At 40.0% G+C, this 57,671-nt stretch carries 32 protein-coding genes (1 of these 32 cut by a window edge); 1 reads left to right on the forward strand and 31 read right to left on the reverse strand.

Annotated features, from left to right (window positions below; all coding sequences use genetic code 11):
- Positions 1 to 1,246 carry the 3' portion of a Pycsar system effector family protein gene (locus AC5SR4_RS03110; protein ID WP_495358075.1) on the forward strand. It extends 29 nt beyond the left edge of the window, so 1,246 of the gene's 1,275 nt are visible here — the last part of the coding sequence; its start codon lies off the left edge, out of view; its stop codon occupies positions 1,244 to 1,246.
- 46 nt (positions 1,247 to 1,292) lie between these two features.
- Here the strand turns inward: AC5SR4_RS03110 and AC5SR4_RS03115 are convergent, their stop codons facing one another.
- The 31 genes from AC5SR4_RS03115 to AC5SR4_RS03265 form a co-directional block, all read right to left on the reverse strand.
- The gene (locus tag AC5SR4_RS03115) at positions 1,293 to 3,674 is read right to left on the reverse strand and encodes a GAF domain-containing protein (protein WP_495358076.1); all 2,382 of its coding nucleotides are present in this window, start codon (positions 3,672 to 3,674) and stop codon (positions 1,293 to 1,295) included.
- Between the two features lie 155 nt (positions 3,675 to 3,829).
- Positions 3,830 to 5,335: an L-arabinose isomerase gene (gene araA, locus AC5SR4_RS03120; protein ID WP_495358077.1), complete on the reverse strand. Its 1,506-nt coding sequence runs from the start codon at positions 5,333 to 5,335 to the stop codon at positions 3,830 to 3,832.
- A 24-nt stretch (positions 5,336 to 5,359) separates the two neighbouring features.
- Positions 5,360 to 6,925, reverse strand: a complete 1,566-nt coding sequence (locus AC5SR4_RS03125) for a solute:sodium symporter family transporter (RefSeq protein ID WP_495358078.1) — start codon at positions 6,923 to 6,925, stop codon at positions 5,360 to 5,362.
- Positions 6,926 to 6,961: 36 nt separating this feature from the next.
- Positions 6,962 to 7,666: an L-ribulose-5-phosphate 4-epimerase gene (locus tag AC5SR4_RS03130; protein ID WP_495358079.1), complete on the reverse strand. Its 705-nt coding sequence runs from the start codon at positions 7,664 to 7,666 to the stop codon at positions 6,962 to 6,964.
- 4 nt (positions 7,667 to 7,670) lie between these two features.
- Complete coding sequence (locus tag AC5SR4_RS03135) at positions 7,671 to 9,347, reverse strand: ribulokinase (RefSeq protein ID WP_495358080.1); 1,677 nt, start codon at positions 9,345 to 9,347, stop codon at positions 7,671 to 7,673.
- A 138-nt stretch (positions 9,348 to 9,485) separates the two neighbouring features.
- Positions 9,486 to 10,172, reverse strand: a complete 687-nt coding sequence (locus AC5SR4_RS03140; RefSeq protein ID WP_495358081.1) for an NUDIX hydrolase — start codon at positions 10,170 to 10,172, stop codon at positions 9,486 to 9,488.
- Between the two features lie 39 nt (positions 10,173 to 10,211).
- Positions 10,212 to 10,868 carry a fructose-6-phosphate aldolase gene (fsa, locus tag AC5SR4_RS03145; RefSeq protein ID WP_495358082.1) on the reverse strand — a complete coding sequence of 219 codons (657 nt, stop codon included), beginning with the start codon at positions 10,866 to 10,868 and terminating at the stop codon, positions 10,212 to 10,214.
- A gap of 54 nt (positions 10,869 to 10,922) precedes the next feature.
- The gene (locus tag AC5SR4_RS03150) at positions 10,923 to 12,977 is read right to left on the reverse strand and encodes a transketolase family protein (protein WP_495358083.1); all 2,055 of its coding nucleotides are present in this window, start codon (positions 12,975 to 12,977) and stop codon (positions 10,923 to 10,925) included.
- Positions 12,978 to 13,188: 211 nt separating this feature from the next.
- The gene (locus tag AC5SR4_RS03155; protein WP_495358084.1) at positions 13,189 to 14,049 is read right to left on the reverse strand and encodes a fumarylacetoacetate hydrolase family protein; all 861 of its coding nucleotides are present in this window, start codon (positions 14,047 to 14,049) and stop codon (positions 13,189 to 13,191) included.
- On the reverse strand, positions 14,046 to 14,411 hold the full coding sequence (locus AC5SR4_RS03160; protein ID WP_495358085.1) for a hypothetical protein: 366 nt from the start codon (positions 14,409 to 14,411) through the stop codon (positions 14,046 to 14,048). The genes AC5SR4_RS03155 and AC5SR4_RS03160 overlap by 4 nt, the downstream gene beginning before the upstream one ends.
- Positions 14,412 to 14,419: 8 nt before the next feature.
- Entirely contained in the window at positions 14,420 to 15,193 is a 774-nt protein-coding gene (locus AC5SR4_RS03165) for an SDR family NAD(P)-dependent oxidoreductase (protein ID WP_495358086.1), read from the reverse strand.
- The gene (locus tag AC5SR4_RS03170) at positions 15,190 to 17,598 is read right to left on the reverse strand and encodes a glycoside hydrolase family 2 TIM barrel-domain containing protein (protein ID WP_495358087.1); all 2,409 of its coding nucleotides are present in this window, start codon (positions 17,596 to 17,598) and stop codon (positions 15,190 to 15,192) included. Before AC5SR4_RS03170 ends, AC5SR4_RS03165 begins: the two co-directional genes overlap by 4 nt.
- Positions 17,599 to 19,659, reverse strand: coding sequence for a hypothetical protein (locus AC5SR4_RS03175; RefSeq protein ID WP_495358088.1), 2,061 nt, complete (start codon positions 19,657 to 19,659; stop codon positions 17,599 to 17,601). It lies immediately after the preceding gene.
- Positions 19,660 to 19,672: 13 nt separating this feature from the next.
- Positions 19,673 to 22,798: a malectin domain-containing carbohydrate-binding protein gene (locus AC5SR4_RS03180; protein ID WP_495358089.1), complete on the reverse strand. Its 3,126-nt coding sequence runs from the start codon at positions 22,796 to 22,798 to the stop codon at positions 19,673 to 19,675.
- Between the two features lies 1 nt (position 22,799).
- Positions 22,800 to 25,526 carry an alpha-d-galacturonidase gene (locus AC5SR4_RS03185; RefSeq protein WP_495358090.1) on the reverse strand — a complete coding sequence of 909 codons (2,727 nt, stop codon included), beginning with the start codon at positions 25,524 to 25,526 and terminating at the stop codon, positions 22,800 to 22,802.
- Positions 25,527 to 25,547: 21 nt separating this feature from the next.
- Positions 25,548 to 27,470, reverse strand: a complete 1,923-nt coding sequence (locus AC5SR4_RS03190) for an exo-alpha-sialidase (protein WP_495358091.1) — start codon at positions 27,468 to 27,470, stop codon at positions 25,548 to 25,550.
- 98 nt (positions 27,471 to 27,568) lie between these two features.
- Positions 27,569 to 30,325, reverse strand: a complete 2,757-nt coding sequence (locus tag AC5SR4_RS03195; protein WP_495358092.1) for a glycoside hydrolase family 78 protein — start codon at positions 30,323 to 30,325, stop codon at positions 27,569 to 27,571.
- Positions 30,326 to 30,532: 207 nt separating this feature from the next.
- A complete protein-coding gene (locus AC5SR4_RS03200; RefSeq protein WP_495358093.1) occupies positions 30,533 to 32,176 on the reverse strand; it encodes an MGH1-like glycoside hydrolase domain-containing protein in 1,644 nt (547 codons plus the stop codon).
- Between the two features lie 39 nt (positions 32,177 to 32,215).
- The gene (locus AC5SR4_RS03205) at positions 32,216 to 34,690 is read right to left on the reverse strand and encodes a glycoside hydrolase family 95 protein (protein WP_495358094.1); all 2,475 of its coding nucleotides are present in this window, start codon (positions 34,688 to 34,690) and stop codon (positions 32,216 to 32,218) included.
- Between the two features lies 1 nt (position 34,691).
- A complete protein-coding gene (locus AC5SR4_RS03210; RefSeq protein ID WP_495358095.1) occupies positions 34,692 to 36,098 on the reverse strand; it encodes an acetylxylan esterase in 1,407 nt (468 codons plus the stop codon).
- A 53-nt stretch (positions 36,099 to 36,151) separates the two neighbouring features.
- The gene (locus tag AC5SR4_RS03215) at positions 36,152 to 38,941 is read right to left on the reverse strand and encodes a glycoside hydrolase family 78 protein (protein WP_495358096.1); all 2,790 of its coding nucleotides are present in this window, start codon (positions 38,939 to 38,941) and stop codon (positions 36,152 to 36,154) included.
- A gap of 1 nt (position 38,942) precedes the next feature.
- Positions 38,943 to 40,814: an exo-alpha-sialidase gene (locus AC5SR4_RS03220; RefSeq protein WP_495358097.1), complete on the reverse strand. Its 1,872-nt coding sequence runs from the start codon at positions 40,812 to 40,814 to the stop codon at positions 38,943 to 38,945.
- Positions 40,807 to 41,727: a glycoside hydrolase family 43 protein gene (locus AC5SR4_RS03225; protein WP_495358098.1), complete on the reverse strand. Its 921-nt coding sequence runs from the start codon at positions 41,725 to 41,727 to the stop codon at positions 40,807 to 40,809. Before AC5SR4_RS03225 ends, AC5SR4_RS03220 begins: the two co-directional genes overlap by 8 nt.
- Before the next feature lie 11 nt (positions 41,728 to 41,738).
- Positions 41,739 to 43,325 carry a glycoside hydrolase family 28 protein gene (locus AC5SR4_RS03230; protein WP_495358099.1) on the reverse strand — a complete coding sequence of 529 codons (1,587 nt, stop codon included), beginning with the start codon at positions 43,323 to 43,325 and terminating at the stop codon, positions 41,739 to 41,741.
- A gap of 5 nt (positions 43,326 to 43,330) precedes the next feature.
- On the reverse strand, positions 43,331 to 44,758 hold the full coding sequence (locus AC5SR4_RS03235) for a glycoside hydrolase family 140 protein (protein WP_495358100.1): 1,428 nt from the start codon (positions 44,756 to 44,758) through the stop codon (positions 43,331 to 43,333).
- 7 nt (positions 44,759 to 44,765) lie between these two features.
- Positions 44,766 to 47,909 (reverse strand): DUF6298 domain-containing protein, encoded by a 3,144-nt coding sequence (locus tag AC5SR4_RS03240; RefSeq protein WP_495358101.1) that lies wholly within the window; start codon positions 47,907 to 47,909, stop codon positions 44,766 to 44,768.
- A 92-nt stretch (positions 47,910 to 48,001) separates the two neighbouring features.
- Positions 48,002 to 49,681 (reverse strand): polysaccharide lyase, encoded by a 1,680-nt coding sequence (locus tag AC5SR4_RS03245; protein ID WP_495358102.1) that lies wholly within the window; start codon positions 49,679 to 49,681, stop codon positions 48,002 to 48,004.
- Positions 49,682 to 49,693: 12 nt separating this feature from the next.
- Entirely contained in the window at positions 49,694 to 50,359 is a 666-nt protein-coding gene (locus AC5SR4_RS03250) for a DUF3826 domain-containing protein (RefSeq protein WP_495358103.1), read from the reverse strand.
- A 34-nt stretch (positions 50,360 to 50,393) separates the two neighbouring features.
- Entirely contained in the window at positions 50,394 to 52,100 is a 1,707-nt protein-coding gene (locus tag AC5SR4_RS03255) for a pectate lyase family protein (RefSeq protein WP_495358104.1), read from the reverse strand.
- A gap of 147 nt (positions 52,101 to 52,247) precedes the next feature.
- Positions 52,248 to 54,227, reverse strand: coding sequence for a RagB/SusD family nutrient uptake outer membrane protein (locus AC5SR4_RS03260; protein ID WP_495358105.1), 1,980 nt, complete (start codon positions 54,225 to 54,227; stop codon positions 52,248 to 52,250).
- A 29-nt stretch (positions 54,228 to 54,256) separates the two neighbouring features.
- Positions 54,257 to 57,538 (reverse strand): SusC/RagA family TonB-linked outer membrane protein, encoded by a 3,282-nt coding sequence (locus AC5SR4_RS03265; RefSeq protein WP_495358106.1) that lies wholly within the window; start codon positions 57,536 to 57,538, stop codon positions 54,257 to 54,259.
- Positions 57,539 to 57,671 lie beyond the last annotated feature (133 nt).

Genomic DNA, 57,671 nt, shown 5'->3' on the forward strand with positions numbered 1-57,671 from the left:
GTTTGTTTTTGACCTATTAAAAGAAAACCTTCCTAATACCTTTCTATATCACAATTATACACATACGCAACGCGTATACAAAAGCGTTAATGAAATTATTGAAAATACTGATATTAAGGAAGCCGATGCCCAAGTGCTTCAATTAGCGGCATTGCTACACGATACTGGCTACACAAAAACCAGAGAAGACCACGAGGAAGAAAGCGTTAAGATTGCAACTGATTTTTTAGAGAAAAACGATGTTGACCCCAAAACCATTGAGGCTGTAAACAAATGTATTTTAGCCACAAAGTTTAAAGATTCCCCTAACTCTAAACTTGAAGAGATTATTCGTGATGCAGACGCTTCGCACTTTGGGAAAAAATATTTTCAAGAAGCTAGCGAATTTTTGCGTAAAGAGCTGGAAATACAAGGGGTTAAATCTTATACCTCTAGAGAGTGGTTAGACGAAAACATTAATGTGCTTGCTAAAAAGCATCAGTTTTATACAGATTATGCCTTGAAAAACTGGCAACCCAGAAAGGAAAAAAATCTATCTAAGCTTATAAAGAACAAGAAAAAACTAAAGCTAAAGTTAAAGAATGAAGAATTAAAGGCCAAATACAAAGCACAGTACAAAAATGAAAGTCCAGAGCGTGGTATTCAAACCTTTTACCGTGTAGCCTTAAGAAATCATATTAAACTAAGTGATATTGCTGACACAAAAGCCAATATTCTACTATCTGTAAATGCCATTATTATTTCTTTGGTTTTATCTAATCTTATCTCAAAATTAGATAACCCTTCTAACGATTATTTAATTGTCCCTACCATTATTTTTACCCTGTCCAGTATTGTTTCTATGGTACTATCTATTATTGCTACCCGCCCTAATGTTACCAGTGGGGAGTTTACCAAGGAAGATGTAGAACAAAAAAGGGTAAACCTTACTTTTTTTGGGAATTTCCATAAAATGGAACTTGAAGAATACCAATGGGCCATTAAAGAACTTATTAAAGACAAGGAATATGTTTATAATTCATTAACCAAGGATTTGTATTTTCTGGGCAAAGTACTGGATAGAAAATACCGTATTTTAAGAATAACCTATACTATTTTTATGGCCGGTATGATTATTTCGGTTATCTCGTTTGCCATTTCTTTTAAAACAAATCCTAAAGCTAAAATCAAAGATGTGATTCCTGAAACGCAAAATACTTCTATGCTACCCGTTCAATATAACGCTGCTAAAACCTATTTTGTTTAAATTTTTACTTTTTACCGACTGTCTTTGCGGTATTTCCAAATGGTAATTACACTTTAATCTCTTTCATAAGATCTTCATAAGTGTAGAAATTTTTCTCGTTGTCCATATCTTTACTGTATAAGATACTTACCCGAATGGCTTTAAGTCCCGTAACCCCCTGTAGGTTTTCCAATTCTACAATTTCTACATCATTGCTAAGCACTTGTTTAGATTGTAAAAACTTAACATAACGCATATACTCTTCCCCGTCTTCGCGTTGGGAATACACAATGGTCATTTTACCCTTGGTGGTAACACGCTCTTCGGTACCTTTTATAAAGGCTTTATCTACACGTTTTTTAACAACCTCGTATCTGGCATTATAAGTACCATCTACATCAAACTGCTTTTCGTCCATTCTAAACCGTATGGATAACGGTTGGTTAAACACTAAAATCATGGAAGTAACATCTAAGGGCAACGGATAATTTTCTTGATGGTTGTAATATTCGTTTTCCATCTCGCACATTACCTGCAACTGCCACAACCTTAGGTTGTACAGATAAATATTATCAAAACTTTCCTCTTTGGTAATAGATTCTCCAATATACATATTGTGCTCTACACCATCAGTTTTAAAACGCTCAAAAAAGTGTGAATACATGTTTTGGGCTTCTACTTGCTTTTCATCCAGCAGTGAAGCCATGTTTTTATTTATAAGTGCTATGGTGTCATCATAATTTTTACGGTAGTAGTAAACAACACCTAAGTGCTCATCTACTTTATTAAAGTATTCTTCAATATCATTTGCAACCGCTTCATTTTTCTTTGATAAAAATTGAAACAAGGGTGTAATTTCGTTTCTAAAAAACCCTGAAATAACCTGTTCACTATCTACTTTAAAATCAACATTCAATGCATCTCTATGGGTTTTAACCTGGTACTGTATTTGCTCAAATATAGGCAACTGTATCTCGTTTGGAATATTTTCCAAAATTTTCTCTATAAGGGTTAATTGCAGTGATAAATCTTTTTGGGTAGCCTGATTTCTGGCATTTGAAGAGCCTTTAACATCTATTTGCCCAAACAGTGGGTACACTTTATCAAAAACAATTTCATTAAAAGAAGCCGAAGCACCAAGTCTTTCTTTATCTAACAAAAATTGTTTGGCTGCTTTTCTAAATTTCCAAGCAACACTAGGGTGTATAGAGGTACATTCTTCTTGAATAACAGCTTCGGTTAAATTTTCTTCTTCGCGTTTGGAACGTTCCACAGCCGAAATGATAAACGGCATAACATCTACAAGCTTATTGGCATTGATGCTATTTAAGACTTTGGGTTCTTTAGATACAATTTCCAAAATACCCAAAAGCCCTTCGCTATTGGCAATGGGCGCAAAAATGGCACTTTGTATACCTTGCTCTTGCAATGCTTTTATATGTGGAGCTTTACCTTTTGAAAGCTTATATGCCTTGTTTATATCTGAAATCGAAAAATACTTATTTTCATTTAGCAACTTGTTGTACGACCATTTACAAAACACTTCAGAGCATTTGGCATGGTCTTGCCCATGAAGCAAAAAACTATTCATTTTAGAACTGTGAACACGCTCAAAATTACTTTCTTCTTTATCATAAATTGAAAAACCAATTTTCAGGTCTTTAAGCCCTAAAAGGGAACTGAAAGTTTCATGGAAACTTTCCATAAACCCTTCATCGCTTCTAGCATTTTTTGAGATTAATGTAGACTTGATGTTTGAAATGGATTGGTCGTCCGTTACATCAAAAATATTAGAAATAACAAAACCCTTAAAGATGTAACTATTGGGAGGGAATTTTTCTTTCCACAAATCGATATTATCAAAATTATCCAGTAATGTATCAAAATCCTCTTGGGTTATTTTTACAGCTTGTTTTGTTGGTATGATTTCACAAAAATCGGCATTGTACAATATTTTGTAGTATCGCATAATACCATTGGCATCTGGTATTTGGTAATAAAACGGACGCTTAAAGTTTATCTTGTAACCATAACAAAAATTTAAAATGATGGTACAAGCCATAACGTATGTATCATCCTCGGGCAAGTTCATTATTTTAAGCTCAAAATCATCACCCGCCGTTTTTACAATATTTTGAAACCTTTGTGAGGCATTGAATATCACATTTTGAAAGGGAACGGATGCTGTTTTAATTTCATTATGTGTTAAAACAGTACTAAAACAGTCTTGAAGAATAACTTTTATTTGGTCTTTGTGAGTGTCTAAAAGTGAAAAATCGGTAAACCCTTCTTCAAGAAAAGGATATTTTTCTTGAAACTCTAATATACGCTTTGCCTTTGAAGCCAAAATCGTGTCTTTACTTTGGGTTTGCGCTTCGTATTGTTCAAACAGTTTTTTAAAACTAATTTTTAGAAGCAATGGGGATTCTGGGTGCTCGTATGTACTCATGCCTATCGTTTTCTGAACTTATAAAAGTACTAATAATTTTTCTTAGTCGATCTACAATCAACTTAATTACAGTCTTTGAAAATAAAATATATAAAAAGAAGGGGCTATTATAATAGCCCCTTCTTTTTATATATCGATACTTCTATTACTTTAAATTAAAACCCTTTATTTAAAACATAAGCAGCGTCATTCCAACGTAATTCTTGTTTAAAACGGTATAAGTCGGTTTTCTCATCAATCAATAGAAACTCTATATCCATAATCTCTGCAAAATCCTCTAAAGACTCGGCAGAAATATTTTGACTATAACAGGTATGGTGTGCGCCTCCTGCATAAATCCATGCTGCTGCAGCTGTTTGCAAATCGGGCTTAGCATCCCATAACACACGGGCTACGGGAAGTTTAGGCATGGCATCTTTAATTTCTACGGCTTCTACTTTGTTAACTAACATTCTGAATCGGTTCCCCATATCCACAACGGAAGCGTTTAAGGCACTGCCTGCACCACCGTTAAACACCAATCTTACAGGATCTTCTTTACCTCCTATTCCAAGCGGGTGAATTTCGCAAGACACATCGCCTTTGGCAATAGTAGGACATATTTCCAGCATATGTGACCCTAAACAGGTCGTGTTTGTTGGATCGAAATGATACGTATAGTCTTCCATAAAACTGTTACCGCCTTCCAGTCCGGCACCCATAACTTTCATAGTACGTACTAACGCAGCGGTTTTCCAGTCGCCTTCGCCACCAAAACCATAGCCACTAGCCATTAGGCGTTGGGTAGCAATACCGGGTAATTGTTTCATCCCATGTAAATCTTCAAAAGTATCGGTAAAAGCTGTATAACCACCATTTTCTAAAAAGGCACGCATACCCAATTCTATTTTAGCAGCATCTTTTAGTGCAGAGCGCATTGTGCCATCGGCCTTAATTTTGGCTGCCATCACATAGGTATCATCATACTCCTTTACTAAACGGTCCACATCGGCATCTGTTACCTGGTTTACATAGCTTACCAAATCGCCTATACCATAGCCGTTTACTTCGTAACCAAACTTTATTTGTGCAGACACCTTGTTACCATCGGTTACGGCTACCTGACGCATGTTATCACCAAAACGCGCGACTTTCATACGTCGGCTATCCGCTACGGCATTAGCCACACGACACCAATCACCTACTTTAGACCTTACTTTTGGGTCTTGCCAATGGCCTACTACCACTTTACGGTTCAATCGTAAACGAGATGCCATGAATCCAAATTCACGTCCGCCATGAGCCGACTGGTTTAAATTCATAAAATCCATATCAATAGTACCCCACGGAATATCTCTGTTGTATTGTGTGTGTAGATGTAAAAATGGTTTTTGCAAGGCATTCAAACCTGCAATCCACATTTTGGCCGGTGAGAATGTATGCATCCATGTGATGATTCCAATACAATCATCATCATTATTAGCTGCTTTACATACAGCGTGAATTTCTGCAGAAGATTTTACAGTAGGTTTAAATATAACGTTTACCGGAATCGTGTCATCGGCTGTTAAAGCGGCTGCTATTTCTTTGGAATGTGCAGCAACCTGCCTTAACGTATCTTCTCCATATAAATCCTGACTGCCAGTTATGAACCAAACGACACCTTGCTTAAAATTGATCATTTTATAATTTAAAATTTCTATTGATTATGATAAATAAATATATAGTGTTATTACAGCTACTACAACAGCCAAACCAACCGGTTTCATGTATTGCCATGGTGTAATATCTACTTGTTTTGTATACTCTTGCGTATAGTCTGTTTCTCTAGGAACAAATTTGCTAACTGTATACATGATGATAATAGTTAATACAAATAATATTCCCATAAGATGCAAGAAACTTATATTGGGTTTAATAACATATAATGTAACTAAATATGTAACAACACTAAATAAAATAGCTATGTTTGCTGCTTTTCCAGAAACCCGTTTCGAGAAAATCCCAACAAGTATTATTGCCAAAATAGGTACACTGTGGGTACCGTTTAGCTCTTGTAAATAGGTGAAAATACCACCTTCTACGCCATATAGTAAAGGTGCAATTCCCATTGAGAACAAAGCCAATACAATACCAAATATTTTTCCTGCTTTTACGGTTTGCTTTTCAGAAGCATTATGGTTAATGTATTCCTTATAAAAATCCAATCCAAATAGTGTAACAGAACTGTTTAAGGCACTATTGAACGAACTTAATATAGCCCCAAACAATACGGCCGCAAAGAACCCAATAAAAGCAACGGGCAAGACCGCTTTTACTACCATGGGATAGGCTTCATCGGCATTGGTTAAATCGCCATTAAACAAATAAAATGCTATAATACCTGGTAACACCACTATGAATGGCCCTAATATTTTTATGAATGCTGCCAACAACAATCCTTTTTGTCCTTCTTTTAGGTTTTTAGCTCCCAGGGCTCTTTGAATGATGGCCTGATTGGTTCCCCAATAATAAAAGTTTACTATGATCATCCCTGTAAAAAGTGTCCAAAATGGTACATCTGAATCTGGCCCTCCAATAATATCGAACTTTTCAGGCAATGCTGTTGTTAATGTTTTTAAACCTTTAAACACATTCCCATCACCTATCTTCATCAATCCAAAAATAGGGATCAAGGAACCTCCTACTATTAAACCAACGGCGTTGATAGAATCTGATACTGCAACGGCCTTTAACCCACCAAAAATGGCGTAGATACTTCCTATGATTCCTATAGACCAGACAGTAACCCATAATGCAGCTTTTGGCCCCATACCTAACATTTCTGGAATATCGAACATCGTATTGATGGCCAGAGCACCTGAGTATAATACGGTTGGCAGCATAGAAATGGCATAGCCTAATAAAAAGAGCAGTGAAACAATAGTTTTTGTGCTTTTACCGTATCTGTTTTCCAAAAATTGTGGAATGGTAGCAATACCGCTTTTAAGATATTTTGGCAATAAAACAAACGCTGTAAAAACCATAGCAATGGCTGCTACAACTTCATAAGCCATAATGGGAATACCGTCTCTAAATGAAACACCATTCATACCCACAATTTGTTCTGTTGATAGATTGGTAAGTAATAAAGAACCCGCAATTACAGGTCCTGTAAGGCTTCTGCCTCCAAGAAAATACCCGTCGGACGATGATTCATCCGTTTTTCTAGTAGACCACCATGCTATAACAGCTACCAGCAATGTAAAAGCAACAAAAGATAAAATACTCATAATAATTAATTTGGTTTAGTTAGTATTATTTTTTTATCAGCATCCTTGACCATAATAAGCATCCTTGCCATGCTTGCGTTCATAATGTTTTTTCTTTAAAGCATCTTTTAAAACGGCTGCGTTAGGATTTATTTGTAATGTTAAATAAGCCATTTTGGCAACTTCTTCGCAAACAGCACTGTTATAAACAGCCTTGGCTACTGTATTGCCCCAAGTAAATGGTGCATGATTACCAACTAATATCATTCCTATTTCATTATAATCTAATTGGCGTTCTTTTAAACAGTCTATAATTTGATATCCGGTCATGTGCTCATAATCGCCCGCAATATAAACATCTTTCATTGGTGGTGCACAAGGAATGTCTGAAATTAGATGATCGGCATGCGTGGTACCAAAAATAGGTACATCCTTAATGGCTTGTGCCCAAGCGGTTCCGTAAGTGGAATGTGTGTGCACTATGCCCCCTATTTTATCCCACTCTTTGTATAAAACAGCATGCGTTTTGGTGTCGGAGGAAGGTCGCATAGTACCTTCAACAATGTTAGCTTCAAAATCGCAAATCACCATATCTTCTGGCTTTAATTCGGCATAAGGGACACCACTTGGTTTTATGGCAAAAACCCCTTTCCCTCTATCTACTGCACTGGCATTTCCAAAGGTAAATAACACCAAACCCAACTCGGGAAGTTGCATATTGGCTTCGTATGCCTCTTCTTTTAATGTTTTATAAATACTCATCGTCTTATTTTTTCATAATATGGTTTTCCATAACCTCACCTAAAGCATTATAATCATGGTATATGGTTTCATAAGCTTTGGCATTTGCTGCAATGGGCTCATAGATGGTTTCGAAGGGACTTGCCATTTGGTTCATAGCGGCTTCAGTACTGGTATATACACCTGCAGAAACGGCCCCAAATATAGATGCTCCTAAAGCACAAGCTTGTTCCGATTTAGCTACTTTAATAGGCATGTTTAAAACATCGGACATCATTTGCATGATGAAGGGTGATTTTTTTGCAATACCTCCCAATGCTATTACACCATTAATTGGAATGCCCTCGTTAATGAATCTATCTGCTATTTTCTTTGCTCCAAAACAAGAGGCTTCTACCAAGGCCCTAAACACTTTGGGAGAGGTACTCCCTAAGTTAATACCTGAAATAACACCTTTAAGGTTTTGGTTGGCATCGGGTGTTCGCCTACCGTTCATCCAATCTAAAGCCAATTCGCCTGAAGCCCCAATAGGCTCCATAGCAGCCGCTTTACTTAATTTAGGCAAGATGCTCGACATGGTTTCGTCTATAAGCATTGCTTTAACATCATCACTAATTAAAGTTGAATTACCTATAATTGCTTTGATTGGCCAGGATACTAAACGTTCATACCAAGCATAAATATCACCAAAAGCGGATTGTCCCGCTTCTAACCCCAACATATCTGGTATCACTGAACCATCTACTTGTCCGCAAATACCTTTTACCAAATGCTCTTTAGTCTCTTTAGGGGCCACTAATATATCACAGGTTGAAGTCCCCATGATCTTTGTTAAAAAATAGGGTTCAATGTTGACACCTACAGCTCCCATATGGGCATCAAATGCGCCAACGGCAACCGAAACCGAAGTGGATAATCCCAACCGTTTTGCCCAAGCCTCCGAAAGGGTTCCTGCTGATGTATTTGAAGTATAAGTTTCTTTGAATAGTCGATCTGTTAAGCCATCTAAAATAGGGTCTAAAGTTTTAAAAAATTCATTTGGCGGCAACCCCCCAAACGATTCGTGCCACAAAGCTTTATGTCCGGCAGCACAACGGCTACGTTTCATGTCTTCTACTTTGGCACCACCAGTTAACAGGAAAGGTACCCAATCGCAATGCTCTACCCAGGAGTAAGCTGCATCTAATACAGCTTGGTCTGCTCTAGAAACGTGTAATATTTTAGACCAAAACCACTCTGAGGAATAAATACCGCCTTCATATTGTGAATAGTCAATGTTCCATGTTTTACAAAGTGCATTGATTTCATCAGCTTCTTTAATGCCTGTATGATCTTTCCATAACACAAACATGGCATTTGGGTTTTCTTCAAAACCTTTTAATAAGGCCAATGGTGTGCCTGTTTTATCAACTGGTACAGGTGTAGATCCTGTAGTGTCTACCCCAATGCCAACAATATTATCTACAACGTCTTTGGGCACTTGGCCAACTACTGATTTAATGGTAATTTCTATACCTTCAATATAATCTAATGGATGCTGCCTAAATTTGTTTTTTGAAGGCTCACAATACTTCCCCTGTTTCCAACGCTCATAATAGTGCACCGCGGTAGCCAACTCTTCTCCATTAGATGTATTCACTATTAATGCTCTAACAGAATCTGATCCAAAATCCATTCCTATAGCGTATTTTGTATCACTCATAATATTTATCTATAGTATAGTTGTTTTAAATTTGTCACTACTTAATTGTGATTGCAATATATACATATCAAAAGTGTAATACAAACACTTTTAAAGTTTTTGATAAAAAAAAACTTTTTTAAAAGCTTGCATAATATATTACAAATTAAAATTTTTCACTTTATTATATAACGCTTCATCAAAACGGTATAAATAAGCACCTTTACGAGATTCGGACATGTCTTTTTCTTCTAGTTTCACTAAATATGCCATTTGAAACACTTTTCTCCTGAAGTTTCGTTTATCTAAATCTTCGTCCAAAATACCTTCATAGAGTGCTTGCAATTGCGGTAAGGTAAACTTTGGAGGTAACAAATTAAACGCTATTGGAAAATTTCTAACGCGTCTTCTTAATCTACGTATAGCAGAATCCACCATATCCCTGTGGTCAAAAATCAACTCAGGTATTTCATCAATGGGAAACCATTTAGCATCATATTCTTTTACCAATTGTTCATCGTATTCTGATTTTAAAATCATGGCGCTGTATGTTGTAGACACAACACGTTCAAACGGATCTCTGTTAGCTTTACCAAAAGTTCTAACTTGTTCCATGTAAATGTTTTTTAAACCAGATAAATCGAACAAAACCCTATTAGCGGCTTCGTCTAAATCTTCATCGTTTCCAACAAAGCCACCAATAAGAGACCATTTACCCCTTTCGGGTGCAAAACCTCTGTGAATTAACAACAGTTCTAATTTATTGTTGTTAAATCCAAAAATAATACAATCAACTGCCAGTGTAATTTGTTGAATTTCTTTATATGTCCTGTTAGTATTTGTCATATAATTTATAGAATTATTAGCAACAAACTTTACAGTTAATTATTGGTTTCCTTTTTTATAATCTTCTAAAAACTTTGCTAAACCAATATCGGTTAATGGATGTTTTAACAATCCTTTTATAGATGATAATGGACCTGTCATAACATCTGATCCTATCTTCGCACAATCTATAACATGCATGGTATGACGAATGGAAGCCGCTAAAATTTGTGTTTCAAAACCATAGTTATCGTAAATCTGTCTAATTTCTGCAATAAGATTTAAACCATCAGTAGAAATATCGTCCAACCTTCCCAAGAAAGGCGATACATACGTGGCTCCTGCTTTTGCTGCCAACAAGGCTTGTCCAGCAGAAAACACTAAGGTTACATTGGTTCTAACACCTTTATCTGAAAAGTATTTACAAGCTTTAATCCCATCGGCTATCAATGGTAATTTCACTACAATCTGTGGGTGTAATGCCGCTAGTTTTTCGCCTTCGGCTACCATACCTTCAAAATCGGTTGAAATAACCTCTGCACTTACATCGCCATCTACAATATCACAGATTTTTTGATAGTGTGCCAAGATATTAGCTTCTCCTGTAATCCCTTCTTTTGCCATTAACGACGGGTTTGTCGTTACACCATCCAATACGCCTAAAACTTGTGCTTCTGCTATTTCATCCAGGTTTGCTGTATCAATAAAAAATTTCATATTTAAAAAGTTTATTAGTTTATGTGTTTAATTAGTTTATGGGTATTACCAGATTTAGGCTTTTAAGCTCACGCCCTTTGCTTCTAAATATGCCAATACTTGCTTGCTTACTTTCTCTCCAGTAAAACCAAATTTATCATCTAGCACTTTTGCTGGTGCTGAATAACCAAAATGATCCAACCCAAAAACCTTTCCTTCTTCTCCAACCAAAGCTTCTAAGTTTACTGGTAATCCTGCCGTTAAACCAAATAAGGGTTTGTTCTTTGGAATAACACTGTTTTGGTATTCTTTAGTTTGAAGTCTGAATACACCCTCTGAAATTACTGATGCAATATTAACTTTCAAGCCATATTCTGCTTCTAAAATTTTAGCTGCAGACACTAAAGTAGAAACTTCTGAACCGTTAGCTACTAAAACAACATCGGGGTTCTCTACTTCTTTTACCAAATAGCCCCCTTTTTGTGCCGCTAAAGCATCGCTATATCTTGATACACCTTTGGCTGGCACATCTTGAATGCCTTGTCTGGATAAAATCAATCCTGATGGTGTGCCTTGGTTTTCTAAGGCCATTTTCCAAGCCACTGATGTTTCTGCAGAATCAGCTGGACGCAATGCCAAGAAACTAGCTTTACCACTATGGTTTTTAAGCTTTTCCAACAAACGTATTTGTGCTTCTTGCTCTACAGGTTGATGCGTTGGCCCATCTTCTCCAACACGAAACGCATCATGCGACCAAACATATTTTACCGGCAACTGTTGGATAGCACTTAAACGAATGGCTGGTTTCATATAGTCTGAAAACACAAAGAATGTTGCTACAACAGGAATAATGCCGCCATGCAATGCAATTCCATTTGCAATACACGCCATAGTTAACTCTGCCACCCCTGCTTGCAAGAACGATCCACTAAAGTCTCCTTTTTGAAGCGAGTGGGTTTTCTTTAGAAAGCCATCTGTTTTATCACTATTGGATAAATCGGCAGACGACACAATGATGTTTTCTACATGTTCGGCCAAATAGCCCAATACATTGGAAGATGCCGCCCTAGTTGCTAAGCCTTCTTTATGTTGAATGGATTCAAAATCCAACTCTGGCAATTGTCCGGATAAGAAGAAGTCTAATTTATCTGCCAAGGCTTTGTTACCTGCACGCCATGCTTTAATGGCTTCTTTCTTTTCGGCAGCCTGTGCGGCTTTTTGTTTTATAATATCTTGGTAGTAAGTACTAACATCGGCATAAATATCAAATGGACTTTCTGGGTTAGCACCTAAATTTAATAATGTTTTGGTATAGTCGGCCCCTGTGTTACCGATAGGCTGACCATGTAATTCACAATGCCCCTCAAACATATCGCCATCAGCTGTTACACAGCCTTTACCCATAATGGTTTTACCAATAATCAAGGTTGGCTTTTCAGTTTCATTATTAGCATCGGTCAATGCCTTTCTTATTTCATCATGGTTATGGGCATCAATTGATACAACCTTCCATCCCCAGGCTTCATATTTTTTAGCGGTGTCTTCAGAAGTCACCTCATCAGTAGATGTAGATAACTGGATATCATTGGAATCAAAGAACATAATAAAATTGCTCAAACCTAAATGCCCCGCAATACGTCCAGCCCCTTGTGATATTTCTTCCTGAATACCACCATCGGAAATAAATCCGTAAATCTTATGGTTCATCCAATCTCCAAAACGGGCTTGTAAAAACTTGGCGGCAATAGCTGCACCAATACCCATGGTATGGCCTTGACCTAAAGGTCCCGAAGTATTTTCTACGCCTCTTTTTACGTCAACTTCTGGATGCCCTGGTGTTATAGACCCCCACTGTCTAAAATTAGCAACGTCATCCTTTTCATAATTTCCTAAAAGATAATATTGGGCGTACATTAATGTTGATAAATGCCCTGCATCCATGAAAAAGCGATCCCTGAATGCCCAGGTCATATCGGTTGGATCGTAATTAAAGAATTCAGAATACAAAATATGCATAAAATCGGCTCCACCCATAGGCCCACCGGGATGTCCTGAATTTGCTTTTTCTACCATGGCTACAGCCAGCGCTCTAATATTATCTGCTGCTCGTTGATCTAATTGTTTGTTCATTTTAATGTTTGGTTAATTTTTACAGCTCGTAAATTTTACTTTAGTTAAAGGGGTTTTATTTTAAAACACCTAAGCATTATGTTTTTTCTTAAAGGGGTGCAATTTACAGAAAATGTGAAGATTATAATTCCATAAAAAGAAAAAAATAAAATTAATTTTTTAACAATTTATACCTCTTAGAATTTCCTAAAATGCTGGCGGCCATCCATAATCATTTTCCTGAATATGCTTTTACGTGCTGTTTTGAAACACCCAGACCTTCAATACCTAATTCCATAACATCACCGGGTTTTAAATACACGTTAGGGTTTAAGCCCAAGCCTACACCAAAGGGTGTTCCTGTAGAGATGACATCACCAGGTAACAGGGTCATAAACTGACTGATGTAACTAATGGACTCCTGAATGTTGAATATAAAATCGGAAGTAGAACTGTTTTGCATGGTCTTTCCGTTTAATTTTAGCCAAAGATTAAGATTGTTGGGATTTTCAATATCTTCTTTAGTTGCCATAAAGGGACCTAGTGGTGCAAAAGTATCGCAACTCTTTCCTTTTACCCACTGCCCTTCTCTTTCTAATTGAAAGGCGCGTTCGCTAATATCGTTATGCAACACATAGCCTGCTATATGGTCCATCACCTCATCTTCTGATATATAAGATGCTTTTTTACCAATTACCACGGCCAACTCCACTTCCCAGTCGGTTTTTTCACTGCCTTTGGGTATTATCACATCGTCATTGGGTCCTATGATAGAAGATGTTGCTTTAAAAAACAATACGGGTTCTTTAGGAATGGCCATTCCACTTTCGGCAGCATGCTTGGCATAGTTTAAACCAATGCAGACTATTTTTGAAGGGCGACAAATGGGGGAACCCAACCGGGTATTTTCTGAAACTTCTGCACAGGAGGTTTCATTGTCTTTTAACCATGTTTTTAATCGGTTTAGACCGTTGGTTTCAAAAAAGATTTCGGTATAGTCTTCACCAAATCCTGAAACGTCTATTCTTTTTCCATTGGGCAGTTGAATGCCTGGTTTTTCTTTTCCTTCTGTTCCAAATCGTATTAACTTCATATATTATATTGTTTAGTATGTTGTGTATTTACATTGGTGTTTTTGATAAATTCACTAGTGTTACTGATAAATTCACTAGTGCTACTGAGAATTTCACTGGTTTTCTTCTGAAAAAAACTGGTATTATTGCTAACAAAACTGGTATTATCGCCAATAAAACTAGTTTTTCCGAGAACAAAACTTGTTTTCTTCTGAAGAAAACTGGTATTATCACTAATAAAACTTGTTTTGCCGAGAACAAAACTGGTTTTACTGGGAACAAAACTGGTTTTATTGAGCGCTAGACTGGTTTTATTGGGGACTGAACTGGTTTTATTGGGAATTGCACCAGTATTTTTTACAATTACAACAAAATTCTTCATATCAACTTTTAGCCATTTAATTTTATAAATCCGCCATCAATGGGGAAATCCGTTCCTGTTACAAAAGCGGCTTCATCAGAGCAAAGGTACAGGGCTAAATTGGCAACTTCTTGTGGCAAACCCATACGCCCTATAGGCTGTGTTTTAGAAAGTTTCTCAAACATTTCAGCTTCTTTTCCTGGGTAATTGGCTTTTAAAAAGCCATCTACAAATGGGGTATGTATGCGTGCCGGGGAAATGCAATTGCACCGAATACCGCAATCTACATAATCCTTGGCTACAGAGTAGGTCATTGTTAACGCTGCGCCTTTAGACATGGAATACGCAAATCTATCTGATATTCCTGCTGAGGAAGCTATGGAAGCCATATTAATGATAACGCCTCCTGCTTTTTTCATATGCGGAATGGTAGCATAAATGCAATTGTAAACGCCTTTTACGTTTACATTATAAACACGGTCTAAATCGGCTTCGGATGTATTTTCTACATTGCCTACATGTGCAATGCCTGCATTGTTTACCAAAATGTTGATAGTCTGTTTTTCTGCAATGGCATTAATAACTGCAACAACTTCTTTTTGATTGGCAACATTACAGGCATGAACGTTTGCAGAGCCGCCTTTAGCTTCTATCTCAGATTTAGTGGTTTCGCCTGTATTGGCACTTACTTCCAATATATGAATGTGGGCGCCTTGCTCTGCCAAGGTCTTGGATATGGCTTTCCCTATACCACTTCCACCTCCGGTTACGATTGCTGTTTTATTTTTTAAACTGAACTTCATATTTTTAGTGTTGTTTCTATGTTTTTTGTTGTGGCTGTTAGTTCTATGGGTTCGGGTTTACCATTGGACTGTATAATCACCAGACATTTACCGTTAAAGGCTTTACAACTATGGGCTTTAAAGGGTTCTATATTGGCCTGATAGCCATTATCGACGCCTACAATCTTACCGCCGCCAGATACTTTAAAGTTAACGCGGTTATTGGCTTTGGGGACTAAATTGCCATCAGCATCGACCATGTTTACGGTAACGTACACTAAATCGTAATGATCGTTTTTAATGCTTTGTTTATCGGGCTGCAACTGTATGTTTGCTACGGGGCCGGCAGTATGGATTTCTTTTTCCAAAACAACCTTACCATCTTTTCTGGAAACGGCTTCTAGGGTTCCGGGTTCAAAGGGAATACGCCACATGATATGCAAATCGTCGTTTTGTTTAGATTTTATACCCAATGATTGCCCGTTTAGGAACAACTCTACTTCGTCGGCGTTATTGTAATAGGCCCAAACATCTACATCCTGCCCTGCTTCCCAATTCCAATGCGGGAACAGGTGCAATACCGATGTATCAGTCCATTCGCTTTGGTACATATAATAGACATCTTTAGGGAATCCAGCCAGGTCTACAATACCAAAATAGGAACTTCTGGCGGGATAGGGATATGGTAAGGGTTCGCCCAGATAATCAAACCCGGTCCAAATGAAGAGTCCGGATATGTAGTCTAGGTTCTTGACGGTCTTCCAGGTTTCTTCATGGGTGGAGCCCCAATAAGCCGAGATTTGATCGTATGCCGAAGCGGTGAAGTCTGCATTGCCATCAAAAGGCTGATTGTGTGCCGGGGGCCAGCGCTTTATGGTGTCAGAGGGCAGGTCGTAATGCCCACGGGTTTGCAAGGCCGATACACTTTCGGAAGCAATAATTTTTTCATTAGGATACCACTCCGGGAACTGTTTATGATCGTTGTGCTTGTAGTTAAATCCTAAGAGATCTAAGACTCCAGATTGGTAAATGTAGTTTTTATCGGGAATATTCTCAGTAAGGGCACAGGTTACGGGGCGGGTACTATCTAAACGTTTAACTGTATTTACGAGTTCCTGCGTTAACGCGATCCCGGTACTATCAAATTGTTCGCGGATTTCATTTCCAATACTCCACATCATCACAGAGGGATGGTTTCTATCACGCAATACTAAATCTTCAAGGTCTTTTTGGTGCCAGTCATCCCAATCCAGATTATAGTCGGCTTTTACCTTTTTCTTTTTCCAGACATCAAAGGCTTCATCCTGAACAATAATACCCATCTCATCACAAAGCTGCAACAGTTCCAGAGATGGCGGATTGTGAGAGGCTCTCACGGCATTAACCCCCATATCTTTTAGGATGGACAGTTTTCTTTTAATGGCAGCTTTGTTGGCTACGGCCCCTAAGGCACCATTATCGTGATGTAAACACACACCTAATATTTTAGTGGGTTTGCCATTTAATGAAAAGCCCTTTTTTGCATCAAAATTAAAATAGCGTACGCCCAAGGGGGTGTTGTAATTGTCCACTAAAATATCATCTGCATATATTTTTGTTTGTACGGTGTACAGGTAAGGTTGCTCTAATGACCACAAGGTTGGGTTTGCAATTTCTAATTGCTGCTTGTGGGTTTTATTGGTAGTCGCGGCAGCGGTTTCTGTAGTTTCTGCAGTTGCCACGGCTACCTCATCGCTGTTTAAAATGGTAGTAACTATCTTGTAGGTTTGTGGTTTGTCGGTATGGTTTTCTATAGCGACTTCAAAATGCACGGTCGCTTTTTCTTTGGAAATTTTGGGTGTGGTCACATAGGTTCCCCAATGTGCCACGTGCAACTTGTTAGACACGACCAACCGAACGTTTCTGTAAATACCGGACCCCGTGTACCATCTGGAATTGGGTTGTAATGCGTTATCGACTTTAACGGCTATGGTATTCTCCTGATCACCGTACTGCAAATAGTCGCTCAAATCGTAAGCAAAGGAAATGTATCCGTTGGGACGCTTCCCTAAGTGATGCCCATTTATCCAAACTTCACTGTTTCGGTAAACACCATCAAACTCAACAGCAATGGCTTTGTCCTTATAAGTTTCAGGTAACTTAAAGGTTTTGCGATACCAACCAATACCCGTGGGAAGGGCACCACCTTCTGGCCGTGCCGGGTGGTCTTCACTAAAATTACCTTCTATACTCCAATCGTGAGGCAAGTTTAAGGGTCGCCAATCATTCGCGTTAAAATCGCTTTGTATGGCTTCTGGATGATCGCCTAATTTAAATTGCCAGTCGAAGTTAAAATCTTCTACAATTCTAGCATCCTTCTCGGGCGACTTACATGCTATAAAGGTTAGAATTCCAATTAAAAAATATAGGCTTCCAGCTGTTCTCATTTACTGTTCTTTTTTACTCCAACCGGGTAAAGACACGGTGGTTTGATAGTTTGAATAATTATACAACCCGTTTCTAACCGGCTTGTACATATTTTGATTTGCTTTATTATTATCTTCTTGTGTATAAACCCAAATAAAATAAGGATCCCATACCACAATTTCATCTCTGGAATCGCCCGTAATATCCATCACGGCATTACAGGTATCTGGATGGCCATCATCGGGAAAGTTCATGACCTTATTGCCATGACCGTCAAACACACCACCTATTTCCGGGTTGGCCGATAGTATAAAATACTCTTCGCCATCGCCCTTCCAGTTTAAAGGCAAGCACATACTGCCATGATGTGCAGGTTCAAAAGAGTGGTATATATTACCTTGGGCATCATAAAAATGAATAATGCCCTGGTTACCCCAAAAATTAATGGTTACGGTTTCCAGGCCGGGCAAATCGTCTCTAAAATTGGCTACGGCAGGGTTTTGCACATGGCCTATTTTGTGATGCTTTAAAATTTCACCATCGGCATCCATAAAGAACATGCCTTCATCGCTGGCGGCATTTAATAACTGATAAGTATTGTTCTCTTGAAAGTCTACCAAAGCGACACCATCTGCGTGATCTTGTATGGTATCGTCCAGAGTCCATAACACACTGCCATCATCATCGAACAAGGAATACCCAATAGACAATTCATCCTTACCATCGCCATCAATGTCTTTAGAATAAGGGTAGTGTCCGGTATTACATATAGCCGACCATAAGGTGTTTAAGTTTTCATCTAACACCCAAAAATGTTTATAACGATCTTTAACTATGATTTCGGAACGTCTCCCCTTTCCACTAAAATCTGCAAAGAATACGGCATCTCCTAAAATCTGGTCGTTTTCATAGTCTGGTGAAACATCAGGGTCTATGGATGATATTCTGGGCAACTGTTGTTGCTTGATAATGTCCCCTGTAGCCCCCTCTGCCACAATGATGTTTCTGTCTTTGCAATAAACGATTTCATTTTTTCCATCGCCATCTAAATCATGGATTTGAACACCTACATCGTTGGTTAGGTGGTCTTTCCACAAGTCTGGTTTACCAGTTCTCCAAAGTATTTCACCGTCTAAGGTTATAGCCGTCATAGTACCAACTTCACTAAACTTATCTTTAGGACCGTGATGCAGGGGTTGGGTTATTAAAATATCTATTTGGTTATCGCCATTTAAGTCACCAAACCGCAGGTTTCTACCCACTCCAAAACCAAAGGTGTTTATTTTTTTATAAAGTACCATTTTGGGATTGTTCTTTTGAAAATCGTCAAATTGCTGATTTAATTCAGACGTTCTGGCTGCAATTCTGTCTTGTTCTTCCGGGGTAGTTTCTACCTTTATTTTACTAAAATAGGCTGGTGCACTGGATAACAAGCCGACTTTACCTCCTGTAAACAAATTATCTTCAACCGCGCCAATGGGGTCTCCGTTTACACTAACTTCTATATGGTTTCCTTTCGCCACTACTTTTAAATCCAAATAGTCCTCGTAATTGTAATCTAATGGCTTGGACAGCAAAACAGTGTCATTGGCTTTTCTAAAAGATTTGTAATAGTGGTTTCTTTTTAAAACAATATTTCCGTTACGTAAACCAAAGAAGTAATAACAGCTGTTGTTTTTGTAACGAAAAACCAAACCAGATTGCAAGGTGTCCAGAGGCTTGAATTTTAAATGTACCGTATAATCCTTCCACAGGGAATCGCCTGCCACCAACATAGGGTGTGCATAAGCGCCTTTATGATAGGTGTTTTGTTGTGCTATAATCTTATCATTGCCATCTTTAAAAACTTTCCAGGCAGTATAAGATAAGGAGTCATGATAAAATGAGGCGACGTTCCAGTTTCCGCCTTTAGGGTGTAGTGCCGGGTCAAAATGATATTCGGTGTGGGCGCCATCACTGGAACTGATGTAACCACTGGTTAGGTTGGAAAAATCATCATCCAACAGAACCACAGATGTTTTCTGACACCCAAAAAACATCAACATGACTAGTGAAAAAACAGTGGATGGAATGTATTTCATAATATTATGGTATTTATTGAAACTCAAAAGACTCCAATCGCAAGCCTTTCATGGTTTCTGATTCTATTTTAATTTGATAAGTTCCTGCATTGATAAATCCGCCAGAGGTAGTATTTAACAGTTTCCATTTTTCATCGGCTACGGGAAATTCAATGGTGTCGTCTCTAAGCAAAATACCATTGGCATCTGTAATGGTCAGTTTTACTTTAACGGGTGTATCGTTCATATTCATAAAGCGGTAGCGCATTAGGTACACATTTGCCACACCCGGGTTCACACTAAAGTTGATGCTGTTAGGGGTGTTTTTGGTGAACTCAATATAGTCACTTTTTTTAAAAAACCCTTGTTTTATACCATCGCCTGTAGTTTTGGCTGCTTCGGCTTCTAGCTTTAGAATCGGCCGGGCTTCATTGGCTTCGTTCATATCATAGGTTGGAACGACTGTGATGGTATCTTTTTCTTTTGATGATGGCGATGCGGGTTTCACACTGTTATCTTTAGTAGCAATGGCTATGGCAGATATTACGGCTTCACCGGATGCTACTTTTGGGAAAGCGATGTTAATATAACCGTCTTTACTTTTTACGCGAACGGTTTTCTTAAGGGCGTGGTCATGACCGACCTCATCCCAAATATCCAAATCTTCTATAAGGGTTTCACCATTAATCGCCACATCAAACACACGCCAATCTTTACAATCCATGCCACCGCCTGTACCGTACCAAGGCTCTGTAAAGTAGAGTTCTACGAGGTATTCGCCATCGGGTGCGGGGAATTCGTAACGGAGTTTGTCGGCACCATACCTAAAGTCCTGAAACAATTTCCAATCATTGGTGCCTGCAATGGGATCGTGGGTCATACGCTGACTCGCATAATTGTATGGAAGATCTTCAAAATCATCGGTCCATGACAGGGACCCCCAAGTGTTGTCTTCTGTTTTGTGCACATCTTCCATCCACGTATTACCGTAACTGTCTTTATAAGAAGGCCCGCCACTATTAACTCTATAGATGTAGTTATAGTTGTTTTCGGGTTTTAGCAGTTGGTTTTTATCGGTTATTAAGGCATCAAAGTGAGGTGCCTTTTCAAGATGGTTTAATACAATGTAATCTTTGGCAACGGGTTGGCCGTTTACATACCCTATAGCATATAATACGTTATACTTAATATTGACCTCGTTCCATTGGAAATGGTTCCCCTTACCGGGATTTTTTAATTTACCTAAGGAGGTGCTGTCTACATCGTTGAACAATTCCACCTCATCGCAGTTGGAATACACATCGATACCGTTTTTAATACCGGCGGTTTCCCAACGGTCCGGCCAGGTGTGTGATACAATATAAACCATGGGGCTTTCGGTTTTAGAAACATAATTGGCGCGGTACATATAAAAGGCATCAAGTGGTTCGCCCCATATGGTAAACAAGCCCTTGTAGTTTACGGGACCAACATTATCAATATCTCTTAACCCTTCGCCATTTTGTATGCGGCCGGGATTCTCATGGGAGTATAACAACCAATGGTACTGCCCCACCACCTTATCTTTTACAGATTCGGCCTCACGGACTTTTATTTCCATGAGTTGTGAAAAGCGATTTTCACTAAGGATGCCTTTCTGGTTGAACGCACCTTCGGTATGTAAATCGATGGTGCGCCAGGCACCGTACTCACCATTTAATAGTTGTTCTTTAAGTTCGTTACCATAGTTATATGGGTCGCCGCCATAGGTTCCTGACCAGTTTTGTATTACGTTCCAATCGGTACCTTCACCTCCATTACAGGTGGTCACCACCCGTTGTGCGCTTGCAGAGGGGTCCATCTCGCGAATAATGTCGGTGCAGATTTCTGCAAAAGCCTTCGGGATGGTACTTTCATTCTGTAAGCCCCACATGACGATGGACGGACTGTTTCTACGCTCCTTAATCCATTGCCGCAACAAGGTTTTAAAATTTTCTTTAAACTTAGGGGTATCATACCAGATGTGTGCGGAAAACTGACTCCAAAACAAGACACCTTCTTCATCTAAATATTTTTGATATTGGAGGTTGTGGGGTTGATGCCCTTCCCTAAAGGCATTGTACCCGGCTGCTTTTACTTGTGCGATGCGTGTTTTTATGTCTGTATTGGAAAAGGCGTGACTTCTGCCTATTAAATGCTCGTACTCACAGGTTCCGTTAATGAACATAGGCTCGTCATTGATGTAAAAGCGATTATCTTCTCCGGTTCTGTTTACGGGCCAACTCACCCAACGGATACCGTAAGGAGTGGTTAAATTGTCTATTAATTGGTCGTTTTTATAAACTTTGGTTATAAGCTGGTATAAATAGGGATGATCCGGTGACCATAATTGTGGATTTGAAATATCAGGAAAGGTCTGTTCAATGGTTTTAACGGCATTGATTTCAGCAACATCGGTACTTATTGAAGCAACTTCGTCTCCATTGGCATCTACAAGTGTGTTAGTTACGGTGATGTTTTTAGAGGCATCGCTGTAGTTCTTAAGCTCGGTAGCAACATGTAGCGTAGCCATTTCTTTAGTGGTATTGGCATCATTCCAAATGTGTACACCAAAGGGTTCTATTCTTAGGTTGTCTGTTATAACCAAGGATACAGGTCTAAAAATCCCCAAGGGTTGTGAACCTTCTGAAAAGCCCCACTCACCGGAACAACCACCACAAACCCAAGGCAGATCGGTGATGAATGCCGGATGTTCTGCTTTTAATACGATGCTGTTATCCGCATCAAAGGTAATAGCATTGGTAATGTCTATGGTAAAGGTGGTTCTTCCTCCCTGATGAGTTCCTACTTGTTGGCCATTTACCCAAACGGTGGCATAAGAACCAACTCCTTCAAAAAACAGGAAGTGCTGTTTGCCCTTATTGGCAATATCGACCTTCAAGGTTTTTTGATACCATGCCGTGCCGTGTAAATTGCCATGTTTCATGCGTCGGTAGCCATAGTATTGGTCCCAATTATGAGGTATAGATACAGATTTGTAGGAGCCTGAACTATCTGAAAGTACGGTATTCCAGTTTTCATTCAAAGGAATCGTTTTACGAACGCCTTGTTCTGTTTGCCTGTTGGCACAGGACGTTAAACCAATGATTACTAAAACTCCTATATATCTTAAATACTTCATATTAATAGAACAGCCAATCTACGGCTTCTTTATCATCTTCAACAATTAAGCCAACATCTCTAGACTGAATGTCTTGGTTGGCATCTATAAATCCAAACAGCAATACACGGCCTTTGCCCAAAACCAATTCATGGGTACCAGCTTCAAAACGGTAGGTGTGTATATTAACTCGTGGTAAATCTTTTAACTTTACAGCGTTAGCAAGTATCACTTCGGCCTCACCATGGGTATTCCCGGCAGCATTGGTTTCCAAACTTGGGGGGAATAAAAATCGTTTTTGGTCTGTGTTGAAATAGCCTACTACCAGTTTTACGGGTTTGTCTGTTTCAAAATTAAGATAGGTACCATTTTTATTTTGATCGTCAGCCTCAAAGGCAATGCCTTTTAAATTTTGCAACTCGGGGGCAATGGCTGTGATTTCAGAACCGGGGGTGCTATATACTTTAGTGCCTTGCTTCACCTTATAACTACCTTTATTGGGACTTACAAGGGTTACGTTTACTGTTTTGAAAGGTTCTCCGGCTTTGCGTTCTATTTTACCATCTTTAGCGCCTTTAAGTAGTTCAAGGTTTCTCTTAAAGTTTGCCAGTTCTCTTTGGTAGTGCGGTAATAGTTCTTCCCAGGTTTTGTTGTTGCCATCATCACCACCTATCGGTATTCTACGTTGCGCGGTTTGCATACTATTGGCGTATAGATAAGTGTCTTTGGTTAAATCTACCAGCGTTTGGTAATAGACTATACTTTTTTCAAGATGTGGCAGGGCTTTATCTAAATCGGCCATGTCATTGGAATAGCTGTATTGCAATACCAATAAGGCTGCTTTTACTTTTTCTGAAAAGAAATTGGCAAAGGCATCGTAGCAATACATGTCGTTTTTAAGGCGCTCAAATTCGGCCTTGTCTTTGGTAACACTCGCTTCAGCTTTATCGATGGCTAAAACAGCCTGTTTACCGTGCTCTACGATTTCTTCAATGATTTGTGGCGGGGTTTCGCCTTCGTGGGGTTGCTGTTCCCATTCTTTTTTGGCATATTCTAAAAGGATTTCGCCAACAGGGCCACAAGATTCGTAAAAGCCGGGATAGACACGCCATTTGTAAGGGTTGACTAACTGACTCTCGAACATACCGAGCAACAAAGTTTGTCGGTTACCCTCGGTAATCCCAAATTTACGTAGGGTTTTGGGGGCAATTTCACCGGATTCTTCATAGGCTTTTAAAATGTCGCCTCCGGCCTGTATATCAGTACCGAATTTATCGCCTAATTGTCCACTCCAATAAGTGATTTCTTTGTTTCTATCACGGTTGCTTTCCCAAGCGTAACGCGACCATGCTTTGTACCATATCCAATCACGCTCCATCTCCAAAAGCCTGGGTTTGGTTTTATCGGGGGTGTAAGGCCAATCCCAGTAGGCCGTTTGCGGATATAAATGTAAGCCGTTAGCACCGTGTACTTTGTGCATCGCTTTGACACTTTTTTGAATAAAGTCCGGCGATCCGTATCTAAAAGGCTCTAAATTAGCCAGAATATGTACGTTTGAAATATGTGTGGAGCCTGCCTGACTCAACTTTCTGTGTATTTCAGACCAGGGGCCTCGCGGTTGGTAGGTGGTTAAGGACTCCCCGTTGTACTTATGTGTGGTATACAGGTTTTTGTAAAGTGGTAGAGCCTGTTCCATAACGGCGGGCGCATCGGTATCGTGAGCTCTTAAAATGATAGGCGGTTCTTCGGTAGTGCCTAAGGCTTTTAAGCCGTCTTTAACACCGGGGATAATGGTTTTTGTAAACCATTCGATGTCATATTCTCTTTCCATGGCTTCGCCTAAGGCTACCAACAATCCAACATTGGGATACTTTTCTACGAAGGCAGCGATGGATTTCTGTGTATAATCGGCAATAACAGGTACAATAGGTCTTGACCTGTCTTGTGTTTTGATGTCGTAATGCTCCGCAAAAGGTTTGGATACAATAACGTTATAAAACATTTGAATCACCCAAATACCCCTTTTATTGGCTTCTTCAGTCAGGAACCGGAACATCGCTTCGTTCTTTTTGAAGTCTTCGTCGCTTACTTCCTGAGCAAAGGGGTAATCATCTAGTTTTACTAAAGATGCAAAGGGATGACCATTCCACAGGTAGAGAGAGTTTAAGCGGTTCTCCACCATCATATCAAGGTATTCTATCCAGAGTTCTTTGTCATAAAACCAAGGAAAATTTTCAGGGGTATACGGATACTCGTATACACCACGACCTTCTAGGTATTTTGTTTTTTGAAGTCCGATGCAAGCCCCTCTTAAAACCATTTCAGGGTTTTGCTGTATGTTTAACGTCTCAGGTAATTGTCCTCCAGCCGTATGTATTTGATCAATCAACTCCAAAGCTCCATATAGGGTTCCAGAGGCATCAAACCCTTTAACGTACAAGGTTTGATTCACGGTACTGATTTGAAAGCCTTCTTTTTTAGTGAGGTCCTCATCATTGATAGCGACTTCTTGTGTGGCCTGTTTCCAGGTATCAGTATCTTTTTGACCTAAAACTATAACCCGGCTTTTATCTCTAGCGTCCAAGGCTGTTGCCACAGTAACTTCATAGCCTTTGTCAGTTAGAGCTGTTTTTAGTTTTTCTGCTCCAAAGGCGATTCTAGGAGACTCCGAATCGGCAATGATAGTGATTTTTTTATCTGTGGAACACGATAACATGCACAGTACAACAAGGAAAGCGAGGTACTTCATTTTAAACAGGTTGCTTTGTTTTTATTTGCTTTGAAACACTTTCTTAAGGTAGGCCACATTGGCCCCATAATTGGCTTTTACGTTTCTAACCATGGAGGTATCTCTGGAACGCTCTACGATTAACCAACCCTTCCAATACATATTATCTAAGGTTTCTTTTATTTTTGGCAGGTCAATAGCCTCATCATTTTCAATCCATACGCGGTCGGTATTCGAAGCATGTATTTGTGCAATGTTTTCTCTACCAAGCGTTTTTAGTTCTTCTGAAATGTCTTTGCCCTGTTCTATAGCTTTAGCAAAGTTGAATGAGATTTTTATATTCTTGTTAGCTATTTCTTCCAGAAGTTTGACTTCTTCGGCAGCATCTAACGACGTTTCTATGGCTATAACACCGTTGATTTTATCGACTTGCTCGCCAGCCCATCTCAGTCTTTCCACTATGGCGGGTCTTAGCTCGGGATGTTTTACTAAATCGCCCTCGGTTCCTAAAGGTAAGTAAGCAATTTTAACATCCATATTTTTCATGGTTTCGATGCAATCAGACACCATTTTTTTTACGGTGGGTCGCTCGGCAAAGGACTGGGCATAGAATCCGGACATGGCTATGGAACTGATTTCTACGCTAAGTTCTCTGGATTTGTCTATAAACTTTTGGCGCTCGGTAGAATCGCTTAATTTACTTTCAAAGGTTTCTCTACTGCCCAGACTGCCCATATCCAACTCAATACCATCGGCGTTGATTTCTTTGGCGAGGTCGAAAGCGCCTAACTTCTGACGTTTAAGTATCATCCAATCACAAACAGCAACTTTGTAGCGGTCTTTTGTGGGACCAGGCCAAACACCATCTTTAATTGGGAAGGTTACTAGTTTGGAAGGGTCTACTTTTACATATTTAATTTTTTGTCGGCGCCAGGTGTAAACAATGTGCAGCATACCATCAGATCCTTGTATGATGGATGGGTATGAATACTGACTGATTCTGGAGTCTTCTAATACCAGAGCAGCCTCCCAGTTAATACCGTCTTTGGATATGGATAGGTTTAATGGGGTTCTTATGCCTTTAACGGCATCGCCATCAGGCAATACGTGGTTGTAAATAAGTGCGTGCTCGCCGTTTTGCATGGTCACGGCATCGGTACCTGAATTATTGTTGGGAATACTCAATAACCCAATATCACCCCAGGTTTTTCCATTGTCTTCAGACCAAATACTAAACAGTGCTCTGTTTCTGGTGCGGCCTATGGCTTGTAATTTCCCTCCCTCGTGAATGAGAACACTAGGTTGTATGGCGTTGATGTTGTTAGGCCCTTTAGGAATAGTATCGGTAATATTCCATGTTTTTCCAAAATCTTTGGTGTATTCCATGCGTAGATTCCATCCGTTCCCTTCGGTACTTGATGGACATAACAGGGTACCATCACTCAACAATACAGGTTTGTTTTTAATGGGCCCTAAATAATCTTCAGGAAGTTTTTCAGGTTCAGACCAGGTGTCTCCATTATCTGAAGAACGCATGAGCATGCCCCACCAATTGGATGGATGTGGGCCTACCTTATAAAACAACATTAAATCACCATCGGGAATTTGAAAGAGCACCGGATTCCAGGTAGGATACCTAAGCGTATCGTTTTGTACGCCATTGGCAACCTCAACGCCTTCAGTCCATGTCCCGTTTTTACGTTTGCTTACCCAAATACCAACATCAGGGTGACGTTCATAAGTGCCACCAAACCATGCGGCTACTAATTCGCCGTTGGAGGCTTCTACTATGGTAGAAGCATGACAAGACAGGTAAGGCGCTTTATCGTAGATGAATTCATCAACCAAGATACCTTCTTTCCATGTTTTATCTTCTAATGCTATCTTTTTTTCTGCTTCTTTTTGCTTACAACTGCCTAATATTAGAAGGCTTAAAAGCATGAATACGGCCTGTAATTTTTTCATGTTATTGTATTTGTTTTGTTGGTTTTGAGTCTTTATTCATAAGTGTTAAAACTACATTTTAACACTTGCTTTACTATCCTGTACCATCCCGAGTTTACCTAAAATATTTTACGGGCGTTTATGGTATGAGTTCCTGATTTTAATGTGATGATGGTTTGGTTGTTTTCTGTTTTGTACGTGCCGTTATTTTGGTCCAGCTTGTTATTATCTATTTTTATTTTGGATACGTCCGCGGATGGCACATGTACGCTTGCACTGGTGTTTGGCGGAACTGTAATGGTCCACTCCAAAGAGCCTTTGTTCTTTTTCCAATGGCTTTTAATGAGACCGTGACTGGATTTGTAGGAGGCATTTACATAGGTAAGGCCTGCATTGAAATCGGGAGCCATGATGATTTTCTTAAAGCCAGGTGCCTCGTCACTGCTTTTTATGCCCGCCATGTTTTCGTAATACCATATCATGAGGTCGCCCAATAGCATGACGTGGTTTTGGGAGTTCATGGACGGGTTGGCGGTGTTACCATTCCAAAGCTCCCAAATGGTTGTGGCCCCATTTTCTACCATATAACCCCAACTGGGATAGGTTTTGTTGGATGCCAACGTATAGGCTAAATCACCTCTACCAAATTGGGTAAGGGTACGCATGAGGAACTGGGTTCCTACCACCCCGGTACTAATGTGCCCGTTTTTAGTAACTTCTATTTCATGTACCATGTTTTGGAAGACTTTTTCTTTTAAGTCTTCAGGAACCATATCAAAAGCCAACGGCAACACATTAGCGGTTACGGTATTGTTGGCATAGCTATAGGTCTCTTTGTTTAAATATTTTTTATTGAAGGCTATTTTTACGCGGTTTGCAAGAGCATCATAGTAACTGATATCTGAGGCTTCGGCACCACTTATTTTTGCAAATTTTTTCATGAGTTGTAACAAATGGTAGTAGAAAGCACTGGAGAGTACTTCGCCATCGGTTAATCGCGTAGGGTCTTGGGAACGGATAATTTCCAAAGATTCCGGTGGCACACACCAATCGCCGTACTTATCCTTGGTCATGAGGTCGTCTTTCATGTATTGCTGTTCCATGTAGGTTATCCATTTTTTCATGTATGGATAATGTTGTTTGATACCTCGTTTATCACCAAATTGTTGATATAGCATATCAGCAACTTTGATATAAGCACCCTGCCAGGTTACTCCATCGCCGTAGTAACGCCAAAAAGCGGGCGCTACATCTGGGATCCCCCCATCTAAGGTTTGGGAATATTTTATATCGTCCAGCCATTTGGCATAGAGCGTCTGGTTATCGAATATAAAACTTTCACCATAGGCTCCTGTGGTTCTGTCGCCCAACCAGGGTTGACGTTCGTTACGTTGGGGACAATCTAACGGCATACCTTTGTAGTTACCACCTATGCCCCAATAGGCATTTTTAAAGATTTGGTTCATGGTTGTATTGGAACATTCGAAGGTTCCGGTAGTTTCCATATCGTCGTAAACCACTTTCCCTATGAAATCGTTTAAAGACGGTTTATTAGTCAGGCCTTTAATTTCTACAAATCGGAAGCCGTGGTATACGAAAGTGGGTTCCCAGACCTCCTCACCGTCGCCTTTCAAGATATATTCGTCAGTTACTCTGGCATCGCGCAAATTGGCAATATAGAGTTCGCCGTTTTCTTTTAGGGATTCGGCAAATTTCATGGTGATTTTTTGTCCGCGTTCACCCCTAACTTTAATTTGTAACCAGCCGACCATGTTCTGCCCCATGTCCAGGATGTAACTGTTGTTGGGGGTTTTAGTCATGGTTAGGGGGGTTACAGTATCTTTTATGGTCATGTTGGGGGTCATTTGGCCTTCGTAAAAACCACCGGGCTCTTGAACCCACATAAGGTTTTGCCAATTGCTGTCATCAAAATTGGTGGTGTTCCAATTGGGCATTTCTAGTCGGGCATCATAAATTTCGCCGTCGTATTCGTTGTTGCTTCGTATAGGGCCAAAGGGAGTAAATTTCCAGCTTTCGTCGGTTCTTATAATCTCGCTACTCCCATCTTGGTATTGGATATCTAGTTGCAGCGCCATTTTAGGAAACCCGAAGGTTTTTATTTTATAGGGCTTATATTCTAAGCGCATGGCAAAGTAACGGCCATTTCCCAGAATGGTTCCTAGTACGTTGGCGCCTTGTTTTAAATTATCAGTCACATCGAATACGTTGTATTTAACATTCTTAGTATAATCCGTTGGTACGGGTGCGAGTACCTGATCGCCTATTTTGTTTCCATTAATAAAGAGTTCGTAAAGTCCCATACCCATAATGTAAACTTTAGCACTCTTGACTTGTTTTTTTATGTCGATTTCTTTTCTAACGTACCGGGCGGATAGTCTGGAAAACTGACTCACGCTATCTCCTAGAAAGAGGTGGTTGTTGCCTATCCATCTTGTAGATTTCCACTCGGCATAGGTTAAGATCCCCATGCTCCACCAAGCCATATCACTCCAGGCAGTTTCACCTTTATTGGTCCATACTTTCACTTTCCAATAGGCTTCGTCTTTACTATGAAGTGTTTTTCCTTTGTAGACAACATTGATAGAGGCATCGCTTGTTACTTTCCCTGTATCCCATAAATCGGGTGTATTAGCTTCTAGTTTTTCGGGTGTGGATGCCACCATGATGTGGTAAGCTTGCTGTTCTACACCGGTTGCATCTGTTGAAAACTGCCAGCTTAGTCTGGGTTGCAGGACGTCTATACCCAATGGATTTGTAAGCATCTCACACTGCAATTGATGTACGTTGATGGTGTTTTGTGCAAATGCCACACATACAATTAATAATGTAATTATTTGTAATGCTATTCTTTTCATCTCGTTAGTATTGATCTTATTAAATTTGTTAGTTTATGCCTATTTTAAACTATTGTAAACATACTTTAATCCATTGTAAACTTACAATGTGTCATTGTAAAACAACAATAGCTTATTGTAAAAAGACAATGCGGTATTGTAAACCGTCAATAAATCATTGTAAAACAACAATGCGTCATTGTAAAAAGACAATGAGGCATTGCATATTTACATGGAGCCATTGTAAACCAATTTTTCCAAAGTTTCGGAGGCAGCTACTTCTTTTCCGTTTTTAAATATTTTAAATCCTTTACCTCTGTTATATTTCTCCCCGGTTTTGTCCCATAAAATAGTGATTATATTGCCATGATACAATAGATTATCTAAACAAAACCAATCCCATTGCTCTGCAGGAATAAGCGGGTTCACTTCTATGGTGTCGTCGGCACGGGGGCGTAACCCTACGAGTCCGGTGATGATTAAATCATTGAATGTGGAATGGTTGTAGTACCTGCTGCGCTCTCTGTCGCCCATGAGCCAATAGCCCGTAGTTTCGTCCAAGTACTCTCCTATGTATGGTCGCCCGCGGTAATACTGCGATTCCACATATTTATTCATTTGTTTGAAATAATCTGCTTTGTCGACTTTATTTTGATTGTAATTGTTCAATACGTTAGCCATAGCAGTAAGTGTTTGAGACGTCGCAAAGGGCCATACGGCGCCATCCCATTCGCAGGTGCCTGTGCCGTGACTTCTAAAACGCGGACTTCTACGCTCAGCGGTGGTTAAACCGAAAGGCGCATCAAACCCCTTTTCGTTTTTAACTTGTTCCCAAGCCGCTTCATAACCTTTGTTTTTTTCTGGCAGGTTGAAGTACCAGGGTATAAATCCAATAGCCTCCCGTACTTCAGCCAAAGTATCTTTTTCGGTGAAGGTTTCAAAAAAGGTGTCTTCGGGATTCCATAGTTTAGTTTCTACAAGACGTTGCATGGTGTCTGCTTTGGCTTCGTAATAGGCTTCGTTTTTGGTATCCCCTTTTAGCCGGGCTATGTTTGCCAATGCTTTGGCGTTACCGTACATGTAGCTATTTATGGTAGGCCGTGCATTTTTTACACGACGACCACCACTTAAAGATTCTTCCATGCCATCTTTTACATCGTGCTGCCAAAAGAGTCCATCGGGGCGTCTGCGTTCGGCTTCCCAGTAATCGTAATCTTTAATTAGGTCTGGGTACATGTCTAACAGGAATTTTTCATCTTTGTTAACGAGGTAGCGGTTGTAAAGAGCGTTGGTGGTCCAGCTACTAAATTTCCCTAGTTTTTCCATACGACCGCCGTCATTACCACGGTACCATAAGTGAACGTTTTGCTCTATGTATGCCGGGTTATGAATCCAACGGAATTCATAAATATGATGTCCTAAAGCGCAACTAATCAGATTGTATTTATCGGCATAAGAGCGGTTTACTAAAAACTCGGTAATACCATAGCCTTGCGGGGTTTCCGTAATGTGTTTTCTAAGCGTCCACCAACGGAAGTAGAAGATTTCTTCAAAGTTTTGCTGTGGGCACTCGAACAGAGGGATGTTGCTTTCCATCCATTGCCACGCATCTTTATTGGGAATGGCTTTGGCGATGTTTTCGTCCTCCATATTGTTGAAGTAAGTGACGTAGTGTTTAAAATCGTCAGCTTTTAAAACTGAGGGACCTGCTTCTTGGGTTTGAGCAGACTTGCAACTGCTTAGACTTAAGGTTATAAGCAAAAGGAGTGCTTGTAGGTAATTGTTTTTTCTCTCGCAAAGACGCAAAGGCGCAAAGCTCTCACTCTGAACTCTGAACTCTGAACTCTGAACTATTTCACTATTATCAATCATACCCTTTTCTATTTAATTTTCTCTTGTTATTTTATTATTCTATTTAGCGTAAAATGTATAGGTCCTACCCGCTTTCATGTTTATGTCGTATTCGTAATATTTTGGTAGCTTGAAAGGTTCTATGGCTACTTTTTCTGAAATAATGGGTTCTTTTACGTTGACTTCGTAATATAAGGGATTGGGGTTTTCACCTCGGGCTTTTCTAAGCGACGTTCCTTTGCCTGCTTTTAATGGGGTTTCTAATCGAAGTCGACAGTTACCGTCTATTTTGGGTTGTATAATTAATTGGGTGACTTGGTTGTTTTCCCATGTCATGTCTATTTCAAATCCGCCACGGGCGATGAGACCTTTCACGTGGCCGTTTTTCCAAACACTTGGCAAGGCCGGTAATAAGTGGATGGCACCTGCATGACTTTGCATAAGCATTTCTGCGATACCGGCTGTGCACCCAAAGTTACCATCGATTTGAAAAGGTTGGTGAGCGTCTAACATATTAGGATAGGTACCACCACCTTTGCGCTGCTCCGGGGTTACGAGGTGTAATTGATCCTGAAGAAGTTTGTAGGCATGGTCACCATCCAACAGTCGCGCCCAAAGGTTGACTTTCCAGCCCATGGACCACCCAGTGGATTCATCGCCACGATATTCAAGAGATTTTTTTGCTGCCTGAAACAACTTGGGAGTATTTAGGGGAGCTATTTGATTGCTAGGGAAAAGTCCATATAAATGCGATACGTGTCTGTGGTCGTCTTTGGGGTCGTCCCAATCGATCATCCATTCCTGTAATTGTCCGTGTTGTCCAATGCGCATGGGTGACATTCTTGCCAAGGCATCACTTAGTTTTTGTGCAAAAACCTGGTCTTTTTGTAATATATCGGTGGCATGCATCACGTTGGTAAACAAATCGAATACGAGTTGGTTATCCATAGTGGTGCCTGCGGCAATGGTTGACTTACCGTCTTCTCCCGCATGGGTGTTCTCTGGAGAACTTGATGGCACTACCACAAGGTAACCGGACTCAGGTTCGGGTATCATAAAATCCAAAAAGAAGGTGGCCGCTTCTTTCATAATGGGATATATCTCTTGCAAATAGGCTTTGTCGCCTGTGTAGAGGTAACGTTCCCAGAGGTCCTGACTTACCCAGGCGCCTCCTGTGGGCCACATGCCGGAGGCGGCATAATCGATGGGACCTGTAATACGCCATATATCGGTGTTATGGTGCAATACCCATCCGTTGGCGTTGTATAAGGTTTTAGCACTTTCTTTTCCGGTTTCGCTCAGCTCTTTTGCCATTTGGATGAAGGGCTCATGCATTTCGGACAGGTTGGTTACCTCAGCCGGCCAGTAATTCATTTCGGCATTGATGTTCATGGTGTATTTACTTTCCCATGGCGGGAACAGCATATCGTTCCATATCCCTTGCAGGTTGGCAGGTTGTCCACCGGGTTGTGAACTGGATATTAAAAGATACCGCCCAAACTGGAAATACAGAGCTGCCAATTGGGGGTCGAATTGGTTTGCAAAGTTTTTAATACGCTGGTCCGTGGTTGCTTTAACGGCATCGGTTTGACCTAAGTCTAAAGATACTCTGTTAAAGAAGGTTTGGTAATAGTCCACATGCGCTTTCTTTATGGTTTGAAAGTCTTTGGTTATGGCTTTATCAAGATAGTTTTTGCTTTTAGCCACTTCATCCTCAGTAAGCGTTTTGTAATCTTTAAAATTAGTAGCAATAGATATGTAAATGGTCACCTCATCGGCTCCATTTACACTCACGATGCCATTACTTACCGTCACATTACCGCCTTTATTTTTTGCTTCTAAACGGCCTTGAAACTTAACACGTCCTTTTTGTTTTTCCCAGGTACTGGTTACTCCGGAGAGGGTAATTTGGTTGTCTTCGGTAGTGGTTAGGGTTTTATCAAAAGGACTATTCATGAACAGGTTACAGGTGATTTTCCCGGGTTGGTCTGCGGACAATTTCATTACAACGACCTGGTCTGTAAATGCGGTTAGTACCTCTCTGGTAAAGGTAACACCGTTGACTTTGTACTGTACTTTGGCAGTGGCGTTTTCAATATCTAAGTCCCTGTAATAATCGGTGTAATCCTGATGACCGGGAAAGGACACATACACACTACCGAAGGTTTGATAAGGCATCCCGTTATTGGTTTGCGACATAATATCACGAGTTGCCATATCCTGCGCTTCTTTGTATTTACCATCGAAAATCAATTGCCTTACTACAGGTAAGGCTTTTAAGGCTTTGTCGTGAGCATTGCTGTTAGGTGATCCGGCCCAAATAGTTTCTTCGTTTAACTGCAAACGCTCCACAGCGGGATCACCAAATAGCATAGCTCCTAAGCGTCCGTTACCAATTGGCAGGGCTTCGTTCCATATAGAAGCGGGTTCATCGTACCACAGTTTTAAGGGGGTTGTGTTTTGTGCAATAAGGGTTTGCCCGGCAATGAGCAGTAACAGGCTTACTAGTATGTTTTTTGTTCTTTTCAACATCATTTTATTTATAATTCTTTTCTCCAAACATTTGGTATAGGGCATCGATATCTTTTAAGGCATTGCCAGGGAGCTTTTCACCTTTATCTCCAAAGACATAGAGATTTTCATATGGCTCAACAACGCAACCGGATTCGTCGATGTTGCCTTCTTTATCCTTAATTTTTTCAATATCAAGATCTAAATATTTCGCCATAAAAGGGTACATGGCCATACGTTTGGATTCACCATAGTCATGGCCTTCGTTTCCGAAATGGGCATTTTCTAACAAGTCTCCTTTTCCGTAAAAGCCATACGTGCGTTTTATAAATGGGTACTCAAGTTCAGGAACAGCTAGCGTCCAATCTTTTCCATCAGAAATGATTAACTGGGGTTTGGGAGCAGCCATAGCGGCGACTTCTGCATTGTTAGTGCCGTTACCACATAGGTGGAGTCCGCGACCACTTTCACAAGGACAGCCTCCTGAAAAATGAGAGGACACCATAACAACGGGTACAGAAACGGTAACTCTATCGTCCAATGCAGCCAGGAACATGGTGTGCGACCCGCCACCGGACCCCCCTGTAACACCTACTCGAGAGGCATCGGCATGTTTTAGAGTGGTTAGGTAATCTAATAAGCGCATGCCGCAAAGGACTTGTATGGTAGATGCGATACTGTTGCGGTGGGTTTCAGAAGGGAATTGTAATGTGGATTCTCCCCAAGCGAATAAATCGAAGTTTACCACGATAGCACCCATTTTGGCAAGCATCGCGCTTCGTATTTGTTCGCTTTTGCGGTAGCGCCCATCACCAAAATGACCATTAGGCATCACGATGAGGGCAGCCTTTTTTCTAAGGGGATAGGGTTTGTATATAGACCCGGTAGCATAAACCCCTGGCAATATTTCTAAACCTATATTTTCTACGGTATAGCCTTTGTATTTTCTTTGTTTGGTGAGGATGGGCTTGCTGTTAGGGGTTGCAGGGGCTTTGTCTAATCCTAAAGCGGTTATCATGCATGCTTTGAGGTCAGCCTTGCGTACTTCCCAAGCTGCTTTGTTATGGTATAACCCAGAAAGGTAGTCTAAACGTTCTTTCCCTTCAGATACGGAGACTTTGTGATATTCAAACTTACGGATGCTATAACTGCCGTCGGCTTGTTTGAAAGTCATGAGGTTTAGAGGAGCAAGGACATTCGCAAGGGACACTTCCAAATTACCGGGCTCTATTCTCCAATCGGCGTAATCGAGGGTTTTGTCTTTAAGGAGGTTTCGGTCGTCATTGATGGCGACGTTGAAGATGGTTTCTATTTTTTGGATAGTATGTGCAACGGGCTCGTTAAAGTTGGTATCGGAGGTTTGAGCGTTTAGTAGGAGCTGATTACTGAGCCCTACTAAAATTACTACAATGTATTTTATTGCTGTTTTCATCTTCTGTTTATTCTCTACGAGGAATTTAATATATGGGTTATTACCTTTCTTTTCTACAATACTTTAACCGCTACGCGGTAAGTTCCAGAGCCTAGTTTAAAATACGGCTTTTGATTGTCTTTATATGTGATGTCTTTGTATTTTTTGTTGTTTATGGTGACTTCGCTGCCTTTGGCTATGGGCAACTTAATAGTTGCGGTAGTATTTACCGGAATTTGTATGTTTAAGATAAATTGGCCTTCTTTTTTCTCCCATTCGGAAACGATGGTACCATACACAGATTGGTAGCTTGCTTTTACGAACGTAAGGTCGCCCACAAATTCAGGTTCTATATAGAAATGTTTGAATCCAGGGTGGGTGTCGTCAGGGACAATACCTGCCAAGCTTCTATAAAACCATTCTTCAATTTGCCCCATCATGAAGTGATTCCAGGAGTTTCCTTTTCTGGGATCCCATTGCTCGGTAAGTGTGGTAAGTCCGAATTGTATTTGGAAACCATAACCGGGCGTATCGTAATGGTTATGCATTTTGTACATAACTTCGTTTTCATTATTTCTGGCAAGTGCTTGAAACAGGTAGCGGTTACCAACATCGCCCGTGGTTAATCGGTAGCCTCTGGATTTGATATCGGCCAATAGGTTATTAAGGACGGCTGTTTTGTTTTCGGGTGCTACGATGTCCATAAAAATTGGTACGGCATTACTAAACTGACTGCCAGTACCGTATTGTTTCGTGTCTTTGTTATAAAAGGTGCTGTTAAATGCGTTTTTTATATTGGTAGCCAGAGTTTCATATTTGGCGATGTCTTCTGTTTTATTGAGCAGTTTGGCTGCTTTGGCTACGAGGTGCGCACCGTAGTAATAGTGACTTGTTGCAGACAGGGCAATGGGACTGTTTTTGGAGTACCCGGCAGCGTGGTCGCCGTAATCGTACCAATCACCTAATCCATAGGAAACAATATAGTTTTCGGATTTGGAGGTTAGGTAATCTACATACTGCTTCATAACGGGATAGTATGTTTTTATGAGACTATCGTCGCCATAGTATTGGTAATACATCCAGGGAAGAATGACTCCGGTAACACCCCATTCGGGGGAGTCGGTGAAATCGCCTCCAAATATAACATACTCGGGTGCTATGGAGGGAATCATACCGTTATCACGCTGCGCATCAGCAATGTTTTGCATAATGCTAGGGATAAAAGTTTCCATATTGTAATTGTAAATCAATCCGGGGCCATTCAGGTGGGCTTCTTCTAACCAGCCTAATTTTTCACGATGCGGACAATCGGTGAGCACGGCCTGAAAATTACTTTTTATGGCGTTATTGATGAGTTCGTGTGCTTTGTTAAATATGGTGTTGGAACTTTGAAAAGTTCCGGCTTCGCCAGCGTTATTGTACACAAAATTAGACGTAACTTCTAATAATGTGGGGCGTGTAGGGTCGTTTTCTTCTTTGTAGTTAATACTATCTACTTGTATGTACTGGTACCCGTAATAACTAAATTTGGGTTGCCAGGTTTCTACGCCATCGCCCTTTAGAGTATATTGATAGTAATAGGGTTTACCGGAACGGCCTTGCCCTATAGTGCCATCGTCTTTTAAGCCCTCACCTACCCACAGTTTGATACTTTGGCCTTTTTTCCCTTTTACTTTGATGCTAGGGAAACCGGACAGGTTTTGGCCCATGTTAAATACATAGGTATCGGGTATGGGTTGTTTATATTCTTTAACAGAATAGGTTTTTTGGATGGTTACGGGCGGCGCTTGTTGTGCTCTTAATTCGCCACGGGGTGCTTCTTGTACGACGACGCTTTCCCATTGATTGGCATTGAAGTCGGGACGATTCCATCCGGGTTGTTCTAAATTGGCGTTGTAATCTTCACCACCAAACATACTGTTGTAGGTGATGGGACTTGGTGCATAGGTCCATGTGGCATCGGAGTTGATAATCACTTCCGAACCATCTTCATAGGTAACCTTGAGTTTTAAAAACAGGGTTGGGGGCCCGAAGCTGACGAAAAACTTGGCGTAGCGTTCTGCAAGCATGTTGTACATGCCGTTGCCTAAAAGGACGCCTATAACATTGTTACCTTTTTGGAGGACTTTGGGGTTTAGCTCGTAGGTGTTATAATTAACTGTTTTATCGTAATCAGTCCAAAGCGGTGCAAATTCGCTGTTCCCTATTTTCTCACCATTGATGCTGAGTTCATAATGACCTAAACCTGAAACATATACAACAGCCTCTTTTATGCCTTTTGTCAGTTCAAAAGGTTTACGTAATTGGATGCTTTGTCGCGCTAGCAGGTTGGCAGCATCAATTATGGCCTGCCTTTTTTCTTTTTTAAAAGTGGCCGTATGGAAGTTTCGCCCTTCTGGCAAATGACTATCGGCTTTACTAATGGCACCAATCCACGTAGGATTTAAATCGTCGCTACGGGGGGCTGTCCTAAAATAAGCCGTTTCACTCCAAGTAGAAGGGATCTCATCCTGATTCCATACCTTCACTCTCCAATAGTATTTACTTTCACTCTGAAGTTTTTCACCTTTATAAGTTACTAGCTGACTTTGGTTGGTGGTGACTTTACCACTGTCCCAAACATCGGCCTCATCATTTTTTAATTTATCAGGCGTGGAAGCAATACATATTTGATAAGCTGTTTGAGTTACATTATCTGCCGCAGAAATTAATTGCCAGCTAAGTCTTGGGTGTTCATTCGTTATTGCCAACGGGTTTACGGCCCTTTCGCATGTAAGTTGTACAACTTCTATAGCTTTAGTATTGGGAGTAGTACAAGCCAATAATAGGCCTACTATAACGGGTATGAACTTTATGGACCGCAACTTATTGTTTTTTTGTTACTAATGATTTTATGTTGAATACAGCTTCTTGTACAGGTGCACCTGTATTAGGTAAATCTTCGTAATCAGGTGTATCTACCGGGGTATCGGGGTTTGGATAGTATCGTGTTTCACCAGTACGGAACATGATACGGGCAATACCGTCTACAGGTGCAAAGAATATTTGTCCGTTCTCACGACCATCATTGATTGTGAATCTGTAAGAGCGTGTTGTGACGTCCAACGACACGTGGAATTTATATTCTTTTCCTGCTTCGTAGTTCATAATGTTCTTGATTCTGTAACCTGCTTTGAGTTGAAGTTCGCCTTCTGGACTGAATATGAATCTAACGGCAGGTAAGCCTTCTCTGTTTTGGAATTCGATGTGCATCACGCCATGGTCATTTTGTTCGGGCTTCACCACGAAGGTGGCTTCCATTTTCTTTGCAAAGGGTAGTACACGTTCTACTCGTGGATAGTCGAAGGGATCTTCATCGCGCAGGGTTAACCATTTTACACCATCATCTTTTGTTTCTATTTCTGCGGAGCCCCAGGACAAATCATAAGTATTCCACAGTTTTAGTTCTTCGCCATCGGGCAGATTGTTGAATACTTCATTCACATCATGGTCTACGGTACTGGTTACAGGCACGGGTACGGATGCTACCCATATGTCTTCTTTGTTCATACTGTACGTCAACCAAATCTTGCCATCCGGAGGTGTGCCATTGCCTTCTACAATACCGCGTACGTATTGAGGACCTTGTGATTTATAGGCGCCGCCGTAACGTAAGTGTGACATCTCGCCGTGTACTAACAGGAGATCGGTGTAGTTTAAACCATCATCACTGGTAGAGATGGCTAAAGGCCAACGAAACTCGGAAGGGTTGTAAACCGTAGCATAACGACCATCAGAGGTTTTTTGTCCCCAAATTTTAGCATTGCTATTTACAAAACCAGGGGCTCTTAACGGACTGTAATCCCATGTTTTTCCACCATCCTGACTCATGGATGTTAAAGCGTGTTTCCAAAGTCCCACGACATTTCCATTTGGCAAATGATAATAACTAAAGGCTTTGTATCCGCCTTTTAATGGAATAATGGGGTCATCTCTATCGGATTCTTCTACCCATTGTTGTACCATTAACGGACTAGCTAATAATTCTTCACAGGCTTTTTTAAAACCTTTGTCTTTACTCTTGGTATAGAACGGATAATCAGATTTGGAGGCATCCCAGGTTTTGTTATGTCGTATAAAGTATATAGGGCCTAAACTGCCGTCTTTTTTTATTTCACGAATCACACGTCCAATCCCTTTACCGTCGTTGGGATCATCTTTGCGTTCCATCACGATACCGTAATAGGCCAGTGTAAAAAAGCGGTTATCAGATGATGTGAAGAAACCCATACGCTGGTGCATCACAGCCTTTAGGTTTTTAGCCACGACATCCACACCTTCTTTCACATAACCATCGGGAATGCTGTATGGAGGAAATATAACTTCCGGAAAGGTCCAGTTATTACCATCTTTGGAGGTTACCATAAAGGATTGACTTGGGGGAATGTGCTCGCCCACTGGATCGCTTAGGTATTGTACATAATAGGTATTGTTCCAATAGGCGATGTTAGGCCCATGGTTATAGGTCCACCCATAGCCATCGGCTTTTTCCGGGTGTTCTCTACTGGCACGCATCACTTGCTTGGCGTGTACACCTACCGCGGGTCTTAATTGGCCATGATGGTAATCGATATTGGATAGTGTTTCACCTACATAGCGAATGGTGTCTTGCTGTGCTGAAACAAGTGTACTGCTTAAAAGCAGACATACTACAACAAGGGTCATTGTGATTTTGTGATTTACTGGTACTTTAATCATGTTCTTTACTTTTTTCTATTAATCCTTTTAATATACTTTGTGATATGGGTGCTATGGTCCCATGTTTATGCCCTTCCGGTAATTCTATTTCGGATGTGATATCTTCAAAATTTTTAAAATCTGTGGTTCGGGCCGCTTTATAATTTTTTTCACCGTAATTATCGTAATAAATTAGATAATTACCATCCTGTTCTAGCACGGTTGGTCCTTCAGACAAAAACCCGGTGAAGGGTTCTGAGATGTTTTCAAAAGGTCCTAAGGGCGATTTCCCAAAGGCCACTTTAATATTACGCATGGGGCGCGTATTGTCTTTTAATACCAAAACATAATCGTCTTTAGTACGCTTTACAATAACACAATCGATTACACTAAAGCCCGGATCTAAGAATAATTTAGTATCTGAAAAGGTTTTAAAGTCTTTGGTTGTTACATAATACATACGGTGGTTATTACGCTCTTCTTCGATACCTTTCTCGAAACGGAATGGGATGGTCGATGCCCAAATGATGATGTAGCGGTCCTCCTCGTCGTCATAAAAAACTTCGGGAGCCCAGATGTTCACCACATCGGGTTCGTGTTTCATCACGGGAATATATTGTTGCTCAGACCAGTGAATAAGATCCTTAGAATAGGCGTAACCAAACCCAGTGCCACCTTGCCAATCGGTGGTCCATACTAAATGATAGGTTCCGTCTTTGGCTCTGACGATTGAGGGGTCGCGCATGATGTCGCTGTCACCCGCTTCAGGTTTTAGATACGGACCTTTAAGGTCATTCCAATGATAACCGTCTTCACTGTATGCCAGATATAGTCCTTCGGTAGCCGGTTCTCTAAAAGAAGTGAAGATGTAGGCATCTTTTTGTGATACACAACTACAAAACGCTAAAACCAGTACTAATATAAATTTATTCATGGTTGTTTTGATTAGTCTATATTAATTTGTGTGTTTAAGTCCTTCCCTTTTTTTACTATTGTTTTTACATTATTAAAAACATTATGCTTTAAATAAACAGCTTGAGTTGCTTCGCCATCCACTTCTAAAAATATATCGGTGGCGTGCATTGGGAAATTATTATTTACTAAGACATTGTATACATTGGTAAGTTGTATCACGGGTTTGTTTGGTAACGGATTGGCAGTTGCGATATTGTCTAAAATAACACACTCGGTATTTTCTATTTTAAAGGCGCTTCCTATGGTTGTGCTTACTTTAACATCATGAAACTCTACGTCTCGGGCGGTGTTAACGGAAAATCCTTCTTTGCTTTGGATGTCTATATTGGAGAAGGTTACATTTTGTATGGGCATTTCCTGAATTCCTAATATCCTACCAGCCGTATTGACATTGGTTCCTGTAACGTTGCTTATGTGAATGTTTCTGAATATGGGCGTTCTTTCGGTCACAGGTTCTACTACGGTATTTTTATCATAGAACAGATTGAGCATAAAGGCTTCTTGTTTTATGTTGTTCATTACGATATTGGACACTCTGATATCTTCTACAACACCGCCTCTGCCACGTGCTGCTTTTAAGCGAATGCCCCGGTCGGTACCATCGAAAACACAATTGGATATGGTGATCTTTTTTATGCCTCCGGACATTTCACTTCCAATTACTACACCTCCGTGTCCGCTAAGCATCGTACAGTTTGTAATGGTCACGTTCTCGGTAGGGGTTGCCCATTTTCTACCATCTTTGTCCCTACCTGATTTTATGGTTATACAATCGTCTCCTACACTGATGTGACAATTGGAGATGTGCACATTTTTACAGGATGTTGGATTGATACCATCGGTATTGGGGGATGGTGGATTAAAAATTGTTACACCATCTATGGTTACATTGTCACAAAATGCCGGATTGATGGTCCAAAACGGTGAATTTTGAAATGTAACGCCTTCAATTTTTATGTTTTTACATCTAAAGGCTTGAAATAATGGCGGACGGTGGTATAAGAACCCCATTGTGCGTTGGTAATAAGGCTCGGTTTCTAAGCCTTCGTTTTGTTCTTGCCACATCTTTTGATACTTGTTGAGTGGCAGTTTTTCTTTAGCAGTTTCTATGCGATACATTTCCATCCACCAGGCTTTTCCTTGTCCGTCTATGATTCCCCGGCCTGTTATGGTGATGTTTTCCTCGTCTTTTGCATAGATTAATGGAGAAAAACTATTCATAACGGTGCCCTCCCATCGTAGTTGTACAAAGGGCAAATAATGATCAAAATTGTCTGAAAACCTTAAAATAGAACCTGCTTCTAAATGAATGGTTATGTTGCTTTTTAATTTTAAAGCACCGGTAAGGTAATCACCAGCAGGGAAATAAATGGTTCCTCCTCCTTGTTGGGATGCTTTGTTAATGGTTTCTTGAATGGCGTTTGTACATAACTCTCCCCTGTTATTACCGCCTTCTTCTAATATATTTAACCAGCCGTTTTTGGTAGTCCCATAAACAGATGCAAACATGGTAGCCATGCTTATTGAGAGTGTGAGGAATATCGTTTTTAAATTCAAAATAGTTATTTTTTCGAGTTTAACACAAGTACCCAATCATTGCCGTCTTGTTCTTCTCCGGGTGGATCGAAATCATGGGTCCCTTCATTTTTAAAAGTCCCAATAGCTGTGGTTTCGCCGTTTTTAGGGTTATACCATGAAGCTTCCACTTCAGCCCCTTTAATAATGCCCATATTTACAGAGATCATTTTTCCGCTATAGGTATAAATCATGGCATAATCTTCACCTCTAGTTGCTGCTAGGTAATTGTATTTTTCACCTTGGTTCGCTACGAGACTTTCATCAGGCACTCTTTGAAAATAAGGATATTTAAGCATGAGTTCCTTTAAGTATTGCATTTGCCCAGCCCCTGGATCGTCCAAGGCTTCTACCCAATATTTCTTACTACCATAAGCCTCGGGACGCGTATGATTTTCATGCATTTGCATGATGTGGTTATTACCATAGGTAAAGCCAGCAGCACCTGCGAACACAGACCAATAGGCATAGCGTCTCAAATCGTTATCATTCCATAAGGGTTGTAAGGTGTCATGCAAGCCTTGTGGGATACCTTCATAAGATGGTTCACCATCTAGAGTTGGCTTGGCCGGGGTGAGTTTAAAATCGACTACAACGTATTTGTAATTATCCTGACCGTAGGCACGTTCGGTATCATCCTGATCGTATCTTCGGTGTCCAGATTGAAACATATTGAAATCCAACCAGTCTTTATTATGGAAATTGTCGGATGAGTCGGTACGCCCCCTGGGATGGAAAGTTACAAGTCTTTTTGGATTGCTTGCTTTTAATATTTCTCCAATAGCATTCCAAATCTCTGTATTCTTATTACCAAAGGTATCACCTCCGTTTAGCCAGATGATGTTATCACGGTCTTTGAAACGTTCTGCCAAAAAGTTAGCGTAGGCTTTGGCTTGCTCCAAACTAACTTCACCTGCAGCCACAGGTGAGCCCCATACGGGTACCATACCTAAGTATAGCCCTTTTTCTTTAGCAACATCCAGCGCATAATCTACGTGATCCCAATAATCGTAAGCCTCAGCATCTTCAAAATTGCTACCTTCGGTTACAAGAGGTTTTGATATGTCTTTATCTTGTAATGCAGTATCGTCGTATACATTAGAAACGCCCAGGGAGTGGATGGTCATGATTTGAATGACGTTATAGCCTTTTTCTTTACGGTCTTCAAAATATTTTTCTATACCGTCTCTGTCCAGTTTACTGAATGCCAACCAACCGGTATCGCCTAACCAGAAGAATGGTTTGCCGTTTTCGGTTTGAAAGTAATGGCCATTATCGGATACTTCTATTTGCTGGAAGCCTTCGGGTTCTGTTACTACTACTTCGGGTTGTTTTTTTGTGTCTTTACAGGAGGCTAGCATAAGTGCCAATCCTAGAATTGCAAAGGCTTTTAAATGTCGTTGTTGGTGTTTCATTGGTTGTTTATTGCTTCTTTATAAAAATAACTTGCTCGCGTTTGCTTTGTTGTGCTTTTAATGTGTGTGACTTTTTGCCCGTTATCGTTTGGGTTGCTATGGTTTCTCCACTGTTAGGGTTTACCCAATACACCTGATACTTGCCTTTGTAATCGGACAAATCTACTGTTACAGATTCTGCATTTCTCAAGTAAAACAGGTAGGCATTTCCTTGATCCTCCAGAACCCAAAAGTTACCATTATTTTTTTGATTTTTAGGTGTTTGCATGTTGAACAATGCCTGATAAAAACCAGTAACATTTATCTCCGGAATGTTGGCTAATGACCCTCCGGCCATAAGGATTGGCCATCCAAAACGTGGAGAGTTATTGGTCGAGTATATCACTGCTTTATCAGGATACTGGTTTCTATATTCTTGCACGGCTCTGTAAACCTGATCTTCGGTTTCCTTCCCTCCTCTCATTTTACGTGCATGTTGGCGAGGCGCCAGGTTTTTACCCCCTTCAGGAGCGTAGGCACTGCCGTCTTCTCTGTAATGCCAGTAGCGAATATCAATTAAATCGACTGTTTTGTTATGGGTTGGATCTTGAAGTATGGCATCTTGGACATCTTTGGTAGCACTTAATCCTATAATCCCTTTTTCTTTGGTGTTATCTTTCCATTTTTGTACTTCGTCTAACCAGAACTGCATGAAATGAAGGGGGCCTGTGTATTCAGCACTGGTTAATTGAATCACGTTGGTGTTATCCTGAAAGTTCTCCAAAGACTTTTGTATAAACTTTTGGTGCAACACCCTCCTTACAGGATTGGTCACATCATAAAATTGTTCTGCCATGAAGATACGTTTCTCCCCAGCATACGGTGGAGGTTCAGGAAAGCCTGTATGGTTCACATTGTTTGCAGAACGCCAGGGCGAACTGGACCAGTGAGCACCAGCTTCGAGGATGTTATGCTGAAAGTATTGCTGGTTGATGAGCAACTGTCCGTTTTGTTCTGCTAAATCAGCAAAGGTCTTCAAACGGGTCCAATACCAGCTGTTATATTGGGTTAGGTCGTATTTACTTAAGTGATCCCAAGCAAGTCCTTCTCCTGTTCTGGCAAAGGGTTGTTCATAAAAGGGTGGCCATACATCGGTATCTATTCTTCTAACACGTTCATGATCGTCCATACGGCGTTCGTACCACAGACCGTAGTTATGTTCTAGCGCAATAATGTTTTTCTTTTGGAAATCTTCTACTACTTCGCTCAGGTTATCAGTGAATCCTTTGCCTCTTCTCCCGGGCACAAAACGGGTTACGTGATGGCTTGCCCGTGCTACATCATAACCTCTAAGACTCCCGCGCCACCACATTACATTGGCTTGCTTTCCTGTGATAACATTTCCGTTGTAAGTTATCCATCCGTTTTGAATGGTTACTTTGAATGCATCTGTTCTTTTGTTGGTTTTGGGTTCTTTTCGTTTTATATCATGAATGGATTTGATATTGTTAGCATCCACGGGGATGGTATTTTTGGCTGATACTTGTTGGATCCATTCGGGCAAGCTAGTCACAGTGTTTTGTGCCAACTTGGTGAGTTCTTCGGCTTGTTCTAATGTGGGACTGGAGGTAGAATTGGATTCTATTTCCAGTACATAGGGGTTAAATGGTAAGCTTCCTAAACGGCTTTCTAATTGTGCATAGTAAAGGCTTCTAGGTGTGATGTGGTTGTTAACATCTTTCCAATGGCCGTTTCCTTGCATAATACCTCCCCAAACACCTATAGCCCAGTTTTGAGCGGTTGGCGGACTGTAACAGGCTATTTTTGATGCGGAGGATTCCCATATCACACTATTGGCTGCAGTCCATCCGGCACCACGACCGCTTTGTTCTCTGTTACTATAATTTAATGCTTGTCCGTCTATATAAGCAGCATCAAACAGCACACCAGTTGCCCAACTGCCTATGGCACCATTGCTACTATACGGTAAATAAGATTCGCATTGTACAAAGGCATTGGGTCCTGTGGTTCCAAAACCGCCTACGGCAAAATCGTGATAGCCGTATTCGGAGTAACAACGCTGAAACAAGGTTTGTTGACCTTCGGTATAAAAGGTATGTCTTCTGAAGGCTGCGATTTCTGAAATGGGTTCTGTAGAAATACAGTCTTCTACGGTAATTTGCTGTGCTGTTTTTAACAGGGATACCGCACCGCCTGCCAGATGTTTAAAGTTTACTTGTCTTACCCAGGCATTTTTAACGTTTTCCATAGTTACGCCAAACCAACGATGTTCTTCGTCTTTAGGGTTGGTAGTATCGTAAGTAGAATTAATATTTAGATTTTCGACACCTATGTTTTCTATTCTACCCTCCCATGTGTAGGTAATGGCTTGGGCTTTTCCATAGGTATCATCCAGAGTCATAGTCAAAGGGGCGTTAAGGGTAACTTCATTACCATCTATTTTTGTAATGACGCGGTTCCAGTTAATATCGAAATCACGGGACTTCCACCCTATCCAACCAGTTTCAGCACCAAAGTAATCCATGCCCAATGTTTTAATCCAAGATTCGGTTAAGGGTTGATTGATGATGATATCGTCGCCAACTTTAAGTTTGTTTGTGGTTTTCAGTTGGATGGTTTTAGTACCCAAAGGTGTGTAGGCTGTATTAAACTCGAGCGTATCTTTATAGGAGACGTTATGAGTTCCTAAAACACGAATAATGGCCTCTCTTTTGATTCCAGTACCTAAGAGTTCTGTTCCATTATCTCCCTGTCCACTTCCTCTTAACACAATGCCCGAGTTTTTAATGTAAAGGGTGCCTCCTACTTTAAAAGTGCCTTTATCTAAAAGTACAGCACCTCTAAAACCTGAAGCATTTGGTTTTAAACTACCTAAATAATCTATTGCTGACTGTATTGTTTGGGTTGCATCTGTTTCCTGATGGGGTACAAATATTTTGTTTTCAATATTTGGTATGTGGGATTCTGAAGCTTTATAGCCTGCATAGGAGAAATCCGGGATTTGATTTCCCAAACTGTCTGCTTTGTGTATAATCTTTCCTTGCCTGTTTTTTACAATGTCGGGCAAATACTCTTGAGCAAATGCCATGGTCATTATAAAAAATGATGCTATAAATGATAATCTTGCGTATGGTTGATTTATAATTTTCATTTAAGTCGTACTCAATTATGTGAGAACTCATCTTAACATTTTGATTTTAAGTAAAATGTTAAGATGAGCTTCTTTAAATATTCTATATTATTTTATTGCAATAAGCCTTTTGAAAGCTTAGCAAGGGTATCTACATTGTTTTCAGGTTTGGTCCAATCTACTTTTTTGGTTGGATCGATATTATTGAAATACATTTCGATATTGGTGTAACCATCACCATTCATATCGCTATTAGCGTCTGAAGCATCATTTGGATTTAAACCGTATTTCTCCTCCCATTTGTTTGGTATACCATCTCCGTCGGAATCTTTATAGGATTTCCCTTTGTAATCGGGATACCCACCCACTTGTTCAGGACTTACAATAATCCCTTGTTTATAGGAATCAATCGGCAATCTTCTTTTAATATATTCAGATCCAACGGTCATTTCCATACCCTCTTTGTACTCGATTTTACCGGTTCTTACTTGTTTGATGATACGCTCATCTACCGCATCACGCTTGGGTAATGTGGCCCCTACATTATCCAATACAAACTCGTATGCTTCCTGTGCTTCCATAATCGGGAATTGAGGCATCGGGAAAGGCTTGTCTTGTTTAATATATTCCAAAGCTTCTTTCTCACCTACCTGTACACCACCGTTCCAGTTATCAGCTGTCACTTCGGGCGAACCTACAACATGATTCCCGCTTACATAAGCCCTACCATAGCGTTTAGGCTCGTAATATCCGGTTTCCGGTTTTACGATTCTATAACTAATAGGCTTATCTTTTGGTGTAATAGGCCCGGGTTTGAAATAGTTGTTGATTATATTAAGCATAGAACTTTGATCACCACCATCAATAGTACGGTGCCACCAGTTAAATACCACGTTGTTAACGAAGTTGAAATCGCCACTCATACCATTGGAACAATTTCTCCCTGTATTGTCTGCCCAAAGATTTCTCATAAAGGTACTGTTGCTACCACCAATGGTACTACCAAAGGAATGGTTGTAGGCATCTAGCGCTTCTGAAGATATACTGTTTTGGATGGTTATGTTACAGGTTGGCAATTTTTGACGCTCGGATCTTTCATTGGCTTTGTACATGTGACGGTACATAGACATGTTTTCATCCAATCCCCAACTTGTAGAACAGTGGTCCATAATAAAGTTACCTACTACGCTACCGCCTACAGCATCATCTCTGCGGGTAACGTCAGTTTCACCTCTCCTAAAACGCATGTGTCTGATGATGACATCGTGAGTATCGATACTAAACGTTTCCCCTGCAATACAAATCCCATCACCCGGTGCTGTTTGTCCGGCAATAGTTACATAAGGTGCACGCATGTTTAATGGTTTTTCAAGACGAATGATTCCGGATACATTGAATACAATAGTTCTGGCTCCTACGGCTTCACAGGCTTCTCTAAAAGTGCCTTTACCACTATCGGCTAAACTGGTCACAACAAATATTTTTCCACCTCTACCACCTTGTGTGTAAGCACCACCTCCCATAGCTCCTGGGAATGCGGGAATGTCTGCCTGCATAAGTTCACCCGGTGTTGATGCCCAGGGTGTATATGGACGACCGTGCTTGGCTTCTTCTTCAATGATATGGTAATTGGCGTTCCATATGGCATCCAATCGTTGTTCTTCTTTTGACATGGCCGCATCTGTTTTGGCCTGCATCTCCGCGGGTATGGTGGGATACTGTGCTTGCGCAAATTGCGTCATAGCTCCTAATAACCCCAGCATAACTAAGCTTTTCTTACTAATGTTATACATATTCTATTTAATTTAGTTGTTCTTCTTGCGGGCTTCTACGCGTTCGTGCCATGCTTTACTTTCTTTGTTTAAATCGTAACCATCGGCAGAAAGGTTGTTGTTTATTCTACCTTTGTATTTACCAAACCAACCGTGCTTTTCTTTGGAGGAGCCACCATCCATGGCACGCTCTCTGGCTTCTACCAGATTATCATAAATCATTTTCTTTTGGGCTTCAGTAAGATTTGGAAGCATGTCCAGATAACCTGCATAAGTTATAGGTAACACACCATAAGTCATGCCATCTTTTACACCATCTACCTGCTCGGCAGTTAAATGAGCATTTAGTTTTTTAAGATAAGACTTATGCAATTTACTCACTTGCTTTTCAGCTTTGACTTCTTCTTTGGCAATTTTGCTTTTTTCTTTTGCTTCGGGTAAACCGCTACCCTTTATGGCTTCTATTTTGGCATCTCTACCATCGTGGATTTTGCTTAAATCTCGGTATTGCTGTGCGATAATATTGGTAACAGCCTCTTCTTTATCTGCATTATTAATATCGAGTTTTGCGACTATTTTTGCGGCACGTTCATTCGTTACTTTAATGTATTCCGGATCTAAATGTTGCTGTGCATGGATACTTATTACGGACAGCATTAAAAACACCAGGCTTAAACTTGCTTTCTTCATTGTTATCATTCTGTTTCTAATTTAATAAAGTTTTTTATTGTAACTATTTCAATAACGCCTCGGTAAGGGTTTCTTTGTTATTTTTTAAGTCTTTCCAATCTACATATTTTTTAGGATTGGTTCCGTTTATGTAGTCCTCTATATTAGTGTAACCATCTTTATTCAAATCCCCTTTGGCATCGGAAGGGTCCTTGGGGTTTAAGCCGTATTTTTCTTCCCATTCGTCGGGCATACCATCTTTGTCTGAGTCTTTATAAGGTTTCCCTTTGTATTCGGGGTAACCACCTACTTGAGCAATATCAGTAATAATCCCTTTTTTATAAGAATCAGCCGGTAAACGTCGGTGCTTAAATTGATAAAAGGAATCCGGATCTAAACCTTTTACATATTCAGGCTCACCTGTTTTTACAGTTCTTACAATACGTTGATCAACTTCATCTCTAATGGGTAAAGTGGCGCCCACATTTTTAAGAACAAAGTTATAAGCTTCTTCTGCTGGCAAGATATTTCTAAACCAAGGCATAGGAAATGGTCTCTCTGAATTCATATAGGCGAAGTATGGTTTGGCATCTTCATAGTCCATCAACTCACCATCTTTGCCTTCAATTTGCACACCACCTGCCCAGTTATCTTTGGTAACTTCGGGGTTTTGGTCTACGATGTTACCTTTTACATAGGCACGTCCAAAAACTACGGTATCAAGTTTGCTTCTACCGGATTCCGGCTTTAAAATGCGGTAACTTATTGGCTGTCCTTTAGACGTTAAAGGTCCGGGCTTGTAATAGTTATTAATAATGTTGTATTTGGCTGTGTAATCGCCACCATCGGTAGAGCGGTGTACCCAGTTAAACACCACGTTATTTACGAAGTTAAAAATACCATTCCAACCAATGGACGGATTTCTTCCGGCATTGTTAGCCCACATATTTCTAATGAAGGAACAGTTTTCACCCCCTAAGGTACTACCAAAAGAATGGTTGTAAGTATCCAAAGCTTCTCCAAATAAGCTATTTTGAATAGTAATATTTACGGTAGGTAATTTTTGGTCTTTATAATCGGCTCCCGGACTGAACATATGTCGGTAAATAGACATGTTTTCATCGAGTCCCCAGGTTGCTGAGATATGATCCAACATAATGTTCCCAACGGGATTCCCTCCTATAGCATCGTCTCTACGACCAACAAAGGTTTCTCCTCTTCGGAAGCGCATGTGACGGATAATGACATCATGTGTATCTATCCATACGGTTTCGCCCGCTACACAAATACCATCACCCGGCGCTGTTTGTCCGGCTATGGTAATATAGGGTGCACGAATGATTAATGGTGTTTTTAATTTTATGATTCCTGAAACATTAAACACAATAATTCTAGCACCGCCTTTTTCACAGGCTTCACGTAACGTACCTTCACCACTATCTTCCAGGCTGGTTACGGTGTATACATTTCCACCACGGCCACCAAAGGTATACATACCACCCCCTTCTGCTCCTGGAAATGCAGGAATTTCAGCTTGTGGTAAATCGGTGGGTCTGGCAGCCCATGGTATATAAGGTTTACCTTGTCTGGCTTCTCTATCAACTATGATTTTAGCTTTTTCCCAAGCTTCATCAGAGTGTTTGTAAGCAGCTTCTATGATAGCGTTTTCTTTAGCTTTGTCTTTTGCTGTTAAGGAAGGATATTGTGCGAATGCAGTTCCTGCAATCAGCAACAAAGCGCATAGCGCTAGATTGTTCTTTTTCATCATCATTGTAATTTTAGTAAAACTTTTTGAGTCTACCGCAAATGCGGAATGTGTACTTTAGACACTTATAAACTCTAAAGGTTTAATTTAATATTAAAAAAATTACCTGTATTTATAAATAAATACAGGTAATTTTATCATAAGCTAGGTGTCCTATTCTGCTAAAGGATCAAATACCCCAGCTCCAAAGCCATTACCCCAGCCTTGTGTTTGTCTTAAATAGGGTGCAGATTCTAATAAATCTTCATGAATACCAAAGAAATAATATTCGTTATACCAGGTAAATGTAAAATCACTGGCGTCTACATCATCTCTAACAACAACTTCAAAATGATTCTCGTATAGGTAATCAACATATTCTTCATAGGTTGTTACGCCTGCCGGGTAATCTGCAGGATCGGCATCTCTATTTATTACCGGTGCCGAGTCTCCTTTAAAAGGGTCTGTACTACCCACATATTCTGTACTTGAATCTGTTTTTGCTATTGTATAGTACCCTTGTCTCCTACTTCCATGTATTGGTGTTTGGTTTAATCTTGTACAGGTGCCGAAATCGTCATTATACAATAACCAACGTCTTAAATCATAAAAACGTTTATTCTCATAAGCTAACTCTACTCTTCTTTCGTTAATACAAGCCGCAAAATGCTGATCTCTAGTACTTACTGTTGATAAACCAAATTGACCATCATTATTTGCAATACCGGCACGCTCTCTAATATCTTCTAAATATCCTTTAGCCTCTGATAATTGATTAACTCCAACGGCTGCTTCGGCAAGATTTAAAACGACTTCTGCAAAACGGAATTCCATATAGTCCATACCGCTACGTCTAAATCTATCATCTTCATCGTAGTTAAAGTTATCATCTGTAAATTTTCTCAAATAAATACCTGTGTCGTTGGCTCTACTTTCTGTAGATCGCTCCGGATCACCACCTGCAGTTTCCTGCCAAAAGTAAGTCCAGTTTTTAAATTCCGGTGCTGCGCTATAAGGCCAAATGGCACCATTGTATGAGAAGGTGTAATAAAATCTAGGATCCCTGTCTTTATAAAAATCATTTAAATCGCCATTAGGGTTGTATGGTGTACCATCACTCATTGGGAAAATATCCATTGCATTTTTAGTTGGAGAGATACTTCCATCACCACCCATAGCTCTGGAACGTGCTTTTCTTTCATTCGCATTATTTTTGGTGTAGTTATTACCACTAGGGTCGTTATTATAACCTACTATGGTAATTGCTTCAGGGTTTCCTTGCTCTTCAAACCACATAGACTTCCAATCTGGATTAAGTCCTTTACCTCCTGCAACACAAACATCATAAGCTTCTTTACAAGCATCATAGGCACGTTGCCATCTTGCTACATCGTCACTTCTGTTGAACAGCGGACTTGCCCATGTTAATAACACTTTCCCTTTCAAAGCGGCTGCCCCCATAGCTGTTATTCTTCCATAATCGTCACCTTCCCAATCGGTTGCCGGCAATAAGGATTGTGCCATTTCTAAATCTGAAACAATCTGATCGATGACTTCTCCTGAAGTGCTTCTTGGGATTTGATTGTTAGGATCATCTACTGTGGGGTCTTGTGCTGTTAATATGATTGGAACACCACCATATAATTGTACTAATTCAAAATATCCATAGGCTCTAAAGTAGTACATTTGACCTTTTGCTCTATCCACAAAATCCTGAGGTAACACTGAATAGTCATCAATGTTATCTAAAAAGGTGTTACAGTTTCTAATTCTTGTGTACACATTATTAACGCCTGCATCGGTAGATAATTTGGCTCCAATGGACTTTAAACAATGATCTTGTTGGAAAGAGATACTGCTGTAAGGAGTATTAATATCATTTTCTCCTGACTTTTCGTCTGTTGATGTTGCAAACATATTGTCTCCATCATGGTCATCTGCCATTCTATCCCAGGCAGTTAAATCCTTATCTTTTTCCGGTTGTGCCTGAAAATAAATCCAATTTATATATCTGTTTGCAGATTCCTCATCTATAAAAACCTGAGTTGTAACAGACGACAATTCTCTTTTTTCTTCTATAAAGTCTGTACTACAGCTCCCTAAGAGCATTACTCCTAAGATAGCATACAGACTGTTTAACTTTATATTTTTCATGATTATCTTTTTAAAATTATTACGTCTTATTAAAATCCAATGCTTACTCCTAAAGAATATGTTTTTAGTACTGGAAAAACATCAAAGTTTCCTTCTGGTGAAAGTCCCCATTTTTTATAAGGATTGTTAAGGATAAATGGATTCAATCCTACTAAATTAAACTTCAAACTGCTTAAATTTAATTTCTCTGCTGTAGCTTTAGGTAATGAATAACCAATATTAATATTTCTCATTATTAAGCTAAAGTTTGGTGCTGACCAAAAATCTGATGGTTTTAGGTTTATGCCACTATTAGCATTTGCCGGGTTTGGCAAAGTTCCTGTTGGATTTAAATCCGGATCGTAAACGTTTGCCCAGAAAGCGGGTCTGTTTTGCCAGTTTTGGTAAATTCTATCTCTATCCAGCCTATCTCTCGCTTCTCCCGACACCATGTTATAACCACCCCAACCAACACTAATAACTGTATTTAAGCTAAAGTTTTTGTATGAAAGACTAATATTAGAATCGAACCCTGTTGGCCCTTTAGCACGTTTTCTTAGTTGTACCTGGTCATTATCATCAATAATACCATCCGGTGCTCCAAATGTTCTGGTTTCCGGATCCCATTGTCCTCTAACATCTCTATAATAAAGCATTCCCGGTTTTATTTCAGATACAGCAGGGTCTGGATCATATACATACCCAAAAATATCGGTGACACCTGTTTCTGCAACATATTGATCGATTTCTTCAGTTGTTTTAAACAACCCTATTGCATCGTATCCCCATGTTCCAACATCTGAAGGCCCTCCCGGTTTTGCATCCCAAGGCTTTAATGTTGAGATATCTGCAAAATTTCCTTTTATGTATTTATTGTTAGACCAACCTGTATTAATGGTAACACCATATGAAAAATCTTCTCCTATGTAGTCGTTCCATCCAACAGATATTTCAGCACCCCAGGTATCAACTTCGCCATAGTTTATTGGTGAACTACCACCTCCTACTGTAAAAGGTACACCTTGATTCAAACTAATTAAGATATCTGAACCAATGTTATAGTATTGCTCAATAGTAGTGGATAATCTGTTATCAAGGAATCTGGCTTCAACACCAAAGTTAATTTTTAACTCGTCACTCCATGTAACGGATTCATTGGGTGCATTCCCTGGCTTATAACTCAAAGACAATGCATCATTTCCTCCAAATACAGCACCTCTACTATTTTGAAAGCTAAAACGCTGTTGCCATGCCCATGCTTTAACATCATCTTTACCTAATAGACCAACGGATCCTCTTAATTTAAAATAATCTATTGTTTCTGACTTCCAGAAATTTTCTTTTGAAAGTATCCAGGCACCTGATAAGGAATAAAAACTTCCCCAATAATTTTCAGGCGCAAACTTTGTAGAGGCATCCGATCTGTAAACGAAATCGGCAAAATACTTACTATCATAGCTATAACTTATTCTACCTATGTATCCTAAATCTCCCGCTTCATCAGCCCAAGTATACGTATTGGTTAAATTACCACCACCATTATCCGGCACTTCCCACAACTGACCTGTAGCCCATTCAGGAACATTATCTTCCTTATAAATCTGGTCTTTGTTATGACTTGATTCGCTTTTCTCAATAACAAATAACCCGGATATACTGTGTTTTCCAAAATCTCTTGCATAAGTTGTCTGAAAGTTGGTTTGCTCACGAAATCTGGTAGTATTAATAATACCTATTCTATCACCATTTTTAATTGTACGCTCACGCTTAATTGTATTAGTTCCTAATGGTCCGGAACCACTTTCGTAATAAATATACTCATCAACATCATTCACACCATTAAACTCATACAGTTTGTATCTGTGCCCTATTTGCAGTGTTCTGTCTTTACTTTCTGTTCTTGCATATCTAGCTTGTACTTTTAATCCTTTTATAAATGGAATTTCATATTCTACAGTAGCATTCACAGTCACATTGTTACCTTTGTTGTTGTTGGTATTATTTAACCTTTGTAACTCGAAGTAGTTATAGCCAATATTTCTGGAACTGCTCGCATCTGTTAACTGAGTTGGCAATCCATCGATATAGTGTGGTAAAAAAGGTGCTCGGTTTTGTAAGTTGTTATAATCATCTTCCTCACGTTCTCCATTCACTTTATTAAATGTTGATGATCTCTCACTAAAAAATCCAGATACCTGGAAAGTAGATGATAATCCTTTTGCTAAGTTAACGCTAGAACCGGCTCTAAATGACCATTTATCAAAATCTAAGGTTCCTAAGTTTCCTTCTTGTGTATAATAAGATATACCCGCAAAATAAGTTCCATTATCGCTACCACCACTAACGTTTACGTTGTGTCTTTGTGTAACAGCTGATGACCATGCGTCATCAATGAAGTCGTAATCTAAAGTTTTAAAATGCTCTAATTCATTATCTGTAAAGAAATAATCTCTTCCTGAACGGTCATTACCATAAGGTCCATTCATAATATTGAAATATCTACCAAACTCATAGGCATTCATCATTTTTGCTCTGTAGCTTTCATCAGCTATGGAATAGTTTCCACTGTAACGAAACTGAGCAGGTCCTTTACGTCCTTTTTTGGTAACTACCAATACCACCCCTTGGGCTGCACGAGAACCATAAACCGCAGCACCGGCATCTTTTAAGAACGAAATACTTTCAACTTCTGAAGCATCTAAATTATTAAATAACGTAGAATCATTATATCCTGTATCAGGATCTATTTGTATAACCCCATCAATAACATATAACGGATCGGTTGTCCCACCGTCTTTAGCTAAAGACCCTATTGGATTACGTATTGTAATACGCGCCGGGTTCCCCGGTCTGGTATCACCTCCTGTGATTGAAACCCCTAAAACACGTCCTACAAGAGCAGAAGCCAAATTACCTACTGGAAGATCCTCTACTTCTTCTGGATCTATAGTTGCTATGGAAGATGTAATAGATTCCCGTTTTTGAGAACCATACCCTACAACAACAATCTCATCTAAAGATGCTGTGTCTTCTTGTAAAGTAGCATTGATAACACTTTTTCCTTCAACTGAAAGTTCCATCGTTCGCATTCCTACAAAGGAGTATTTTAGGATACCGTTAGAACTTACTGTGATGCTATAGTTTCCATCAAAATCGGTAACTGTACCGTTGTTGGTACCTTTTTCAATGACATTTACACCTGGCATTGGCACACCAGAGTTGTCCACCACTGTACCAGTAACACTTTTTTTACTTGTGTTTTGAGCAAAACTTGACAGACTGAATAGACTGAAAAGCAGCAATACACAAGCAGCAGTAATTGTTTTTTTCATACTTGTTTAGTTTAATTGTTTTTTTAGTTTACTTAGTTGTATTAACAGTTAACCTTTTCAGAGTTGTTAATATTTTGCTAATATTGTGATTTTAATAATTATCGGTTGTTATTTTTGAACAACGACCGATTTT

It is taken from the genome of Aestuariibaculum scopimerae, assembly GCF_059428085.1.

Excerpts from the sequence above, each read along its gene's own strand:
- AC5SR4_RS03115 (WP_495358076.1), bottom strand. The coding sequence starts at position 3,674 with ATGAGTACATACGAGCACCCAGAATCCCCATTGCTTCTAAAAATTAGT.
- araA (WP_495358077.1), bottom strand. The coding sequence starts at position 5,335 with ATGATCAATTTTAAGCAAGGTGTCGTTTGGTTCATAACTGGCAGTCAG.
- AC5SR4_RS03125 (WP_495358078.1), bottom strand. The coding sequence starts at position 6,925 with ATGAGTATTTTATCTTTTGTTGCTTTTACATTGCTGGTAGCTGTTATA.
- AC5SR4_RS03130 (WP_495358079.1), bottom strand. The coding sequence starts at position 7,666 with ATGAGTATTTATAAAACATTAAAAGAAGAGGCATACGAAGCCAATATG.
- AC5SR4_RS03135 (WP_495358080.1), bottom strand. The coding sequence starts at position 9,347 with ATGAGTGATACAAAATACGCTATAGGAATGGATTTTGGATCAGATTCT.
- AC5SR4_RS03140 (WP_495358081.1), bottom strand. The coding sequence starts at position 10,172 with ATGACAAATACTAACAGGACATATAAAGAAATTCAACAAATTACACTG.
- fsa (WP_495358082.1), bottom strand. The coding sequence starts at position 10,868 with ATGAAATTTTTTATTGATACAGCAAACCTGGATGAAATAGCAGAAGCA.
- AC5SR4_RS03150 (WP_495358083.1), bottom strand. The coding sequence starts at position 12,977 with ATGAACAAACAATTAGATCAACGAGCAGCAGATAATATTAGAGCGCTG.
- AC5SR4_RS03155 (WP_495358084.1), bottom strand. The coding sequence starts at position 14,049 with ATGAAGTTAATACGATTTGGAACAGAAGGAAAAGAAAAACCAGGCATT.
- AC5SR4_RS03160 (WP_495358085.1), bottom strand. The coding sequence starts at position 14,411 with ATGAAGAATTTTGTTGTAATTGTAAAAAATACTGGTGCAATTCCCAAT.
- AC5SR4_RS03165 (WP_495358086.1), bottom strand. The coding sequence starts at position 15,193 with ATGAAGTTCAGTTTAAAAAATAAAACAGCAATCGTAACCGGAGGTGGA.
- AC5SR4_RS03170 (WP_495358087.1), bottom strand. The coding sequence starts at position 17,598 with ATGAGAACAGCTGGAAGCCTATATTTTTTAATTGGAATTCTAACCTTT.
- AC5SR4_RS03175 (WP_495358088.1), bottom strand. The coding sequence starts at position 19,659 with ATGAAATACATTCCATCCACTGTTTTTTCACTAGTCATGTTGATGTTT.
- AC5SR4_RS03180 (WP_495358089.1), bottom strand. The coding sequence starts at position 22,798 with ATGAAGTATTTAAGATATATAGGAGTTTTAGTAATCATTGGTTTAACG.
- AC5SR4_RS03185 (WP_495358090.1), bottom strand. The coding sequence starts at position 25,526 with ATGAAGTACCTCGCTTTCCTTGTTGTACTGTGCATGTTATCGTGTTCC.
- AC5SR4_RS03190 (WP_495358091.1), bottom strand. The coding sequence starts at position 27,470 with ATGAAAAAATTACAGGCCGTATTCATGCTTTTAAGCCTTCTAATATTA.
- AC5SR4_RS03195 (WP_495358092.1), bottom strand. The coding sequence starts at position 30,325 with ATGAAAAGAATAGCATTACAAATAATTACATTATTAATTGTATGTGTG.
- AC5SR4_RS03200 (WP_495358093.1), bottom strand. The coding sequence starts at position 32,176 with ATGATTGATAATAGTGAAATAGTTCAGAGTTCAGAGTTCAGAGTTCAG.
- AC5SR4_RS03205 (WP_495358094.1), bottom strand. The coding sequence starts at position 34,690 with ATGATGTTGAAAAGAACAAAAAACATACTAGTAAGCCTGTTACTGCTC.
- AC5SR4_RS03210 (WP_495358095.1), bottom strand. The coding sequence starts at position 36,098 with ATGAAAACAGCAATAAAATACATTGTAGTAATTTTAGTAGGGCTCAGT.
- AC5SR4_RS03220 (WP_495358097.1), bottom strand. The coding sequence starts at position 40,814 with ATGATTAAAGTACCAGTAAATCACAAAATCACAATGACCCTTGTTGTA.
- AC5SR4_RS03225 (WP_495358098.1), bottom strand. The coding sequence starts at position 41,727 with ATGAATAAATTTATATTAGTACTGGTTTTAGCGTTTTGTAGTTGTGTA.
- AC5SR4_RS03235 (WP_495358100.1), bottom strand. The coding sequence starts at position 44,758 with ATGAAACACCAACAACGACATTTAAAAGCCTTTGCAATTCTAGGATTG.
- AC5SR4_RS03240 (WP_495358101.1), bottom strand. The coding sequence starts at position 47,909 with ATGAAAATTATAAATCAACCATACGCAAGATTATCATTTATAGCATCA.
- AC5SR4_RS03245 (WP_495358102.1), bottom strand. The coding sequence starts at position 49,681 with ATGTATAACATTAGTAAGAAAAGCTTAGTTATGCTGGGGTTATTAGGA.
- AC5SR4_RS03250 (WP_495358103.1), bottom strand. The coding sequence starts at position 50,359 with ATGATAACAATGAAGAAAGCAAGTTTAAGCCTGGTGTTTTTAATGCTG.
- AC5SR4_RS03255 (WP_495358104.1), bottom strand. The coding sequence starts at position 52,100 with ATGATGATGAAAAAGAACAATCTAGCGCTATGCGCTTTGTTGCTGATT.
- AC5SR4_RS03260 (WP_495358105.1), bottom strand. The coding sequence starts at position 54,227 with ATGAAAAATATAAAGTTAAACAGTCTGTATGCTATCTTAGGAGTAATG.
- AC5SR4_RS03265 (WP_495358106.1), bottom strand. The coding sequence starts at position 57,538 with ATGAAAAAAACAATTACTGCTGCTTGTGTATTGCTGCTTTTCAGTCTA.